The organism is Pseudomonas sp. Eth.TT006, from assembly GCF_054456575.1.
This window is the reverse complement of record NZ_JBTJEN010000019.1, coordinates 1-57,237: the sequence shown is the minus strand read 5'-3', so window position 1 is coordinate 57,237 and position 57,237 is coordinate 1. Positions and strand designations below refer to the sequence as shown.

Annotated in this window: 49 protein-coding genes (1 of these 49 only partly in view); 32 read left to right on the top strand and 17 right to left on the bottom strand. The window is 60.1% G+C overall.

The genetic code is table 11. The annotated features are described in order from the left end of the window. The 3 genes from topA to ACXR0M_RS24190 form a co-directional block, all read left to right on the top strand. Positions 1 to 2,440 carry the 3' portion of a type I DNA topoisomerase gene (gene topA / locus ACXR0M_RS24200; RefSeq protein ID WP_458834175.1) on the top strand. The gene continues 191 nt to the left of window position 1, outside the view, so 2,440 of the gene's 2,631 nt are visible here — the last part of the coding sequence; the start codon falls outside the window, past its left edge; it ends in the stop codon at positions 2,438 to 2,440. Positions 2,441 to 2,585: 145 nt separating this feature from the next. Next, positions 2,586 to 3,110 (top strand): DUF6586 family protein, encoded by a 525-nt coding sequence (locus tag ACXR0M_RS24195; RefSeq protein ID WP_458834174.1) that lies wholly within the window; start codon positions 2,586 to 2,588, stop codon positions 3,108 to 3,110. Positions 3,111 to 3,216: 106 nt separating this feature from the next. Further along, positions 3,217 to 3,450, top strand: coding sequence for a hypothetical protein (locus tag ACXR0M_RS24190; RefSeq protein WP_003226592.1), 234 nt, complete (start codon positions 3,217 to 3,219; stop codon positions 3,448 to 3,450). 95 nt (positions 3,451 to 3,545) lie between these two features. On the opposite strand, the gene sulA is transcribed toward ACXR0M_RS24190, so the two are convergent. After that, positions 3,546 to 4,019: an SOS-induced cell division inhibitor SulA gene (gene sulA, locus ACXR0M_RS24185; protein WP_458834173.1), complete on the bottom strand. Its 474-nt coding sequence runs from the start codon at positions 4,017 to 4,019 to the stop codon at positions 3,546 to 3,548. Between the two features lie 10 nt (positions 4,020 to 4,029). Beyond that, a complete protein-coding gene (gene lexA, locus ACXR0M_RS24180) occupies positions 4,030 to 4,638 on the bottom strand; it encodes a transcriptional repressor LexA (protein ID WP_458834172.1) in 609 nt (202 codons plus the stop codon). Positions 4,639 to 4,867: 229 nt separating this feature from the next. On the opposite strand from lexA, the gene ACXR0M_RS24175 reads away from it, so the two are divergent. The 4 genes from ACXR0M_RS24175 to ACXR0M_RS24160 all read left to right on the top strand — a co-directional run bounded on the left by ACXR0M_RS24175 (position 4,868) and on the right by ACXR0M_RS24160 (position 10,803). Beyond that, positions 4,868 to 5,575 (top strand): TetR/AcrR family transcriptional regulator, encoded by a 708-nt coding sequence (locus tag ACXR0M_RS24175; RefSeq protein WP_458834171.1) that lies wholly within the window; start codon positions 4,868 to 4,870, stop codon positions 5,573 to 5,575. Between the two features lie 158 nt (positions 5,576 to 5,733). Beyond that, positions 5,734 to 6,744, top strand: a complete 1,011-nt coding sequence (gene nagZ / locus ACXR0M_RS24170; protein WP_025111059.1) for a beta-N-acetylhexosaminidase — start codon at positions 5,734 to 5,736, stop codon at positions 6,742 to 6,744. 12 nt (positions 6,745 to 6,756) lie between these two features. Then, positions 6,757 to 7,494, top strand: a complete 738-nt coding sequence (locus ACXR0M_RS24165) for an S-methyl-5'-thioinosine phosphorylase (protein WP_458834170.1) — start codon at positions 6,757 to 6,759, stop codon at positions 7,492 to 7,494. A gap of 15 nt (positions 7,495 to 7,509) precedes the next feature. Then, positions 7,510 to 10,803 (top strand): DEAD/DEAH box helicase, encoded by a 3,294-nt coding sequence (locus tag ACXR0M_RS24160; RefSeq protein WP_458834169.1) that lies wholly within the window; start codon positions 7,510 to 7,512, stop codon positions 10,801 to 10,803. Between the two features lie 156 nt (positions 10,804 to 10,959). Here ACXR0M_RS24160 and ACXR0M_RS24155 read toward each other — a convergent pair whose 3' ends face one another. Genes ACXR0M_RS24155 through mfd form a run of 3 tightly spaced genes read right to left on the bottom strand, consistent with a single transcriptional unit; the run spans position 10,960 to position 17,688 of the window. Next, positions 10,960 to 13,650: a DEAD/DEAH box helicase gene (locus ACXR0M_RS24155; RefSeq protein ID WP_458834168.1), complete on the bottom strand. Its 2,691-nt coding sequence runs from the start codon at positions 13,648 to 13,650 to the stop codon at positions 10,960 to 10,962. Between the two features lie 11 nt (positions 13,651 to 13,661). Then, positions 13,662 to 14,228, bottom strand: a complete 567-nt coding sequence (locus ACXR0M_RS24150; protein WP_458834167.1) for a CsiV family protein — start codon at positions 14,226 to 14,228, stop codon at positions 13,662 to 13,664. 10 nt (positions 14,229 to 14,238) lie between these two features. Continuing rightward, positions 14,239 to 17,688: a transcription-repair coupling factor gene (mfd, locus tag ACXR0M_RS24145; protein WP_458834166.1), complete on the bottom strand. Its 3,450-nt coding sequence runs from the start codon at positions 17,686 to 17,688 to the stop codon at positions 14,239 to 14,241. 354 nt (positions 17,689 to 18,042) lie between these two features. On the opposite strand from mfd, the gene ACXR0M_RS24140 reads away from it, so the two are divergent. Further along, a complete protein-coding gene (locus ACXR0M_RS24140; RefSeq protein WP_458834165.1) occupies positions 18,043 to 19,506 on the top strand; it encodes a glyceraldehyde-3-phosphate dehydrogenase in 1,464 nt (487 codons plus the stop codon). A gap of 184 nt (positions 19,507 to 19,690) precedes the next feature. Here ACXR0M_RS24140 and tcuC read toward each other — a convergent pair whose 3' ends face one another. After that, positions 19,691 to 20,992, bottom strand: coding sequence for a tricarballylate/proton symporter TcuC (gene tcuC / locus ACXR0M_RS24135; RefSeq protein WP_458834164.1), 1,302 nt, complete (start codon positions 20,990 to 20,992; stop codon positions 19,691 to 19,693). 352 nt (positions 20,993 to 21,344) lie between these two features. Between tcuC and ACXR0M_RS24130 the strand changes: the two genes are divergently transcribed. Beyond that, positions 21,345 to 22,361, top strand: a complete 1,017-nt coding sequence (locus ACXR0M_RS24130; protein ID WP_458834163.1) for an FAD:protein FMN transferase — start codon at positions 21,345 to 21,347, stop codon at positions 22,359 to 22,361. 197 nt (positions 22,362 to 22,558) lie between these two features. Continuing rightward, on the top strand, positions 22,559 to 23,953 hold the full coding sequence (sthA, locus tag ACXR0M_RS24125) for a Si-specific NAD(P)(+) transhydrogenase (protein ID WP_041068973.1): 1,395 nt from the start codon (positions 22,559 to 22,561) through the stop codon (positions 23,951 to 23,953). A gap of 42 nt (positions 23,954 to 23,995) precedes the next feature. On the opposite strand, the gene ACXR0M_RS24120 is transcribed toward sthA, so the two are convergent. Next, positions 23,996 to 24,718, bottom strand: a complete 723-nt coding sequence (locus ACXR0M_RS24120; RefSeq protein WP_458834162.1) for a glycerophosphodiester phosphodiesterase — start codon at positions 24,716 to 24,718, stop codon at positions 23,996 to 23,998. 18 nt (positions 24,719 to 24,736) lie between these two features. Further along, a complete protein-coding gene (locus ACXR0M_RS24115; protein ID WP_458834161.1) occupies positions 24,737 to 25,318 on the bottom strand; it encodes a PilZ domain-containing protein in 582 nt (193 codons plus the stop codon). A gap of 94 nt (positions 25,319 to 25,412) precedes the next feature. Here ACXR0M_RS24115 and ACXR0M_RS24110 point away from each other — a divergent pair, with 94 nt between their 5' ends. The 3 genes from ACXR0M_RS24110 to ACXR0M_RS24100 all read left to right on the top strand — a co-directional run bounded on the left by ACXR0M_RS24110 (position 25,413) and on the right by ACXR0M_RS24100 (position 28,662). After that, on the top strand, positions 25,413 to 26,663 hold the full coding sequence (locus ACXR0M_RS24110; RefSeq protein ID WP_458834160.1) for a lipoprotein-releasing ABC transporter permease subunit: 1,251 nt from the start codon (positions 25,413 to 25,415) through the stop codon (positions 26,661 to 26,663). A 7-nt stretch (positions 26,664 to 26,670) separates the two neighbouring features. After that, entirely contained in the window at positions 26,671 to 27,354 is a 684-nt protein-coding gene (lolD, locus tag ACXR0M_RS24105; RefSeq protein WP_458834159.1) for a lipoprotein-releasing ABC transporter ATP-binding protein LolD, read from the top strand. A 63-nt stretch (positions 27,355 to 27,417) separates the two neighbouring features. Beyond that, positions 27,418 to 28,662: a lipoprotein-releasing ABC transporter permease subunit gene (locus ACXR0M_RS24100; protein ID WP_458834158.1), complete on the top strand. Its 1,245-nt coding sequence runs from the start codon at positions 27,418 to 27,420 to the stop codon at positions 28,660 to 28,662. Between the two features lie 114 nt (positions 28,663 to 28,776). Here ACXR0M_RS24100 and ACXR0M_RS24095 read toward each other — a convergent pair whose 3' ends face one another. Both ACXR0M_RS24095 and ACXR0M_RS24090 read right to left on the bottom strand, forming a co-directional pair. Continuing rightward, positions 28,777 to 30,135: a heavy metal sensor histidine kinase gene (locus tag ACXR0M_RS24095; protein ID WP_458834157.1), complete on the bottom strand. Its 1,359-nt coding sequence runs from the start codon at positions 30,133 to 30,135 to the stop codon at positions 28,777 to 28,779. Beyond that, entirely contained in the window at positions 30,135 to 30,815 is a 681-nt protein-coding gene (locus ACXR0M_RS24090) for a heavy metal response regulator transcription factor (RefSeq protein ID WP_458834156.1), read from the bottom strand. Before ACXR0M_RS24090 ends, ACXR0M_RS24095 begins: the two co-directional genes overlap by 1 nt. Positions 30,816 to 30,980: 165 nt before the next feature. Between ACXR0M_RS24090 and copI the strand changes: the two genes are divergently transcribed. Together copI and queF are read left to right on the top strand one after the other, a co-directional pair. After that, the gene (copI, locus tag ACXR0M_RS24085; protein WP_458834155.1) at positions 30,981 to 31,514 is read left to right on the top strand and encodes a copper-resistant cuproprotein CopI; all 534 of its coding nucleotides are present in this window, start codon (positions 30,981 to 30,983) and stop codon (positions 31,512 to 31,514) included. A 61-nt stretch (positions 31,515 to 31,575) separates the two neighbouring features. After that, entirely contained in the window at positions 31,576 to 32,406 is an 831-nt protein-coding gene (queF, locus tag ACXR0M_RS24080; protein WP_458834154.1) for an NADPH-dependent 7-cyano-7-deazaguanine reductase QueF, read from the top strand. A 178-nt stretch (positions 32,407 to 32,584) separates the two neighbouring features. On the opposite strand, the gene ACXR0M_RS24075 is transcribed toward queF, so the two are convergent. Beyond that, a complete protein-coding gene (locus ACXR0M_RS24075; RefSeq protein WP_458834153.1) occupies positions 32,585 to 32,848 on the bottom strand; it encodes a DUF4404 family protein in 264 nt (87 codons plus the stop codon). Between the two features lie 108 nt (positions 32,849 to 32,956). After that, complete coding sequence (locus ACXR0M_RS24070) at positions 32,957 to 33,577, bottom strand: HAD family phosphatase (protein WP_458834152.1); 621 nt, start codon at positions 33,575 to 33,577, stop codon at positions 32,957 to 32,959. Positions 33,578 to 33,774: 197 nt separating this feature from the next. Between ACXR0M_RS24070 and ACXR0M_RS24065 the strand changes: the two genes are divergently transcribed. Continuing rightward, entirely contained in the window at positions 33,775 to 34,464 is a 690-nt protein-coding gene (locus tag ACXR0M_RS24065; RefSeq protein WP_458834151.1) for an MlaA family lipoprotein, read from the top strand. A gap of 52 nt (positions 34,465 to 34,516) precedes the next feature. On the opposite strand, the gene ACXR0M_RS24060 is transcribed toward ACXR0M_RS24065, so the two are convergent. After that, the gene (locus ACXR0M_RS24060; RefSeq protein WP_458834150.1) at positions 34,517 to 34,816 is read right to left on the bottom strand and encodes a PilZ domain-containing protein; all 300 of its coding nucleotides are present in this window, start codon (positions 34,814 to 34,816) and stop codon (positions 34,517 to 34,519) included. Positions 34,817 to 35,090: 274 nt separating this feature from the next. Between ACXR0M_RS24060 and rssB the strand changes: the two genes are divergently transcribed. Beyond that, a complete protein-coding gene (gene rssB, locus ACXR0M_RS24055; RefSeq protein WP_083368392.1) occupies positions 35,091 to 36,275 on the top strand; it encodes a two-component system response regulator RssB in 1,185 nt (394 codons plus the stop codon). Further along, on the top strand, positions 36,272 to 36,754 hold the full coding sequence (gene rssC / locus ACXR0M_RS24050) for an anti-sigma factor antagonist RssC (protein ID WP_003226553.1): 483 nt from the start codon (positions 36,272 to 36,274) through the stop codon (positions 36,752 to 36,754). Before rssB ends, rssC begins: the two co-directional genes overlap by 4 nt. Positions 36,755 to 36,972: 218 nt before the next feature. Here rssC and tal read toward each other — a convergent pair whose 3' ends face one another. Further along, positions 36,973 to 37,899 carry a transaldolase gene (gene tal / locus ACXR0M_RS24045; protein WP_458834149.1) on the bottom strand — a complete coding sequence of 309 codons (927 nt, stop codon included), beginning with the start codon at positions 37,897 to 37,899 and terminating at the stop codon, positions 36,973 to 36,975. A gap of 206 nt (positions 37,900 to 38,105) precedes the next feature. Beyond that, on the bottom strand, positions 38,106 to 39,056 hold the full coding sequence (locus ACXR0M_RS24040) for a glycosyl hydrolase family 5 (RefSeq protein ID WP_458834148.1): 951 nt from the start codon (positions 39,054 to 39,056) through the stop codon (positions 38,106 to 38,108). 291 nt (positions 39,057 to 39,347) lie between these two features. Between ACXR0M_RS24040 and ACXR0M_RS24035 the strand changes: the two genes are divergently transcribed. The 8 genes from ACXR0M_RS24035 to ACXR0M_RS24000 all read left to right on the top strand — a co-directional run bounded on the left by ACXR0M_RS24035 (position 39,348) and on the right by ACXR0M_RS24000 (position 48,957). Next, positions 39,348 to 39,788, top strand: a complete 441-nt coding sequence (locus tag ACXR0M_RS24035; RefSeq protein ID WP_458834147.1) for a low molecular weight protein-tyrosine-phosphatase — start codon at positions 39,348 to 39,350, stop codon at positions 39,786 to 39,788. Between the two features lie 38 nt (positions 39,789 to 39,826). Further along, positions 39,827 to 42,055 (top strand): polysaccharide biosynthesis tyrosine autokinase, encoded by a 2,229-nt coding sequence (locus tag ACXR0M_RS24030; protein ID WP_458834146.1) that lies wholly within the window; start codon positions 39,827 to 39,829, stop codon positions 42,053 to 42,055. A gap of 40 nt (positions 42,056 to 42,095) precedes the next feature. Then, complete coding sequence (locus tag ACXR0M_RS24025) at positions 42,096 to 43,178, top strand: glycosyltransferase (RefSeq protein ID WP_458834145.1); 1,083 nt, start codon at positions 42,096 to 42,098, stop codon at positions 43,176 to 43,178. 14 nt (positions 43,179 to 43,192) lie between these two features. Further along, positions 43,193 to 44,305, top strand: coding sequence for a polysaccharide pyruvyl transferase family protein (locus ACXR0M_RS24020; RefSeq protein WP_458834144.1), 1,113 nt, complete (start codon positions 43,193 to 43,195; stop codon positions 44,303 to 44,305). After that, a complete protein-coding gene (locus ACXR0M_RS24015) occupies positions 44,302 to 45,531 on the top strand; it encodes an MATE family efflux transporter (RefSeq protein ID WP_458834143.1) in 1,230 nt (409 codons plus the stop codon). Before ACXR0M_RS24020 ends, ACXR0M_RS24015 begins: the two co-directional genes overlap by 4 nt. Next, positions 45,522 to 46,625 carry a hypothetical protein gene (locus ACXR0M_RS24010; protein ID WP_458834142.1) on the top strand — a complete coding sequence of 368 codons (1,104 nt, stop codon included), beginning with the start codon at positions 45,522 to 45,524 and terminating at the stop codon, positions 46,623 to 46,625. Before ACXR0M_RS24015 ends, ACXR0M_RS24010 begins: the two co-directional genes overlap by 10 nt. 12 nt (positions 46,626 to 46,637) lie before the next feature. Next, the gene (locus ACXR0M_RS24005) at positions 46,638 to 47,684 is read left to right on the top strand and encodes an acyltransferase family protein (protein ID WP_458834141.1); all 1,047 of its coding nucleotides are present in this window, start codon (positions 46,638 to 46,640) and stop codon (positions 47,682 to 47,684) included. A gap of 136 nt (positions 47,685 to 47,820) precedes the next feature. Beyond that, positions 47,821 to 48,957, top strand: a complete 1,137-nt coding sequence (locus tag ACXR0M_RS24000) for an SGNH/GDSL hydrolase family protein (protein ID WP_458834140.1) — start codon at positions 47,821 to 47,823, stop codon at positions 48,955 to 48,957. A 139-nt stretch (positions 48,958 to 49,096) separates the two neighbouring features. Here the strand turns inward: ACXR0M_RS24000 and ACXR0M_RS23995 are convergent, their stop codons facing one another. Together ACXR0M_RS23995 and galU are read right to left on the bottom strand one after the other, a co-directional pair. Continuing rightward, positions 49,097 to 49,501 (bottom strand): mannose-1-phosphate guanylyltransferase, encoded by a 405-nt coding sequence (locus ACXR0M_RS23995; RefSeq protein WP_458834139.1) that lies wholly within the window; start codon positions 49,499 to 49,501, stop codon positions 49,097 to 49,099. Positions 49,502 to 49,538: 37 nt separating this feature from the next. After that, positions 49,539 to 50,372, bottom strand: a complete 834-nt coding sequence (gene galU / locus ACXR0M_RS23990; RefSeq protein ID WP_458834138.1) for a UTP--glucose-1-phosphate uridylyltransferase GalU — start codon at positions 50,370 to 50,372, stop codon at positions 49,539 to 49,541. A gap of 388 nt (positions 50,373 to 50,760) precedes the next feature. Between galU and galE the strand changes: the two genes are divergently transcribed. The 6 genes from galE to ACXR0M_RS23960 all read left to right on the top strand — a co-directional run bounded on the left by galE (position 50,761) and on the right by ACXR0M_RS23960 (position 56,960). Beyond that, positions 50,761 to 51,777 (top strand): UDP-glucose 4-epimerase GalE, encoded by a 1,017-nt coding sequence (gene galE, locus ACXR0M_RS23985; protein ID WP_458834137.1) that lies wholly within the window; start codon positions 50,761 to 50,763, stop codon positions 51,775 to 51,777. A gap of 231 nt (positions 51,778 to 52,008) precedes the next feature. Next, on the top strand, positions 52,009 to 52,245 hold the full coding sequence (locus tag ACXR0M_RS23980; protein WP_458834136.1) for a hypothetical protein: 237 nt from the start codon (positions 52,009 to 52,011) through the stop codon (positions 52,243 to 52,245). Between the two features lie 89 nt (positions 52,246 to 52,334). Continuing rightward, complete coding sequence (locus tag ACXR0M_RS23975; protein ID WP_458834135.1) at positions 52,335 to 53,453, top strand: polysaccharide biosynthesis/export family protein; 1,119 nt, start codon at positions 52,335 to 52,337, stop codon at positions 53,451 to 53,453. 8 nt (positions 53,454 to 53,461) lie between these two features. After that, a complete protein-coding gene (locus tag ACXR0M_RS23970) occupies positions 53,462 to 54,127 on the top strand; it encodes a YjbF family lipoprotein (RefSeq protein ID WP_458834134.1) in 666 nt (221 codons plus the stop codon). Then, positions 54,124 to 54,885 (top strand): capsule biosynthesis GfcC family protein, encoded by a 762-nt coding sequence (locus ACXR0M_RS23965; protein WP_458834133.1) that lies wholly within the window; start codon positions 54,124 to 54,126, stop codon positions 54,883 to 54,885. Before ACXR0M_RS23970 ends, ACXR0M_RS23965 begins: the two co-directional genes overlap by 4 nt. Further along, positions 54,882 to 56,960 carry a YjbH domain-containing protein gene (locus ACXR0M_RS23960; protein WP_458834132.1) on the top strand — a complete coding sequence of 693 codons (2,079 nt, stop codon included), beginning with the start codon at positions 54,882 to 54,884 and terminating at the stop codon, positions 56,958 to 56,960. The genes ACXR0M_RS23965 and ACXR0M_RS23960 overlap by 4 nt, the downstream gene beginning before the upstream one ends. Positions 56,961 to 57,237 lie beyond the last annotated feature (277 nt).

The following is a 57,237-nucleotide window of genomic DNA, read 5'->3' as shown; positions in this document are numbered from 1 at the left end:
CACGCCGAAAGAGAAAGCGCGCAAGCAGCTGGTCTCGCGTATGGGGGTCGATCCCGATCATGGCTGGAAAGCCCAGTACGAGATCCTCCCGGGCAAAGAGAAGGTCATCGAAGAGCTGCGCCGGCTCGCCAAGGATGCTGACACCATCTATCTCGCAACCGACTTGGATCGCGAGGGGGAGGCCATTGCCTGGCACCTGCGCGAAGCCATCGGTGGTGACGACAGCCGCTACAAGCGCGTGGTGTTCAACGAAATCACCAAGAAGGCGATTCAGGAAGCCTTCTCCGAGCCGGGCGAGCTGGACATTGATCGGGTGAACGCGCAGCAGGCGCGTCGTTTCCTCGACCGCGTCGTCGGCTACATGGTCTCGCCGCTGCTGTGGGCGAAGATCGCTCGTGGCCTGTCCGCCGGTCGCGTGCAATCGGTTGCCGTGAAGCTGGTGGTCGAGCGTGAACGCGAGATTCGTGCATTCAACCCGGAAGAATACTGGGAAGTGCACGCCGACCTCGGCACCGCCAAGGGCTCGACCGTGCGTTTCGAAGTGGCACGCGAGAAGGGCGAAGCCTTCAAGCCGCTGAACGAAGCACAGGCCACGGCCGCGCTGGAAAAGCTCAAATCGTCCAGCTACAGCATCGTCAAGCGCGAAGACAAGCCGACCAGCAGCAAGCCGTCGGCGCCGTTCATCACGTCCACCCTGCAGCAGGCCGCGAGCAACCGCCTGGGCTTCGGCGTGAAGAAAACCATGATGATGGCCCAGCGTCTGTACGAAGCCGGCTACATCACTTATATGCGTACCGACTCAACCAACCTCTCGGCGGACGCCGTGGCGATGGCGCGCACTTACATCGAAGAGGAGTTCGGCAAGAAATACCTGCCGGAAACGCCAAACGTCTACAGCAGCAAGGAAGGCGCACAAGAGGCTCACGAAGCGATTCGTCCTTCTGACGCCAACACCACGCCAAGCAAGCTGGCAGGCATGGAACGTGATGCGGAGCGCCTCTACGAGCTGATCTGGCGCCAGTTCCTCGCTTGCCAGATGCTACCGGCGCAATACCTGTCGACTACGGTCAGTGTCGCTGCGGGTGATTTCGAGCTGCGTGCCAAGGGTCGTATCCTCAAATTCGACGGTTACACCCGTGTGTTGCCGCAGATCACCAAGCCGGGCGATGACGACGTTCTGCCGGACATGGCGCAGGGCGACGTGATGAAGCTGATCAAGCTCGATCCGTCGCAGCACTTTACCAAGCCGCCGGCGCGATACTCCGAAGCCAGTCTGGTCAAGGAAATGGAAAAACGCGGCATCGGTCGTCCTTCGACCTATGCGGCGATCATTTCGACCATCCAGGATCGTGGCTACGTGACCCTGCACAACCGTCGTTTCTACTCGGAAAAGATGGGCGACATCGTCACCGAGCGTCTGTCGGAGAGCTTCTCCAACCTCATGGACTACGGCTTCACCGCCGGCATGGAAGAGAACCTCGATGACGTGGCTCAGGGCGAGCGCGACTGGAAAAACGTGCTGGACGAGTTCTACGGCGACTTCAAGAAGAAGCTTGAAGTGGCGGAAAATCCGGACAATGGCATGCGTGCCAACCAGCCGGTCATGACTGACATTCCGTGCACCACCTGCGGCCGTCCGATGCAGATACGTACTGCATCGACCGGCGTCTTCCTCGGTTGCTCGGGTTACAGCCTGCCGCCGAAAGAACGCTGCAAGGCCACCGTCAATCTGGTGCCGGGCGACGAGATCGCTGCGGACGACGAGGGTGAATCGGAATCGCTGGTTCTGCGTGGCAAGCATCGTTGCCCGATCTGCAGCACGGCGATGGACGCCTATCTGCTCGACGAGAAGCGCAAGCTGCACATCTGCGGTAACAACCCGGATTGCGCCGGCTACGAAGTCGAAGAGGGCAACTATCGCATCAAGGGCTACGAAGGCCCGAGCCTGGAATGCGACAAGTGCGGCAGTGAGATGCAGTTAAAGACTGGCCGTTTCGGCAAGTTCTTCGGTTGCACCAACCCGACCTGCAAAAACACCCGCAAACTGCTGAAGAGCGGTGATGCGGCGCCGCCGAAGATGGATCCGGTGAAGATGCCTGAGCTCAAATGCGAGAAGGTCAACGACACCTACATCCTGCGCGACGGTGCCTCCGGTCTGTTCCTGGCAGCCAGTCAATTCCCGAAAAACCGTGAGACCCGCGCTCCGCTGGTGATCGAGATTCTGCCGCACAAGGACGAGATCGATCCGAAGTATCACTTCCTGTGCGAAGCTCCGCAGAAGGATCCTGACGGCCTGCCAGCGGTTATCCGCTACAGCCGCAAGACCAAGGAGCAATACGTGCAGACCGAAGTCGACGGCAAGCCTACTGGCTGGAAAGCCTTCTACGACGGTGGCAAGTGGACCGTTGAAGACAAGCGCACGAAAGCCAAGGCTGAGTAAGCTTTAGTCAGATATACAAAAAGGCCGCATGATAACCCTCGGGTTTTCATGCGGCCTTTCTGTTTTGTGCTTGCGGTGGGATCGGCTGATCCACGACACTGTCCGGCCTGTGTGACGCAATTATTTCGCTGTGGAGACTGCCGGCATGGCGCACGAACTCTATACCCGCACCAATCAGAAGATCTATTTCGCCGGCCTGTCGCTGGAAGCACTGGCACGCGCCGAAGAAGGTCGGGCAATGAATGCGCTGGCGTTGATTCAGGCTGGACGTGAGTCGGCGCTGTTTCACCTCTACGGCGCGCTGTTGGGGCTGTGCCATGAGATCGCCGGTTTCTACCGTCTGCCTCAGGCCAATGCGTCGCGGGCGGAAGCGTTGCTGAGTCGCGAAGTCCTCGAGTCGATCGCCATCCCCGAGTTGGCCGAGATGATTGAGTTGGCCGGCAATCCTGAAACCTGGCTGGCCCGACTGCTCGCTGCGTACTCGGCAATGTTCCAGCCACCACGGGTGCCACACAAGCCGAAGGGCGATGTGACGCAGCCGTTGATTCAGGCGGTTAATCTGGATGAAGAAGAGGCGCCGCAGGAGCTGACGCGCGAAGAGCTGGAGAGCTGGCGGCAGAACCTGAAGAGTCTGGCTATCCGTTTTCGCGAAGGCTTGAATGAATGCTGAAGGCAATTGACACAGTGGCAAACTGAAACATGCTGCTGGTCAAGATCCCGAGCGAAGCCTGAATGATGTCTATATAATCCCTGCCTTTCGTGGAGAACAGACCTATATGCCAACGTCCTTTCTAGAAATTGTCGAGTTACCAGACGGTCGAATCGAACTGCGCAGGGCTGAGGACGAGGGTTCTCTGGTGACGCTGGATTTCTCCGAAGATGCCAAGGCGTTCCTGCAAGGCCAGCACGTGGAAATCGCCAAGGCGATGTTGAGCGTCGGCGTGCAGATGGCCGGTCGTATGGTTGAAGGCGAGTTTGACAAGGAAGAGGGGCCGCGGGTTCTTCACTGATTCCCGCTGCTTTTCGGCGATTGCCGATAGCATCAAGTCGGCTTCTCTGTCCTTGGAGAAGCCCTGCGCTTCACACAGCGCGCGTTACAAGTGCATCAGCCCAATCGAATGTTCAGGCTCTGAGCGTCGCCCGTGCGAGCAGCGCTGATCAGCTGTTGCCGTGAGCCGCTGTTCAGCGGATCGAGCCAGGTCACGACCGTATGGCTGCGACCCAGGCGCAGTGCTTCGCAGGCCAGTTGCTGAGCGCTCTGCGTGCCGCGCGGTTGCAGCAGCAGAATGCGTTCGCGGTTCAGGCCCGCTTCGCGCAGCCAGGTCTGAGTCAGGCTGGCAGGCGGAGCGATCAGGGTCAGCCAGCGTGCGTCCTGATCCTCGCTCAGTTCGCGAAGAATCGGAGCGAGCAGGCTGAGGCAGTTCCCCGTCGCACCGCGCAGAGACAGCTCACTGAATACTTCCGGTTCGGCATTCCAGGGGCGCTCGACCACTTCCTTCAGGATCGGCGCCATCGGTTGTGCCAGAAACGCTTCGAACAAAGGCAGTTGTGTTTGCTGAGGTGCGTGTGGGAACTGCATAAAGCCTCCTTTAGCGGCGGATTACGCCGACACTCAAGCCTTCGATCACCAGTTCCTGATCTTTCAGGTCGACTTCGATAGGGGCGAACTCAGGATTTTCAGCAATCAGCCAGACCTTGCTGCCTTCGCGCTTGAAGCGCTTGACGGTCACTTCATCGCCGATGCGAGCAACCACAACCTGGCCATTACGGGCCTCGCGGGTGGTATGCACCGCCAGCAGGTCACCGTCGAAAATGCCGATGTCCTTCATGCTCATGCCGTGTACGCGCAGCAGGTAATCGGCGCGGGGGTGGAAGAAGGCCGGGTTGATGTTGCAGGATTCTTCGATGTGTTGCTGGGCAAGGATAGGTGCACCGGCGGCGACCCGGCCAATGATTGGCAGGGTAGAGTCTTCGGCTTTGGCTTCGAAACCCGGAATACGGATGCCGCGAGAGGCGCCCGGAGTCATCTCGATGGCACCTTTTCGGGCGAGAGCCTTGAGATGTTCTTCCGCCGCGTTGGGCGACTTGAAGCCCAGTTCCTGAGCGATTTCCGCACGGGTTGGCGGGAAGCCGTTGTCTTCAAGGCAGCGTTTGATAAAGGCCAGAATCTCGGCTTGGCGTGGCGTCAGCTTTAGCATATTGATCGCTCTGTCTTTTTATACAGTGACTGGGATTATATACAGTGAAGCGGCCTTGGCAATGCCCGTTTTTCTGTCTACCGCCGGACGGTCAGTCACGGTGCTTATTAATGCAGCAGGCGAGTATGGTTAAATAGCTGACCGACCATTCCCAAAACGAACTCGCAGGCTTGACAAGGCACAGGCTGAAACGTATGTTTCAAACAAGTGTTTGTCAGGCGGAGTAGCCATGGCCCAGTCGGAAACCGTTGAACGCATTCTTGATGCTGCCGAGCAGTTGTTCGCGGAAAAAGGTTTCGCCGAAACCTCATTGCGTTTGATCACCAGCAAGGCCGGCGTCAACCTGGCGGCGGTGAACTATCATTTCGGCTCCAAGAAGGCGTTGATCCAGGCAGTTTTCTCGAGATTCCTCGGTCCGTTCTGCCTCAGCCTCGACAAAGAGCTGGAGCGGCGTCAGGCCAAGCCGGAAAACAAGCCGACGCTTGAAGAGTTGCTGGAGATCCTCGTCGAACAGGCGCTCGTGGTGCAGCCGCGCAGCGGTAACGATCTGTCGATCTTCATGCGCTTGCTGGGCCTCGCGTTCAGCCAGAGCCAAGGCCACTTGCGTCGCTATCTGGAAGACATGTACGGCAAAGTGTTTCGTCGCTACATGCTGCTGGTCAACGAAGCCGCACCGCGCATCCCCCCGATAGAGCTGTTCTGGCGCGTACACTTCATGCTCGGCGCTGCGGCGTTCAGCATGTCGGGGATCAAGGCTTTGCGTGCGATTGCCGAGACCGATTTCGGCGTCAACACCTCGATCGAGCAGGTGATGCGCCTGATGGTGCCGTTCCTCGCCGCTGGTATGCGTGCCGAAACCGGTGTCACCGACCCGGCAATGGCGACAGCGCAACTGCGTCCGCGCAGCAAATCGACCCCGGTGGCCGCCAAGGTTTAACCGCACACGGGTGGGCGCGGCAGTTTACATCCGCTAAGCTAGCCGCCCATGCCGACTCTCGTTCTGAACCCGTTCCCCATGATTATCGTCAGCCTGCCGGGCCTTGCTCTCGGTGGCGATGTCCTGCGGAACGGGTTTTTCGTTTTCAAGGAATCTCTATGACTGCTGGCCTGCAAGGCTCGTTGATGGTGGACGTCGCCGGTACCTGGCTGACGGCCGAGGATCGCCAATTGTTGCGTCAGCCCGAAGTGGGTGGCCTGATCATTTTTGCCCGCAACATCGAGCATCCGCGCCAGGTGCGCGAGCTGAGCGCCGCGATCCGCGCAATCCGCCCGGATCTGCTGCTGGCGGTAGACCAGGAGGGCGGTCGCGTGCAGCGCCTGCGCCAAGGCTTCGTGCGTTTGCCGGCGATGCGCGCCATCGCTGACAATCCGAACGCCGAATACCTCGCCGAGCAATGCGGCTGGATCATGGCCACCGAAGTGCTGGCGGTCGGCCTCGACTTGAGTTTCGCTCCGGTGCTGGACCTGGATTACCAGCGCAGCGCCGTGGTTGGCACGCGCTCTTTCGAGGGCGACCCTGAGCGCGCTGCCTTGCTCGCCGGAGCTTTTATCCGCGGCATGAACAGCGCCGGCATGGCTGCCACCGGCAAGCATTTTCCCGGTCACGGTTGGGCTGAGGCCGACTCCCACGTCGCCATCCCCAACGATGAGCGTAGCCTTGACGAGATCCGCGCCAACGACCTCGTGCCGTTCGCCCGGCTCAGCAAGCAACTGGCGGCGGTCATGCCCGCGCATGTCATCTATCCGCAAGTCGATTCGCAGCCAGCCGGTTTTTCCCGGCGCTGGTTGCAGGACATCCTGCGCGGCGAGTTGCAGTTTGACGGCGTGATCTTCAGCGATGATCTGTCAATGGCCGGTGCCCACGTGGTCGGCGATGCCGCCAGCCGTATCGAGGCCGCGCTCAGTGCCGGTTGCGACATGGGTCTGGTGTGCAACGATCGCGCGGCGGCGGAACTGGCCTTGAGCGCCGCACAACGAATGAAGGTCAAGCCGTCCGCGCGCATTGCGCGGATGCGCGGCCAGGCATTCGCCAGCACCGATTACCGTCAGGACCCGCGCTGGCTCACCGCCATCGGCGCGCTAAAAGACGCTCAACTGATCGACTAAGGATTTTTCGCAATGACGGTTTACGCAATCATCGGTGGCACCGGCCTGACCCAACTCGAAGGCTTGAGCATTCGTCAATCGTTGGCCGTGGACACGCCCTATGGCGCGCCGTCGGCCGAAGTACAGATCGGCGAGTACGCCGGCAAGGAAGTGCTGTTCCTTGCGCGTCACGGCCATCCGCATCGCTTCCCGCCGCACAAGGTCAACTACCGCGCCAACCTTTGGGCACTGAAACAGGCGGGTGCCGAGGCGATCATCGCCGTCAACGCAGTGGGCGGGATTCACCCGGCCATGGGCACCGGGCATTTCTGCGTGCCACATCAGATCGTCGATTACACCAGCGGTCGCGAGCACACGTTTTTTGCTGACGACCTGGATCATGTCACCCACATCGACTTCAGCTTTCCGTACAGCGAGCCGTTGCGTCAGCAATTGATCGCCGCGCTGGCGGCCGAAGGCTGTGAATACAGCGACCAGGGCGTGTATGCCTGCACCCAGGGCCCGCGTCTGGAAACCGTGGCGGAGATCGTCCGTCTGGAGCGTGACGGCTGCGACATCGTCGGCATGACTGGCATGCCGGAAGCGGCGCTGGCGCGTGAGCTGGATCTGGATTACGCCTGCCTGGCACTGGTGGTGAATCCCGCAGCGGGCAAGACCACGGCGGTGATCACCATGGCCGAGATCGAGCAGGCGTTGCATGACGGGATGGGCAAGGTGAAATCGACGTTGGCGCGGGTGTTGGCTGGCTAAGGACTGATAAACACCATGGCGATCATCATCGATCAGCTTCATACGCTGCCTTGGACTGAGGCATTCAGTCGTAATGCTTTGGCCAAGGCTCGCGATTACGCCGTCGAGGATCGGATAGGGATCCATCTGGTCGATGATGAGATGATCGAGGCGACCTGCGCCGGATCTGAAAATTACGTCTATCAACAGGAAATCTATCTGGTCAAAGATCAGCATGAGCAATTCGGCCTGCATTGCTTTTGTTCCTGTCCGGTCGAGATCAACTGCAAGCACAGCGCGGCGGTGCTCTTTCACTTGCAGGCTCGCGCCATTGAAGCGCCTGAAGTTGATTCCCCGGTTCAATTGAGTCGCTCACTTGAACACTGGCTCTCCAGTATTCCTGCGGCGACCCAGTCTGCTGATGAAACCTCGCAGGCAGCCAGTACGCGGCTCTTCTACAAACTCAAGGCAACACCGGTTACAGGCAAATGGCTGGTAGAGATCTTCAAGGTCTACCAGCTCAAAAGCGGCGCACTGCGCGAAGTGAAGTCGTTGTTCTCGCTTTCAGACCTGTTGATGCGTCAACCCGGTTATCTGACCGAACTCGATCTGCGGATTGCCAGGCTGCTGGTAGCCATGCACTCCCATCATGCTTACTACAGCGGCTATCCACTGGAAGGAAGCAGTGGCGCCGAATTGCTGGAAATGTTGCTGCGCACGTCTCGGTTGTTTCTGGATTTTGAAGTGCTGCAACCGCTGACGGCGGGCCCCCGAAGAAGCGCGCAGTTTACCTGGGCCGAACAAGCCAACGGCAGTTTTCGCCCGCAATGGAGCAGCGCTGAATCGTCGGTAGAAACCGTACTTGCATTGGAGCCGCTGTATTATCTGGATCGTGAGCGGCAACAAGTCGGCCCGCTGTTCAACGAACTTGATGAGAAACTTGCTTGTCATCTGGCATTGGCCCCGGAGATTCCGGCCCGTCAGGCGATTCAGTTCAGTCATCGAATGAGTGCCGTCACGAAGTTGGCCCCGCCCCATCAACTGACTGAGCGAGTGATCAATGGTGTTTTGCCCAGCGCTCATCTGACCCTCGCCAGCGGCAAACGCTACACGCGCTGGAAATACGAACCCGAGCACCGCGCCGCATTGCTGTTCACCTACGACGGTCATCCCGTGCAGGACCGCAATCCGGAGGTGATGGTGCTTTCCGGCGCTGAAACCCTGCGCATCCAGCGCCAACCTGCCGCCGAAAAAGCATTGCGTCAGCAGTTGCAAAAGCATGGCTTCAAGAAAGCAACGCGCAAAAGCAGCGTTGACCATCCCGGTGAGAAGTTTGATCTGCCTGATGATTCAGCCTGGCTCACCTTCGCGCAGAACGGAATTCCGCTGTTGCGCGAGGCAGGCTGGCAAATTGACGTTAGCGGGAATTTCGACTTCAACGTGGAGCCGATCGAGCATTGGTACGCCGAGGTTGAGGAGGAGTCGGGACGGCAGTGGTTTGACCTGCAATTAGGGATCGTCGTTAACGGCGAACGCCATAGTCTGTTGCCGATTTTTCTCCATCTGCTGCGCACTCAGCCGCTGCTGCTGGATCCGGCCAAACTCGCTGAGCGCGCTGATGATGAGCTGCTTTTGGTCGAGTTGGGCGCCGGTCGTTTCGGCACCAGAATCAGTGGCAAAGTCGCGCTGCCCTTTGGGCGAGTCAAGCCGCTGTTGGCCACCTTGAGCGAGTTGTATCTGGGTGATCATCTCGGCGATACCTTGCGCTTGAGTGCTCCCGACGCAGCACGCCTGAGTCTGCTGGAAGGCGTGTCGCTCGAATGGCAGGGTGGTGAGCGTTTGCGCACTTTTGCCCGGCGCTTGCGAGAATCAACCCATACGCAAGTCGCTGCGCCAGCCGGTCTCAATGCGCAGATGCGGCCCTATCAGCTCGAAGGCCTCAACTGGATGCAAACCCTGCGTGAGCTGGAAGTGGGCGGCATTCTTGGGGACGACATGGGTCTGGGTAAAACCCTGCAAACCCTGGCTCACCTGTTGACGGAAAAACACGCCGGACGGCTGGATCATCCCGCCTTGGCCGTAATGCCGACCAGCCTGATCCACAATTGGCTCGATGAGGCACAGCGTTTCGCTCCACAGCTGAAGGTGCTGGCGCTGCATGGCGCCGGGCGGCAAAAAGACTTCGCCAATCTTGCTGAATACGATCTGGTGTTGACCACTTACGCCTTGCTGCCGAGGGATGTGGAGGTTCTGCAGCCGCAGTTGTGGAGCGTGCTGATTCTCGATGAGGCGCAGAACATCAAAAATCCGCTCAGTAAGGCAGCGCAGGCGGCGCGGGACCTGCAAGCCCGTCAGCGCTTGTGCCTGAGCGGCACACCGATGGAAAACCACTTGGGCGAGCTGTGGTCGCAGTTCCACTTCCTGATGCCCGGTTGGCTGGGTGACAGCAAGGCGTTCAATCGCGACTATCGCACGCCGATCGAGAAGCACGGCAACGCCGAGCGCATGCAACATCTGACAGCGCGGATAAAACCGTTTTTACTGCGTCGCAAAAAGGATCAGGTAGCCACCGAGTTACCGCCGAAAACCGAAATTGTCCATTGGGTCGATCTCAGCGACGGCCAGCGTGATGTTTATGAAACGGTTCGCGTGGCGATGGACAAAAAAGTGCGCGACGAAATTGCCCGCAGTGGAGTGGCGCGCAGTCAGATCATCATTCTTGAAGCCTTGCTCAAGCTGCGTCAGGTCTGCTGTGACTTGCGCCTGATCAATATGCCACTGACCGCGAAGGCGCTGCGTTCGGGGAGCGGCAAGCTGGTCAGTCTGATGGAAATGCTTGAAGAACTGCTCGGCGAAGGTCGCAGAATCCTGCTGTTTTCGCAGTTCACCTCGATGCTGGCCTTGATCGAACAAGAGTTGCAGCAACGTGAAATTGCCTATTCGCTGTTGACCGGTGAAACCAAGGATCGGCGTACACCGGTAAAGGATTTTCAGGGCGGCAAGGTGTCGCTGTTTCTGATCAGTCTGAAAGCCGGCGGTACCGGTTTGAACCTGACCGCTGCGGACACGGTGATCCATTTCGATCCCTGGTGGAATCCGGCAGTGGAGAATCAGGCCACCGATCGTGCGTATCGAATTGGGCAAAACAACCCGGTATTCGTCTATAAGTTGATCGCGCGCGGCACCGTCGAGGAAAAAATACAGGCGTTGCAGCAGGAGAAGGCAGCGTTGGCTGGCGCAGTGCTCGAGGGCGGGACAGCGGGTGGCTGGAAGCTGGAGCAGAGTGACATCGAGGCGCTGTTTGCGCCGTTACCAGTTTCCAAGGTTTGAGCGTGGATTTTAACCGTTAGAGCGAGGTGCCCCTATTCGCGAGCAAGCCCGCTCCCACATTAGGTTTTTGGCATTCACACTGGATTGGTGAACGCCACAGATCCAATGTGGGAGCGGGCTTGCTCGCGAATAGCTACCTGACAGACAAAACAGATCTCAACGCTTGTCGAGCTTATCCGGCAACGGCGCAAACAACGCTTCGATATCATCGTTCTGCAGCTTCCAGTCCCCGGCCTTGCGCCCATCCAGTACGCCGGCTGCCAGGTCGGACTTTTCCTTCTGCAGGTGCTGAATCTTTTCTTCCACCGTGCCCCGGGCAATCATCTTGTAGACGAACACCGGTTTTTCCTGGCCGATCCGATACGCGCGGTCGGTGGCCTGATTCTCGGTCGCCGGGTTCCACCACGGGTCGTAATGAATCACCGTGTCCGCCTCGGTCAGGTTCAAGCCGACGCCGCCGGCCTTCAGGCTGATCAGAAAGATCTGACGCTTGCCGCTCTGGAATTCCTTCACCGGCGTGCGCCGATCGCGGGTCTGGCCGGTCAGCAGTGCGTAGGCCACGTTGCGTTTTTTCAGCTCGTCCTCGATCAGTGACAGCATCGAGGTGAACTGCGAGAACAGCAAAATTCGCCGACCTTCTTCGAACAACTCCTCAAGCATGTCCATCAGGCTGTCGAGCTTGCCCGAGGTGCTGCCGCGCGCGGGCAGGGTGGCGTCGTTGACCAGACGCAGGTCGCAGCAGACCTGACGCAGCTTGAGCAAGGCTTCAAGAATGATGATCTGACTGCGCGCCACGCCCTTGCGCGTGATCTCGTCGCGAACCTTCTTGTCCATTGCCAGGCGCATGGTTTCGTACACGTCGCGCTGGGCTTCGTTGAGATCGACCCAGTGGATGATCTCGGTCTTCGGCGGCAGTTCGGTGGCCACCTGTTCCTTGGTGCGGCGCAACAGGAATGGTTTTATCCGACCATTGAGGTGCTGCAGTCTGACTTCGCTGCCGCGTTTTTCGATGGGCACGCGGTAATCGGCGTTGAAGCTTTTGACGTCACCGAGCCAGCCGGGCAGCAGAAAGTGGAACAGCGACCACAACTCGCCCAAGTGGTTTTCCAGCGGCGTACCGCTCAGGCACAGGCGCTGCCGTGCGTTGAGCTCGCGCGCGGCCTGCGCCGCTTTGCTGTTGGGGTTCTTGATGTACTGGGCTTCGTCCAGCACCAGCACGTGCAGCGGCTGTTGCGCCAGGCGTTCGACATCCTTGGGCAGTAGCGCGTAGGTGGTGAGGATCAGGTCGAAGTCGGCCAGACGGTCGAAATGCTTTTTGCGACTGGCACCGTACAGCGCGACCACCTTCAGTTGCGGCGTGAAGTGCGCGGCTTCATCGAGCCAGTTCGGGATCAGGCTGGTGGGCATGACCACCATGCACGGTCGATCCAGGCGTCCGGCGTTTTTTTCGCTGAGAATATGCGCCAGGGTCTGTAGGGTTTTACCCAGGCCCATGTCGTCCGCGAGAATTCCGCCCACTTCAAGCTGAAGCAGCGACTGCATCCAGCTCAAGCCTTCAAGCTGATAGGGGCGCAGCGTCGCGTTCAGCCCTTCAGGGGCGTGCGCGTTGAATTCGCGAATGTCACGCAAGCGCTGCGCGAACGTGCGGATCTGCTCGCCGCCTTCCCACAGCAGGGGCAGGCCTTCCAGCGAGTTCAGTCGTGTCGCGTCGGCCTTGCTCAGGCGCAGAGTGGTTTCGCCCGGCTCCTGCAGATAAAACTCGCCCAACGTTGCCAGGACCGGTTTCAAGCGGCCCAGCGGCAGGGCCACCTGCAATGGCCCGTGCTCGCTGTTGCGTTGCGGAATGTTGACCAGAATCAGCTCGTCATCGCGGCGGCGCGCCAGACGTTCCGGGTTGAGGATTTCCGTGTGCGAGCGCATCAGGTTGAGCAGGATCGGCAGCAGGCTCAGGCGTTCGCCGTTGACGATGATTCCCAGTTCCAGATCGAACCAGTCGCGCTCCGGCGCCTGCTCGACGGTGGCGTACCAGTCGTCGACGGCGGTCAGGTCGAAGCCGAATTCCTCGTCGATCTGCAATTCCCACCCTTGGGTGCGCAGCTTCGGCAGTTCATTGAGGGTGAAGGTCAGCCACGCGCTGTCGTTGACCATCTCGTACAACTCGCCAGCGCTTTCCGGCAGCGCTTTGCTCTGACGGGTGGCGATGCGAAAGCCGAGGATTCGCAACTGTTCGCGGTAGGACTGTTCCACCTCGGGGTGACGTTTTATCCGCAGGGTCTGCGTTTCCTGGCGAATCAGGATGTCGCTGTTTTTCTGCCCGCTGACGTATTCGTCCAGATAGCTGAACGACAACGCCGCCCGATGCTGGATGTAACGCTGCATCTTGCCGTTGCGCGGCTCGAACGCGCTGAACTCGACGCTCGCCAGCCACAGACGCGGCACCGGCTGCACGTTGTCCACCAGCACTTGCGGTGGCGCCTTGGGGCTGCGGTTTTCCAGAACGGCCTGGAGTTTTTCCAGCAGTTCGGCGTCTTTCGCGGCAGCGGGATACTCGAGGGTTTCCTGAATTTGCAGCAGCACTGCGGCGCAGTGTTTGCAGTTGTTGCGCACCGGGCAGCTGCACGCGGCCTCAACCAGCAACAGGGTGCCTTTCGCCGACTCGCGCAGCGTGATGGTCTGCCGGTAAACATTACCGCCAGAGCCTTCGCAACTGGCGGTAATGGTGGCGTCGCCGACCTGGGCGATGCGTACTCGATTCTCCAGGGCGTAGCGGCGGCCACGCTCCAGGCTCTGTTCCTTGAATCGGCTGACCCAGGAGGGTGCCAACGGTTTGCTCAGGGGCGCGGACATAAGGACTTCGATCAGTCCGGAATCGCTTCAGGCGCTTCCCGTGGCGCAGGCGCCGTCAGGGAAGTGATCTTGATCAGCAGGGCCAGGTGGCCGTTGTCGAGATAGTTGAGCTGGCCATTCTTGGTGTGGCTGTCCTGCTTCAGACGTTCGCTGGCGGTGACCATGCCATTGGCGTCGATCTGGTTGACCCAGAAATCGGCGTTCACATCGGTGAAGCGCCCCAGTTTCATTTCCAGGGTGCCCTCGATCGGGAACTGACCGAACTGTTCCTTGCCATCGCTGACGGCGACCTTGGTCGGTGCTTCGCCGAGGGTCTGCTGCCAGGCCTTGTGCAGCAGCACGCTGTAGTCGCCGCTGGCAGTGAGTTTGTTGGCCACCTCGGTCAGCGCAGGCGTGCGCTGGCTGCCAGCGTCCACCGGTTTGGCGCCGGCAGCCCAGTCTTCCGGCGCGGCACGGCTGACGATCGCCGGCACGGCGTTCTGCCGCACCAGAATCATTTCGACCTGATACAGGTCATCGGCAAAAACCGAGGGTGCTGCCAAGGTCAGCAGCAAAGTCAGCGAACGAAACAGGCGCATTGGGCGTCCTTCAAACAGTTTTCGGGAGGAGGCGCTCGAACAGCGCCTCTACAGTATTAAAGCGCTCTTCCGGGCGTTCCATCGGCACCTGAAACTTGAACATCGTGGCGCCTTCGAATTTGTAGCGTTTGGGTTGAGTCTGGATCAGTTTGATCAAGGTCATCGGGTCGACCGGCGTCTGCGCTTCGAACTCGATGCGCCCACCTTGCGGGCCACCGTCGACTTTCTTGATGCCCAGCTGTTCAGCCTGCAACTTCAGCGCGGTGATACGCACCAGGTTCTTGGTCGGCTCCGGCAACAGGCCGAAACGGTCGATCATCTCGACCTGCAGATCCTTCAAGCCTTCCTCGTCGGTGGCCGAGGCGATGCGTTTGTACAGGATCAGCCGCGCATGCACATCCGGCAGATAGTCTTCCGGAATCAACGCTGGCACCCGCAAGTTGACCTCCGGGCCACCGCCTAGCGGCTGATCGAGGTTTGGCTGCTCGCCCTTGCGGATCGACTTCACCGCGCGCTCGAGCATTTCCATGTACAGCGTGAAGCCCACAGCCTGAATCTGTCCGCTCTGGCCGTCGCCGAGCAGTTCGCCGGCACCACGGATTTCCAGGTCGTTGGTCGCCAGCACGAAACCGGCGCCGAGATCCTGGGTGTTGGCGATCGCTTCCAGACGCTTTTCCGCATCCGACGTGATTTGCTGGCGCGGCGGCGTCAGCAGGTAGGCGTAAGCCTGGTGGTGGCTGCGGCCGACGCGCCCGCGCAACTGGTGCAGTTGCGCCAGACCGAACTTGTCAGCGCGCTCGATGATGATGGTGTTGGCGCTCGGCACGTCGATGCCGGTCTCGATGATGGTCGAGGCGATCAGCACGTTGAAGCGCTTGTGATAGAAGTCGCTCATCACCTGTTCGAGTTCGCGCTCACGCATCTGCCCGTGGCCGATGCCGATCCGTGCTTCCGGCACCAGTTCGGCGAGATCCGCGGCGCATTTCTCGATGGTCTTCACATCGTTGTGCAGGTAATACACCTGACCGCCGCGCAGCAGTTCACGCAGCAAGGCTTCTTTGACCGTGCTCTTGTTCTGCTCCATGACGAAGGTGCGCACCGACAGGCGCCGCGCCGGCGGCGTGGCGATGATCGACAGGTCGCGCATACCCGACACCGCCATGTTCAGCGTGCGCGGAATCGGCGTGGCGGTCAGGGTAAGAATGTCGACTTCGCTGCGCAGGGCCTTGAGCTGTTCCTTCTGACGGACACCGAAGCGGTGTTCTTCGTCGATGATCACCAGCCCGAGGTTTTTGATCTTCACGTCGTCGGACAGCAGCTTGTGCGTGCCGATAACGATGTCGATCTTGCCTTCGGCGAGATCGGCGATTGCCGCGTTGACTTCCTTGGCTGACTTGAAGCGGCTCATCACTTCCACGGTCACCGGCCAGTCGGCGAAGCGGTCGCGGAAGCTGTTGTAATGCTGCTGGGCGAGCAGGGTGGTCGGCACCAGAATCGCCACCTGACGACCGCCGTGCACAGCGATGAACGCTGCGCGCATCGCCACTTCGGTCTTGCCGAAACCAACGTCGCCGCAGACCAGACGGTCCATCGGTTTCGGCGCGAGCATGTCTTCGCGCACGGCTTCGATGGTCGCTTGCTGATCCGGGGTTTCTTCGAACGGGAAACCGGCGCTGAACGTGGCGTAATCGGCTTTCGGATCGGCGAACGCATAGCCTTCGCGAGCGGCGCGACGGGCATAGATGTCGAGCAGTTCGGCGGCGACGTCGCGCACCTGTTCGGCGGCCTTGCGCTTGGCTTTCTGCCAGGTCTCGGAGCCGAGGCGGTGCAGCGGCGCCAGGGAGTCATCGCTGCCGGTGTAGCGCGCGATCAGGTGCAGGTTGGCCACCGGCACGTAGAGCTTGGCGTTCTCGGAGTATTCCAGGGTGAGGAATTCGGCCGCCTGATTGTCGATTTCCAGAATCGTCAGGCCCAGATACCGCCCGACCCCGTGATCGATGTGCACCACCGGCGCGCCTTCGCGCAGCTCGGTGAGGTTCTTGATCACTGCATCATTGTTGGCGTCGGCGCGTTTTTCGCGGCGACGACGCTGCATGACCCGTTGCCCGAACAGTGGACTCTCGGCCACCAGCGCCAGCGCCGGCTCGTCGAGGAGCAGGCCTTCGTCGAGCGGGGCAATGGTGATCGCCAGACGGTCCTTGCTGCTGACGAAGTCCGGCCAGCTGTCGACGGTTTTCGGCCGCAGTTTCAGGCGTTCCAGCAGCTCCAGCAGGACTTCGCGCCGGCCTGCGGATTCGGCGGTGAACAACACGCGCCCGGGGAATTCGTCGAGAAATGCCGACAGCGCGGCCAACGGTTGCGTGGCCTTGGCTTCGATCGCCAGATTCGGCAGCGCCTGAGCCGGGAAGCGTTCACGGCCAGCGCCGCTTTCCACGTCCTGCTGGCTGGCGACTACTCGCGGCCAGCTCTTGAGCCGGGCGAAGCAGTCTTCCACCGGCAGGAACAGTTCCGCAGGCGGCAATAAAGGACGCGAAGGATCGACGCGGCGCTCTTCGTAGCGATTGCGCACGTCGTTCCAGAAATTTTCCGCCGCCTGCTCGATGCCCGGCAGCGAGAACACCTGGGTGTCCTGCGGCAGGTAATCGAACAGGGTCGAGGTTTCGTCGAAGAACAGTGGCAGGTAGTACTCGATGCCGGCCGGGGTAATCCCGCTGCTCAGGTCCTGAAAGATCGGGCAGCGTCGGAAGTCGACGTCGAAACGCTCGCGGAAGCGCGCCTTGAAGCGCGTGACCGCGTCTTTCTGCAGCGGAAACTCCCGCGCCGGCAGCAACTTGACCGAATCGACCTTGTCGATGGAGCGCTGGTTTTCCGGATCGAAGGTGCGCAGGGTTTCGATTTCGTCGTCGAACAGGTCGATCCGGTATGGCAGCTTGCTGCCCATCGGGAACAGGTCGATCAGCGCCCCGCGCACGGTGAACTCGCCGTGCTCGTAGACCGTGTCGACGTAACGATAGCCGCTGGCTTCAAGTCGCGAGCGCATCTGCTCGACGTCGAGCTTTTGTCCGACATCCAGTACCAGACTGCTGCCGAGCAGGAACTTGGTCGGCGCCAGACGGTGCAGGGCCGTGGTGATTGGCACCACCAGCACGCCGTGTGCCAGTTCCGGCAGGCGGTACAGGCTGGCGATGCGCTGGGAAATGATGTCCTGGTGCGGCGAGAACAGGTCGTAGGGCAGGGTTTCCCAGTCGGGGAAATGCAGTACGGGCAAATCCGGGGCGAAGAAACTCAGCTCCTGTTCCAGCCGTTCGGCACTCTGGCTGTCGGCGGTCAGTAGCAGGGTGAAGCGCTTGGCAGCGCTGGCAGCCTCGGCAATCGCGAGACTCAGAGCAGCACCGGGCAGATTGCCCCAATGCTGTTTACCTGCCGCAGCAGGGAGAAGCGGTAGACGCAGAACGGGCACGGAAGGTTGAGCTCCAGGCTTTGCGACAAAGTCGGTAATTGTAGCGGCGTCCGGTGCCGGCTGTCAGTTGCAGACTGCGTCTATCTTCATGGTTTGCGCGAAATGTAGTGGTAACCATAAAAACGAGCACTTTTTTAGGGGTTATGTAGTGCCGAAATCGACTGGTGTTACGGAGGGTTACAGACATCGTCTAACAGTCGTCGAAAAATTGACTGCGCTGCAAGCCCCGGTTTTACTGGGCTGGCGCGGGGCGTAATTTTTTTGAACGGCAATTTGTTACCGATTGCGCGACAAGCGCGCATTGCTACAAGAGGTTCTCGGCGGCATAATGTAGCCCCTTTTTTCTGCCCCTACATGTGGAAGGTTCCCGTGACTCAGAAGCCCGACCAGTGTCTTGGTGAATGGATCGACCGTGAAGCACTCGCAGAAGCGATGATTCCGCTTATCGGTCAGCTCTACCGCAACAACAACGTGGTGAGCTCGATCTATGGCCGCAGCCTGATCAACCAGTCTGTCATCGCGATTCTCAAAGCTCACCGCTTTGCTCGCCATCGTTCTTCCGACGATAGCGAACTCTCCGTCCACGAAACATTCCCACTGCTCAAAGCCATGAGCGAGCTCAAGCTCGGCGCGGCTTCGGTAGACCTGGGCAAGTTGGCGTTCAAATTCCGCAATGAAGGCAACGGCCGCAGCGCCGAGCAGTTCGTGCGTGAAGAAATGGCTGACGTGGTTGGCCAGCAAAACGCTGCGGCCCGCAAAGGCACTGACGTCGTGCTGTACGGCTTCGGTCGTATCGGCCGTCTGCTGGCGCGCATCCTGATCGAGAAAACCGGTGGTGGCGACGGTCTGCGTCTGCGTGCCATCGTCGTGCGCAAAGGCGCCGAAAACGACCTGACCAAACGCGCCAGCCTGCTGCGTCGCGATTCGGTCCATGGTTCGTTCAACGGCACCATTACCATCGACGAAGAAAACAACACCATCACCGCCAACGGCAACCTGATCCAGGTGATCTACGCGAAGAACCCGACCGAGGTGGATTACACCCAGTACGGGATCAAAGACGCGCTGCTGGTGGACAACACCGGTGTATGGCGTGACGCCGATGGCCTGGGCCAGCACCTGCAATGCCCGGGTGTGTCGCGCGTGGTTCTGACCGCGCCTGGCAAAGGCAAGCTGAAGAACATCGTTCACGGTATCAACCACAACGAAATCACCGCTGACGACAAGATCGTGTCCGCCGCTTCCTGCACCACCAACGCCATCGTGCCGGTGCTGAAGGCTGTGAATGACAAGTTCGGCATCATCAACGGTCACGTCGAAACCGTTCACTCGTACACCAACGACCAGAACCTGATCGACAACTTCCACAAGGGCGATCGTCGTGGCCGTTCCGCCGCGCTGAACATGGTGATCACCGAGACCGGTGCTGCCACCGCTGCTGCCAAGGCCCTGCCTGAGCTGGCCGGCAAGCTGACCGGTAACGCGATCCGCGTTCCGACGCCAAACGTGTCGATGGCCATTCTCAACCTGAACCTTGAGAAAGCCGCCACCCGTGAAGAGATGAACGAGTACCTGCGCTACATGGCGCTGCACTCGGATCTGCACAAGCAAATCGACTTCGTCAACTCGCAGGAAGTGGTGTCCACTGACTTCGTGGGTTCGCGTCACGCCGGTGTGGTCGACGCTGAAGCGACCATCGTTCAGGACAACCGCGTTGTTCTGTACGTCTGGTACGACAACGAGTTCGGCTACAGCTGCCAGGTGGTACGCGTGATGGAAGACATGGCCGGTGTAAACCCGCCAGCGTTCCCGCGCTAAGCAGTTGCTGTAAATGAAAACGCCCCGACTTTGGTCGGGGCGTTTTTGTTTGTGGGGCTGATAAATCTTTATTGCCTGTGTTGGCCTCATCGCTGGCAAGCCAGCTCCCACAGGTCCTTGGGCGGTTGCGCAATTGCGTTCCACCCGAAACCCTTGTGGGAGCTGGCTTGCCAGCGATGGCGTCCTAGCGGGCGCCGCCGACGATCGAGGCTTGCGCCGTACGCAACTCATGCTTGTTGCCACGGAACAACACCAGCGTCGCAATCAACCCCAGCACCGCCGCACCACTGAGCCAGATCCCCGGTGCCGCCTTGTTATCCAGCACATGGATCAGATAAGTACAGGCCGCTGGCGTGAAACCACCGAAGGTTGCCGTCGCCAGGCTATACGCCAGCGAGAACCCGGTCGTCCGTACTTCCACCGGCATGATTTCGGTCAGTGCTACGACCATCGCGCCGTTGTACGAGCCGTAGAGGAACGACAACCACAGCTCGACGAGCAGCAGATGACTGAAGCTTGGATTCGCCACCAGCCACGACAGCGCCGGGTAGGCGGTGAGAATTGCCAGAATGGTCGCCGCGAGCAGTAGGGGTTTGCGCCCGATCTTGTCGGAAACCGCGCCCATCACCGGCAGCCAGAAGAAGTTCGACAAGCCGATGCACACCGTTACCAGCAGCGCGTCGAAATCCGACAGATGCAGTTCAGCCTTGCCGAAGGTCGGGGTGTAGGCGGTGATCAGGTAGAAGGAGACGGTAGTCATCACCACCAGCGCCATGCCGGCGATGACGATGCCAAAGTTCTGACCGATCGAGCGGACAATTTCCTGCAGGGTAGGGCGATGTTTGCGCGCCTGGAATTCCGGGGTTTCTTCCAGCGAACGACGAATGATGAAAATCGCCGGAACGATCATGCAACCGATCAGGAACGGCACGCGCCAGCCCCAGTCACCCATTTGCTCCGGGCTCAGCCAATGGTTGAGGCCAACCCCGAGCAAACCGGCAAACACCACCGCCGCTTGCTGGCTGGCGGACTGCCAGCTGACAAAGAAGCCCTTGCGGCCCGGCGTGGCGATTTCCGCCAGATACACCGAGACGCCACCGAGTTCAACGCCGGCCGAGAAGCCTTGCAGCAAACGGCCGAACAGCACGATCAGCGGCGCAGCGACACCTAGGGTGGCATAGCCGGGCACGCAGGCGATCAGGATCGTACCGGCGGCCATCAGCGCCAGGGTAATGATCAGCCCTTGGCGACGACCATGTCGGTCAATGTAGGCACCGAGGAAAATCGCCCCCAGCGGACGCATCAGGAAGCCGGCACCGAAGGTCGCCAGGGAAAGCATCAGGGAAGCGAAGGCGCTGTCGGCCGGGAAAAAGGTTTTGGCGATGGCCGTGGCATAGAAGCCATAGACCATAAAGTCGAACATCTCGAGAAAATTGCCGCTGACAACGCGAAAAATCGCTTTGCCTTTGCCCGTGGTGGAGGACATTGGTTTGTACTCTCTGTTGGCTGTCTTATTGGAAATCCCTGATCTAGACACGTCCTCGCCGTCACGCGGCAACTCAGGCAGTACCCGTGAACAGTTTTGTAACCATATGTGTATAAAGATCGTTAGGCAACTGCTGGTTGGGCGCGGCTTAAACGATATAGCCATTACCAAGGCCAGCATGGCGCTATCAAACGAATGAAAACCCCTGTAGGAGCTGCGGAACGCTGCGATCTTTTGATCCTGGTTTAAAGACCAGCATAAAAAGATCGCAGCGTTCCGCAGCTCCTACAGGTCTGGCGCATAATGCTCAGCCTTTGCGGTGTCGGATGATTCGTTGTGGGGAGTAGGGGATTTGTCTAAAAGGTGGCTGATTGGCCTTGTGCTGCTGGTGAGCGCCTTGTCCGGCTGCGGAAACGGCGACTCCCTGGAAAGCTTCGGCGGCCCGACCATGGGCAGCACCTATTCGATCAAGTACGTGCGCCACGCCGGCCTTCCGGAAGCTGCGCAGGTCCGGTTCGAGGTGGAAAAGATCCTCAACGACATCGACCGGCAGATGTCGACTTATCGCAGCGACTCCGACATCGAACGCTTCAATGCCTCGCCCGCGAACAGCTGTCAGAGCATGCCGGCCGCCGTGCTTGAACTGGTCCGCGTCGGCGAACAACTGTCAGCGCAAAGCGAAGGCTCCTACGACCTGACCGTCGAGCCGCTGATGAACCTGTGGGGCTTCGGCCCACAGGGCCGGGAAGAGAAAGTCCCCAACCCGGCCGCGCTGGCCGAAGCCCGACAGCGGGTCGGCTACCGCCACTTGCATATCGATGGCGACCGCTTGTGCAAAGACGCGGCGGTCGAAGTCGACTTCAACAGCATCGCTGCCGGTTACGCCGTCGACACCATCGCCGCGCGGCTTGAAGCCATGGCCATCCACGATTACCTCGCCGAAGCCACGGGCGAACTCAAGGCCAAGGGCACGAAGCCCGATGGCTCGGCCTGGCGCATCGCACTGGAGGAGCCGCGCGACGATCAGCAGGTGGCCGAGCGCGTCATTGATGTCGAAGGTTTCGGTGTTTCCACATCGGGTGATTATCGCAATTATTTCCTGCAGGACGGTCGGCGCTATTCCCACACCTTCGATGCGCGAAGCGGCGCGCCGGTCCTACACAACCTGGCGTCAGTCACGGTGATTCATCCTTCAGCGTTGATGGCCGATGGACTATCGACGCTGTTGCTGATTCTCGGTCCTGAAAGGGCCTGGGACTATGCCGAAAAACATCAGATTGGTGCATTCTTCGTGATTCGTGCCGATACAGGTTTCGTCATCCGCACCAGTTCGGCTTTCGAGCGCCTGCATGGCGCAAAAGTTGACTGAAAACAGTACGAAAGCTGGCGTTGTAGTGCAGGCAAAAGTAGCCTACGACGCGACCAAGGGTTAATGTGCGCGGCGTTGACGCTTCTATAGACTGTGTCCGGGTTTTTTACTGGCCCCCAATTGTTCCTTCGCGCCGCGATTCGGCGTGATTTAGCCGCCGGTGCTGCTGGCATCGCGGCCTGTTCTGAGGAGTACGCATGGCTGTCTACAACTACGACGTGGTGGTATTGGGTTCCGGCCCGGCGGGAGAAGGTGCGGCAATGAACGCCGCCAAGGCAGGGCGCAAGGTGGCGATGGTCGACAGCCGTCGCCAGGTCGGCGGTAACTGCACCCACCTGGGTACCATCCCGTCCAAGGCCTTGCGTCACTCGGTGCGGCAGATCATGCAGTTCAACACCAACCCGATGTTCCGGGCGATCGGCGAGCCGCGCTGGTTCTCCTTCCCGGACGTGTTGAAAAGCGCCGAGAAAGTCATTTCCAAACAAGTCGCTTCGCGTACCGGCTACTACGCCCGTAACCGCGTCGACGTGTTCATCGGCACCGGCAGCTTCGCCGACGAACAGACCATCGAAGTGGTCTGCGCCAACGGTGTGGTCGAGAAGCTGGTGGCCAAGCACATCATCATCGCCACCGGTTCGCGCCCGTATCGCCCGGCGGACATCGATTTCAATCACCCGCGCATCTACGATAGCGACACCATCCTCAGCCTCGGCCACACCCCGCGCAAACTGATCGTTTACGGCGCTGGCGTGATCGGTTGCGAATACGCTTCGATCTTCAGCGGTCTGGGGGTGCTGGTCGAGCTGGTGGACAACCGCGGGCAGTTGCTGAGTTTCCTCGACTCGGAAATTTCCCAGGCGTTGAGCTACCACTTCAGCAACAACAACATCACCGTGCGCCACAACGAGGATTACGATCGCGTTGAAGGCGTCGACAACGGCGTGATCCTGCACCTGAAATCCGGCAAGAAGATCAAGGCCGACGCCTTGCTCTGGTGCAACGGCCGGACCGGGAACACCGACCAGTTGGGTCTGGAAAACATCGGGGTCAAGGTCAACAGCCGTGGCCAGATCGAAGTCGACGAGGCCTATCGCACCTGCGTGCCGAACATCTACGGCGCCGGTGACGTGATCGGCTGGCCGAGCCTGGCCAGTGCCGCCCATGACCAGGGTCGTTCGGCGGCCGGCAGCATTGTCGATAACGGTAGCTGGCGCTTCGTCAATGACGTGCCAACCGGCATCTATACCATTCCGGAGATCAGCTCGATCGGCAAGAACGAGCAGGAACTGACCCAGGCCAAGGTGCCGTACGAAGTGGGCAAGGCGTTCTTCAAGAGCATGGCGCGTGCGCAGATCGCCGGCGAGCCGCAAGGCATGCTGAAGATCCTGTTCCACCGTGAAACCCTGGAAGTGCTGGGCGTTCACTGCTTCGGTTATCAGGCGTCGGAGATCGTGCACATCGGTCAGGCGATCATGAACCAGCCGGGTGAACTGAACACCCTGAAGTACTTCGTCAACACCACGTTCAACTACCCGACCATGGCCGAAGCCTATCGGGTAGCGGCGTACGACGGCCTCAACCGGCTTTTTTGACGGGCTCCGGCCGGTGGCCTGAGCCGGCCGGGGAGACCGATTTCAGCAATTCTCAAGGGTGGCAGTGGCCAAACCGGGAAAGTCTGTAATCAGGCTGTCAACGCCGAAGTCGGCGAGTCTGCGCATCAGCGCAGGCTCGTTGACGGTCCACACCGACACATGCAGCCCCTGACGCTGCGCCTTCTGCAGGCGTTCCGGCGTACACAGCGTCCAGTTCAACGCGAGAATCTCACAGCCATAGCTGGCCGCCACCTTCAACGGGTCGAGCCAGGCGTATTCGGCTACCAGTCCCCGTGACACGTCCGGCACCAGATCCAGCGCTGCCTTCAGCACTTCCCGCGAACTCGACGTGATGGTGATCTTGTCCAGCAAACCATGGCGCTGAGCCATTTCGCGAATCGCCAGCACGGTGGTCGCCGCGCGGGTGCGTGAGGCACTTTTGACTTCCAGTTGCCAGTGCTCGAAATCACATTTCTCGAACAACTCTTCCAGCGTCGGAATCGGGCACGGCTTGATCCAGCCCGGGCCGCCCTTGCGCGCGTCGTAGGTCACCAGTTCGGCAGCGGTGTGCTCGACCACCTTGCCGCGCCGCTCGGTGGTGCGCTTGAGGGTCGGGTCGTGGATCACCATCAGCTCGCCGTCCTTGGACAGGTGCAGATCCAGTTCGCAACGGCGCACGCCGTGCTTGAGACATTCCTGAAAGCTGGTCAGGGTGTTTTCCGGTGCTTCGCCCTTGGCGCCGCGGTGGCCGTAGATGAGGGTCACGGTGCTTCCTTACTTGAATTAAATGCCGGATTCGTTCTGTTCGCGGGCCAGGCGTCGTTCCTGGGCCTGCTTCTGCAAGATATAACGGGCGAGCAACTGGCGCTGGGCGTCGGTCAAGTGTTCGAACTCGGTGCCGACGTCGTAGCCGTCGCCCTTGCGGTCGCAATGGGTGACGCGGGCGCGCAGCAGCAGGCCGAGCGCCTGGGGCATCAGCACCAGTTTGACCGACAGGTGCGCGCCGCTGGCAATCGGGGTCGGGTGCTGAAAGTCGATCCCGCCTTCGGAGATGATCACCGGTTGCGGCTCGCCGATGTGGCCGAGCACGGTCAGGGCGACCACCTGGCTGAGCAGGTCGATGCGCTTGTTCTGCGATTTGAGGAACGCGGCAATGGCGCGGTCGCGCTCGCTGATCTGGCGCAGCAGGTGCTGCGACTCGAATTCGCTCAGGTGCAATTCGCTGAGCAGATTGAACAATGGGGAAGCGTCCTGCAACACTTCCTGGCCTGCGGCTTCGGGAGCGGACAGGGGCCGAATTTCCAGTGCGATCATGTCCTCGATACGGTAGTATTCGCGGCGATCTTCTTCATCTAATGTCGACATGGCGAACCCATGGTAGCGGCGGTGGTCTGAGTGTAAAGCTGGTTATCGACCCCCGCCACAAGGACGTTCCTTTTCCCTCCGAACAAGCCCCGACATGTTCAGACCTCTCTTCGTATTTATCGGCACGCGTTATACCCGTGCAAAACGTCGCAATCATTTTGTGTCATTCATTTCCCTGACTTCGATGATCGGGCTCGCCCTCGGCGTGATCGTGATGATCGTGGTGCTCTCAGTGATGAACGGCTTCGATCATGAGATGCGCACCCGCGTGCTCGGCATGGTGCCTCACGCGACTATTGAATCCGGCGAACCGATCAACGATTGGCAAAGCCTGGCCGCCAAGGTCAAACGCAACCCGGAGGTGACGGCGGTTGCGCCGTTCACCCAGATGCAGGGTTTGCTGACCAACAACGGTCAGGTGTCCAAGGTGTTGCTCAACGCCATCGACCCTGCGCTCGAGCGCAATGTGTCGATCATCGACAACTTCATGAAGCAGGGCAAACTCGACGACCTGACGCCGGGCAGCTTCGGCATCGTCATCGGCGACAAGGCCGCGACCAAGCTTGGCGTGGGCCTCGGTGACAAGGTCACCTTCGTCGCGCCGGAAGTCAGCGTGACCCCGGCCGGGATGTTCCCGCGCATGAAGCGCTTCACCGTGGTCGGCATTTTCCACGTCGGTGCCGGTGAGCTGGACGGCTATCTGGGTGTCACCAACCTGCAGGATCTGGCGAAGATGCACCGCTGGAAACCCGATCAGGTGCAGGGCATCCGGATGAAGTTCGATGATCTGTTCCAGGCGCCGCGCGTGGCCTGGACCATCGCCCAGCAGCTTGGCGAAGACCATTACTACGCTCGCGACTGGACCCGCACCCACGGCAATCTGTATCAGGCGATCCGCATGGAGAAAGCCATGATCGGCCTGCTGTTGCTGCTGATCGTCGCGGTGGCCGCATTCAACATCATTTCCACGCTGGTGATGGTGGTCAACGACAAGAAGGGCGATATCGCCATTCTGCGCACCCTCGGCGCCACGCCGGGGACGATCATGCGTACGTTCATGGTGCAAGGCACGGTGATCGGCGTGGTTGGCACCGCCATTGGCGCCGTGGTCGGGATTTTCGCCGCGCTCAATGTCAGCGCCGCGATTTCCGCGCTGGAAGGCCTGATCGGCCACAAATTCCTTAATGCTGACGTGTATTTCATTGATTATCTTCCGTCGCAGGTGCAGAGCCAGGACGTGGTCATGGTCTGCGCGGCGGCGTTGGTTCTGAGTTTCCTCGCCACCCTGTATCCCGCCTGGCGTGCCGCGCGCACCCAGCCGGCGGAGGCGCTACGTTATGAGTGAGTCGGGCATGAGTGATAAAGCAATCTTGAGCTGCCGCAACCTGGGCAAATCCTACGAGGAAGGCCCGGAGTCGGTGCAAGTGCTGGCCGGTCTGCAACTGGAGTTGCGCCCGGGCGAGCGCGTGGCCATCGTCGGCAAATCCGGTTCGGGCAAAAGTACCTTGCTCAACCTGCTGGGCGGTCTCGACACGCCGACCGAGGGCAGTGTCTGGCTTGATGGCGAAGAGCTGTCGGCCCTGAGCGAGAAGAAGCGTGGCCTGCTGCGTAACCGTGCCCTCGGCTTCGTTTACCAGTTCCACCACTTGTTGCCGGAATTCACCGCGCTGGAAAACGTCTGCATGCCGCTGCTGATCGGCAAGACTGCGATCCCCGAAGCGCGTCAGCGTGCTACGGCGTTGCTCGAACGCGTCGGCCTCGGGCATCGTCTGGAGCACAAACCGGCCGAGTTGTCCGGTGGTGAACGTCAGCGCGTCGCCATCGCCCGGGCGCTGGTGAACAATCCCGGCCTGGTGATGCTCGACGAGCCGACCGGCAACCTCGATTCGCACACCGCCGAAGGCATTCAGGATCTGATGCTGGAACTCAGCACCTCGATGCGCACGGCGTTTCTGGTGGTGACTCACGACATGAACCTGGCCCGCCAGATGGACCGCGTACTGCAGCTGCAGGAAGGCTGCCTGACCCCTATCTGACCGCCCGAAACCCGGTGTCTGTAAAGGCATCGGGTCTTTTATTCTTATACGGTGCCCCAGCGAATGTTCAGACCGTTATCGATCTTTATCGGCACGCGCTATACCCGCGCCAAGCGCCGCAATCGCTTTGTTTCGTTTATCTCGATGACCTCGATGATCGGCCTCGCCCTCGGCGTACTGGCGATGATCGTGGTGCTGTCGGTGATGAACGGCTTCCAGCGCGAGATGAGCTCGCGCATCCTCGGCATGGTGCCGCACGCGACCATCGTTGGCGTCAAGCCGATCGATGACTGGCAACCGGTGGCCGCCGCTGCGCTGAAGAACCCTGAAGTGACCGCCGCCGTGCCGTTCACCGAGATGGAAGGCATGCTCTCCTACAAGGGCTTGATGCAGCCGATCCAGATCAGCGGCGTCGACCCGGCGCAGGAAGGCAAGGTGTCGATCGTCGCCCAGCACATCGTGCAGGGCCGTCTCGATGACCTGAAACCGGGCGAGTTCGGCGTGGTGATCGGTGAAATCACCGCGCGCCGCTTCCGCCTCAACGTCGGCGACAAGATCACCCTGATCGTGCCGGAAGTCAGCACTGCGCCGGGCGGCATCACCCCGCGCATGCAGCGCCTGAACGTGGTCGGTGTGTTCAAGGTCGGTGCCGAACTGGACGGTTCCATGGGCCTGATCCACGTCGCCGACGCCGCCACCATGCAGCACTGGCAGCCGAATCAGGTGCAAAGCGTGCGTCTGGCGGTGAAGGACCTGTACGCCGCGCCGAAAGTCTCTTCGGACATCGCCGCCGGTTTGGGCGCCGGGTTCAAGGCGGACGATTGGACCCACACCCAGGGCAGCCTGTTCAGCGCGATGAAAATGGAAAAAACCATGATCGGCCTGCTGTTGCTGATGATCGTCGCGGTGGCGGCGTTCAACATCATCGCCACGCTGATCATGGTGGTGAACGACAAAGGCGCGGACATCGCGATTCTGCGGACCATCGGCGCCACGCCACGGCAGATCATGGCGATCTTCATGGTGCAGGGCACGGTGATCGGGATTGTCGGGACGATTATTGGTGGCGTCCTCGGCGTGATTGCCGCGCTGAACGTCAGCGAAATGGTCGGCTGGGTCGAGCGGGTCACCGGGCAACACATCTTCAGCTCCGACGTGTATTTCGTCAGTAACCTGCCTTCGGAATTGCAGGGCGGGGATGTGCTGTTGATCTGTTCGGCGGGCTTTATCCTGAGCTTCCTGGCGACGGTGTATCCGGCGTTGCGGGCGGCGAAGATCGAGCCGGCTCACGCTCTGAGATATTCGTAAGCTCTGAAATCGCCATCGCGGGCAAGCCCGCTCCCACAGGGTTTTGTGTCGTTCACACAAACCTGGCTCAACTCAATACCTGTGGGAGCGGGCTTGCTCGCGAAGAGGCCGGTACTACTGGCCTTCAATTCCCTTGGGCAACTCAATCACAAACCGCGTCCAGCCCCGCTGCGATTCGCAATGAATCTGCCCACCATGGGCGCGGACGATCGATTGCGTGATCGCCAACCCCAACCCCGCATGCTCACTGCTACCTTCCTGCCGCGCCGGATCCGCCCGATAAAAGCGATCGAACAGCCTCGGCAACAGCTCGGCTGAAATCCCCTCACCACTGTTCTCAACCGAGACCTGCACAGCCTGCGGCTGATCGACGATGGACAACCGCACGCAGCCCTCAGCCGGGGTGAAGCGCAACGCGTTATCCAGCAGATTCGACAAGGCCCGCCGCAGCATGCCGCGGTCGCCCTCGATGCGCGCCTGGCCTTCACGGATCAGGGTCACCCCGGCGTCTTCCGCCAGCGGTGCGAAAAACTCCAGCAACACGTCCGCCTCATCCGCCAGCTCCAACGCTTCACGTCTGGGTATCAACAAACCATGGTCGGCCTTGGCCAGGTACAGCATGTCGTTGACCAGTTGCGCCATCCATTGCAGCTCTTCGAGGTTGCTGTGCAGGGCCTCGCGATAGTCTTCAAGCGGACGTGGCCGGGTGAGGGTGACCTGGGTGTGGGTCAGCAGGTTCGACAGCGGCGTGCGCAGTTCATGGGCGATGTCGGCCGAGAACGCCGACAGCCGTTGAAACGAGTCGTCGAGGCGTCCGAGCATGGCGTTGAAGCTGTGGGCCATTTCCGCAAGCTCAGGCGGCATTTGCGCTTCCGGCAGTCGGGCGTTGAGCGAATGAGCGGAAATCCCACGGGCGACCGCGCTCATGCGCCGCAACGGGCGCAAGCCACTGCGCGCGGCCCAGGCACCGAACAGCGCGGTGGCCAGCGCCGAGAGGCCGACGGTCAGCCAGATCAGATGCTGCATGCGCTGCAGAAAGTGCTGGTGGTGGGTGATGTCGAGCAGCAGCGTGAGTTGCGGCGAGTCGGTTTTGCCGGGGTAGAGCGGGGCGTTGAGCACGCGGTAGTCGGTGCCGTCATGACTGACGGTGGACAGGCCGGGCTGTTGCGGCAAGTCCGCTGGCACTTTGATTGAGCTGTCATACCAGCGCTGACCGTCGGCACCGCTGATGCGCAGCGAAAGATCGGCCTGCCGGCTCAGCTCATCGGCCAGCCGCGCTGCACTTTCGCTGGCCTGAACATCCTGCAAGGCGCGGCGCAAACCGATCAGCTTGCCGTCGAGCAATTGCTGGTCGAGTTCGATGAAGTGCGCTTCGCTGGCGCGGCTGAACAGCACCCCGGCAAGCAATGAGACCACGGCGGTGCAGGCGGCGAACAACAAGGCCAGACGCGAACTCAGCGACAGACGACGCATCAGACCGACCGCTCTTCAAGCACGTAACCCATGCCGCGCACGGTATGGATCAGTTTGTTGGGGAACTCGTCGTCGATCTTCAGGCGCAAGCGGCGGATCGCCACTTCGATCACGTTGGTGTCGCTGTCGAAGTTCATGTCCCACACCTGCGAGGCTATCAGTGATTTCGGCAGCACTTCACCCTGGCGGCGCAGGAGCATTTCCAGCAGGGCGAATTCCTTGGCGGTCAGGTCGATGCGCTGGCCGCCGCGTTCAACCCGGCGGCGAATCAGGTCCAGACGCAAATCCGCCAGTTGCAGACTGGTTTCCTGCGGCAGCGCGCTGCCCCGGCGCAGCAGGCTGCGCACCCGGGCCAGCAGTTCGGAGAAGGCGAACGGTTTCACCAGATAGTCGTCGGCGCCGAGTTCGAGGCCGTGCACCCGATCCTCCACAGCGTCCTTGGCGGTGAGAAACAGTACCGGGGTGTCGAGGCCGGCGCTGCGCACCGCGTGCAGGATCTGCCAGCCACTGCGCCCGGGCAACATTACGTCGAGGATCAGCAGCGCATAATCACCACTCAACGCCGATTGCTGGCCGCTGTCGCCGTCGGCCACCAGTTCGGTGTTGAACCCGGCCTCGGTCAGGCCCTGGCGCAGGTAGTGGCCGGTTTTCGGTTGGTCTTCGACGATCAGCAGTTTCATGGGCGACTCGGGATGATCCAGGGTTGAGAAACGCAAGCTTTATACCGTGAGGGCGGGCGACAGGCGTCAAGCTGACAAAGTTGTAATCTGCCTGTCAGGTCGCTGCCAGCGCAGGCGGGCTAGAGTTTCCCACAGGCTGAACCTTATTTTTGTTGGAGTATGACGATGTTTTTACGCAACCCTCTGGCCGTCGCTGTCTGCTTGCTGGCGCTGAGTTTACCTGTCTGGGCCGGCCCCGCGACGACTTACGACTTCGGTCAGCCGGCAGCGGCGGCCAGGGCCAGCCGCAGCATCGAAGTGGTGCTGAACGACATGTCTTTCGATCCTAAGACGATTCAGGTCAAGGCCGGTGAGACCATTCGCTTTGTGCTGGTGAATAAAGGCCAGTTGCTGCATGAATTCAACCTTGGTGACGCGGCGATGCATGCCAGACACCAGCAGGAAATGTTGCAGATGCAGCAAAGCGGCATGCTCACGCCTACCGGCATGAAGGAAATGTCCCACGACATGGCGGGAATGGATCACGCGGCTATGGGCCATGGCATGCAGCACGACGACCCGAACAGCGTGCTGGTCGAGCCGGGCAAGAGCGCCGAGCTGACATGGACCTTCAGCAAGGCCACCAGTCTGGAATTTGCCTGCAATATTCCCGGGCATTACCAGGCCGGCATGGTCGGCAAACTGACGGTCAGTCAGTAAGCACTCAAAGGCGCGCGCAAAGGCTGATAGAATCCGCTGATTCTTCAGTCAGGTTTCCGCCATGCATCCCGCAGCCGAACATTCGCCGCTGGGCAAGTCCAGCGAATATATCGCCACGTACACGCCGTCCCTGTTGTTCCCGATCCCGCGCACTGCGAAATGGGCCGAACTGGGCCTGACCGCCGATACCCTGCCGTACAAGGGTGTGGATTTCTGGAACTGCTTCGAGCTGTCGTGGCTGCTGCCGTCGGGCAAACCGGTGGTGGCGATCGGTGAATTCAGCATTCCGGCCGATTCGCCGAACATCATCGAGTCGAAGTCGTTTAAGCTGTACCTGAACTCGCTGAATCAGACGCCGTTTGCCGACATCGCCAGCCTGGAAGCGACGCTGGTCAAGGATCTGTCCGCCGCAGCCGGCAAGCCAGTGGGCGTGCGCGTTCGCAGCCTGCAAGAGGTTGAAGCCGAAGGCGTCGTGGCGCTGCCGGGCGTATGCATCGACGATCTGGATATCAGTGTCAGCAACTATGAGCATCCGCGCCCGGAACTGCTGCGTTGTGATGATTCGAAGATTGTCGAAGAGAGCGTGCACAGCCATCTGCTCAAGTCCAACTGCCCGGTGACCAGTCAGCCGGACTGGGGCAGCGTGGTGGTGGAATATCGCGGGGCGGCGCTGGACCACGCGAGCCTGCTCGAATACATCGTCAGCTTCCGCCAGCACTCGGACTTCCACGAACAGTGCGTGGAGCGGATTTTCCTGGATCTGCAGCGCCTGCTGAAACCGGAGAAGCTGACGGTGTTTGCGCGTTATGTGCGGCGTGGCGGGCTGGACATCAACCCGTATCGCAGCACTGAAGCGGTGCAACTGCCGAACCAGCGTCTGGTCCGCCAGTAAATACCCACTGTAGGAGTGAGCCTGCTCGCGATCGCGGATTGACATTCAACATGGATGTTGACTGAAGCACCGCCATCGCGAGCAGGCTCACTCCTACAAGGGATCGCGTTTGCAAATCGTGGACATGAAAAAGCCCTGCCATCACTGGCAGGGCTTTTTGCATTTGGAGGAGGGCGGGTCAGATACCCATGCTGCCCAGCGCATTGACGATATTGCGCAGGGTGCCGGCAATGGCCGGGTGTTCGACTTCGAAGCGTTCGACCGCCAGGTTCACCCCGTCGGCGATGCTGGCGTCCTGCGTGGCGGCCTCCAGTTGGATTTCGCTTTCAATCTGCGCCATCAGTGCATGCAGATCGTCACGCTCGGCTTCGGACAGCGGCGGATTGTGCTCCAGTTGCTCGCGCAGGGTGTCGAGTTGTTTTTGCAGTTCTTGGGCGGGCATGGTGGATTCCTTTTATCGATAGGCACTGGCATTGACCGCAGCCGCGCGCCAAAGGTCGGTGACTGACCTTTAGATTAATCCACTCTGCCGCAACCTGCATGATCCCGGTCAGGGCTTTTCGCCTTTGAGGCGGCGCAGGTTGATGTCGGCGAGGCAGGTGTCGAGTTCGCCCAGATGATCGATCACCGAGTGCACGCCCAGCGCATACAACTGCAGGGTGGCCTTGGCGCGGCGCTGTTCGCGCTCCTTTTGGCTCAGAGCCTGCCACTCGGCCGGCGACATCCCGCACAGCGAACCGCAGGACGCCAGGCCAATGGTCCACAGCCCGGCGTTGAGACCCGATTGCAGTAGTCGCGGCTCGCCGCTAACCAATACGCAACCGTCCAAACGGCTGACGTCCAGTTCCATCAGCGCTTGCCAGCAGGCATTCGGCGCCGGCCATGGATGGATAGTCGGGAAATATTGCGTCGGCTTGATCCACCCCGGCAGCGCGGCGGACAGCGGTTGGGCGAGGGCAGGGGGTAATTCATCGACCCAGGCACAGGGAGTCTGCTGGCGCTGCAGACTGAGCAGACTGTCGAGGGCGCCGGGGGTGGCATCGGCGTGTTCGGGCAGGACGCTGGCGTGGCGATGGGCATGAGCACCGAAATCCACCAGGCAACCACTGAGTCCGAACAGCACGGCGGTCAGGCCGGGGGCGGCGACAGGCAAGGCTTCGGCGTGGGTCATGGCTACGTCCCTGAAATAGGCTTGAGGCTAGGGGACGCGGGTGACAGTTGGATGACAGGCGTGTGAAGGGCGCCGAGGAAACGTCGTGCAGCACTCTTCACGGGTGGACTGCCCAAAATGGCTTTTGCGCTTATACTAGCGGTCTTAACGCCTGGGCCGACGGTGCCCGCGCCAGTAAACATCCAAGGAGCCTTTCTATGCGCTGGAGCAACCCTCTCGCTCAGCTATGTGTATGTGCCAGCGTCTTGCTGGTTCCGTTCGCCGCCAACGCCGCAACGGAAGAAGACCCTTGGGAAAGCGTCAACCGCCCGATCTTCCAGTTCAACGACTTCGTCGACACCTACGCGCTCAAGCCGCTGGCCCAGGGTTATGAGTACGTGACGCCGCAATTCGTCGAAGACGGCATCCACAACATGTTCCGCAACGTCGGTGACGTGACCAACCTGGCGAACAACATCCTGCAGGCCAAGCCGCACGCCGCCGGTGTCGACACCGCGCGCATTATTTTCAACACCACCTTCGGCCTGCTGGGCTTCTTAGACGTCGGCACCAAAATGGGCCTGACTCGCAGTGACGAAGACTTCGGCCAGACCCTCGCCTATTGGGGCGTCAGCAGCGGCCCGTACGTGATGCTGCCATTGCTTGGCCCAAGCACCCTGCGTGATGCGCCGTCGAAATACGTCGACAGCTACACCGGCCCGTACCGCTACATCAATGACGTGCCAGTGCGTAACTCGGTGTTCGGCCTGAACATCGTCGACACCCGCGCCAGCCTGTTGTCGAGCGAGAAGCTGATCAGCGGCGACAAGTACACCTTCATCCGCAATGCCTATCTGCAGAACCGCGAGTTCAAGGTCAAGGATGGTCAAGTCGAAGACGATTTTTAATCTCGACCGGTAAAAAGAAAGGCGACCTCAGGGGCGCCTTTTTTGTATGTAGCTATTTCATCTTCAGAATGGTGAGGCCGAGTTTCTGGCTGCCGTCATCCTGTGATCTGACCCAGACCACTTCAGTCTCGGCTTCGAGGCCGCTGAGCGCCGCATGCTCGGAGTCGATGCGTACGCTCAAATGGTCGCCGACCGCGAAGGGCTGCGGCGCCTGGACCTGCATGCCGCTGCTGGAAAGGTCGATACATACCCCCGACACCTGGTCTCCTTCATGAATCAACACGACATCGGCATCGACCCGCATCCGGATGAAATCGCGCTTTTCGCTGTAGTCCCGACCGGTTTGACTCATGGCTTTGACCTTCCATTGGGTTACGGTTTGAGCTGTTCTTATAACTCTCGGTGATTTGACAAGTAAAGTCGTCAAGCGACCATCGGCGCATGCTTGAAACGCCCCGCGGATGGGAGTACCGTCTGCGCCTTAGAAGGGCACCTCTGGTGCAGTCGCGTTCCGGGCCGATGCTCGAAAGCGGTGCAACAGAGAGGCTAGAAAGCGAATCCAGTAGTCTGAGCCGGGCCGATGCCCCGCCTGCTACGCCAACCTAATTCTGGCGCCGTTTGCCCACATGCCAAAAACCAGTGCCACGCTGCTGATAATCGATGATGACGAAGTAGTGCGCGCGAGCCTCGCGGCCTATTTGGAAGACAGTGGTTTCAGCGTCCTGCAGGCCAGTAACGGTCAGCAAGGTCTTCAGGTATTCGAGCAAGACAAGCCCGACTTGGTCATCTGCGATCTGCGCATGCCGCAGATGGGCGGTCTCGAACTTATCCGCCAGGTCACCGAGCGCTCACCGCAAACACCTATGATCGTGGTTTCGGGTGCCGGCGTGATGAACGACGCGGTCGAGGCGCTGCGCCTGGGCGCGGCGGATTACCTGATCAAGCCTCTCGAAGACCTCGCCGTGCTCGAGCACTCCGTGCGCCGTGCACTGGATCGTGCGCGCCTGCTGCTGGAAAACCAGCGCTACCGCGAGAAGCTGGAGAAGGCCAACCGCGAGCTCGAAGCCAGCCTGAACCTGCTCCAGGAAGACCAGAACGCCGGTCGCCAGGTGCAGATGAACATGCTGCCGGAAAGCCCGTGGCGTGTGGACGAGTTCCAGTTTGCCCACCAGATCATTCCGTCGTTGTACCTGTCGGGTGATTTTGTCGACTATTTCCGTGTCGACGAGCGCCGGGTGGCGTTCTATCTCGCGGATGTATCGGGCCATGGCGCTTCTTCGGCGTTCGTCACCGTGCTGCTGAAGTTCATGACCACGCGCTTGCTGTTCGAATCCAAGCGCAACGGCACCTTGCCGGAATTCAAGCCTTCGGAAGTCCTTGGTCATATCAACCGGGGGCTGATCAGTTGTAAGCTGGGCAAACACGTCACAATGGTCGGTGGAGTCATCGACGAGGAGACCGGTTTGTTGACCTATAGCATCGGCGGCCATCTGCCGTTGCCTGTGTTGTACACGCCTGACAGTGTGCGTTACCTCGAAGGCCGTGGTTTGCCGGTGGGGCTTTTCAACGAGGCAACCTACGAAGATCACGTACTTGAGCTGCCTCCGACGTTCAGCCTGACGCTGATGTCCGACGGCATTCTGGACCTTTTGCCAGAACCGACGCTCAAAGAAAAAGAAGCTGCTTTGCCCCAGCGGGTGAAGTCAGCGGGCGGCAGCCTGGATGGCCTGCGGCAAGTGTTTGGATTGGCCACGCTAGGGGAGATGCCGGATGATATCGCCCTGTTGGTGTTGAGCAGGAACCTTCAATGAGTACCGGTAGAATCCAGTTCGCCGAGCAGGACGGCACCTTCGTCCTGAAGTTCGTCGGTGAAGTTCGCCTGACCCTGTGTTCGGCGTTGGATGCGACTATTGAGAAAATCTTCACCGCGTTGAATTTCAACGCGATCGTGATCGATTTGACCGAAACCCGTAGCATCGACAGCACCACCCTGGGCCTGCTGGCCAAACTGTCGATCCTGTCGCGGCAGAAGGTCGGCCTGCTGCCGACCGTCGTCACCACCCACGAAGACATCACCCGTCTGTTGCAGTCGATGGGCTTCGAGCAGGTATTCAACATCGTCAATCACCCGGTGCCGTGCCCCGAGTGCCTGGACGACCTGCCGGATCAGGACCAGTCCGAAGAAGTAGTGCGGATCAAGGTGCTGGAAGCGCACAAGATTCTCATGGGCCTTAACGACTCCAATCGTGAAGCCTTTCATGACCTGGTGAATGCCCTCGAACGGCATTGATCCTCAGTTGGGTGAGGGAGCCTGTTCCGGCCCCTTCGCGAGCAAGCCCGCTCCCACAGTGATCGAGTGAACCTGAAGGTCTCTGTTCCACACAAACCCCTGTGGGAGCGGGCTTGCCCGCGAAGGCGTCAGCATCGGACGATGCATTTTCCAGCACTGCATAAATAAAAAGGGCGAACCCAACCGGGTTCGCCCTTTTTGCATGCCTGCGATTCAGATCACAGCTTGGCCTGCAGCAGTGCTTCGAGTTTTTCCTGGTCACGGGCAAACTGACGGATGCCCTCGGCCAGTTTCTCGGTGGCCATCGCGTCTTCGTTGGACAACCAGCGGAACTGCGCTTCGTTCAGGCTCAGACGCGCTTCCCCAGCCTGGCCCGGGGCGAGTTTGCGCTCCAGTTTGCCGGTGTCGGCTGCCAGTTTGTCGATCAGGTCCGGGCTGATGGTCAGACGGTCGCAACCGGCCAGTTGCTCGATCTGGTTCAGGTTACGGAAGCTGGCGCCCATGACCACGGTCTTGTAGTCATTGGCTTTGTAGTAGTTGTAGATGCGGGTCACCGACTGTACGCCCGGATCATCGGCGCCGGTGTAGTCGTTGCCGTTGGCCTTTTTGTACCAGTCGTAGATGCGGCCCACGAACGGCGAGATCAGGAACACCCCGGCGTCAGCGCAAGCGGCAGCCTGGGCGAAGGAGAACAACAGGGTCAGGTTGGTCTGGATGCCTTCTTTCTCGAGAATCTCGGCAGCGCGGATGCCTTCCCAGGTCGAAGCGATCTTGATCAGCACGCGGTCACGGCTGATGCCGGCCTTGTCGTACAGCTCGATCAGGCGGTGCGCGCGCTTTAGCACGGCATCCTGGTCGAACGACAGGCGTGCATCCACTTCGGTGGAGATGCGGCCCGGGATCACTTTGAGGATTTCCTTACCCACGGCGACGCCGAAAAGGTCGCTGGCCAGGCCGACATCGCCCTTGCAGTCGCTGACGCACTGGTTCAGCAGGTCGGCGTAACCGGCAATCGCCGACGCTTTGAGCAGCAGGGAAGGATTGGTGGTGGCATCAACCGGTTTGACCCGGTTGATCGCGTCGAAGTCGCCGGTGTCGGCAACCACGGTGGTGAACTGTTTGAGTTGTTCCAGCTTGGAAGTCATGGGTGTGCTCTGTCCTGTGGGTTTGACGACATTACCCGAGCGCTGACAGCCACTCAAGGGCATCAGGCGTCACGGGTTCCCCGGGGGCAACAACCTGAGTGCGGCTGTTTGAAGGGAGGGGCGCGGTATCGATGAATACGATGCCAAAATCGGCCGCAGGTTCAAAGCAACTGACGGCCAGCGCCCCTTGAATAGAGGGTAGGAGGTTATTGCTGGCTGAGTTGGGTTTTGACTGCGGTTTCCGCCGGTTTCGTCTGCCCGTCGGAGGTCAGCAGGCCGAAGTTCTTCTCGCGGTCGTTGCTGCCGGTGTCGCTGTTTTTCCATTCATAGATCGATGTCAGCGCAACGTTGCGGGTTTTGATATCGGCGACAAACGCACTGATCTTGCTGGCCTGCCCCTCCAGACCGCCGTTGGAGGCGAGCGCCGAGATGCCCCATTCGCTGATCACCCCCGGCAGATGGAAATTCTGCTGGATGAACGTCTGGGCAGTGCTGATCTGCGTACCGCTCATGCCGTAGGGATGGTAGGAGATCGCCTTGAGGCAGTTCGGGTAGTCACTGACGATGCGATTAAGCGCCACGGTGGAGGCCGAGCCAGCGGTAGGTGGCCGGGCGAAGCCGAAACCGATCACCGGCACGCTGGGCGGTTTGTCCTGCAGTGTTTTGCACGCCGCGCTCATGAACGGCACGAACGTCGTGTCGAAGTTGCCGGTGGGCCAGTAGGTGCCGAGGTCCGGCTCATTCCACAACTCGATCGCCACCAGTTGCGAGCCATAGGTCGTTGCCAGGCTGTTCAGCGCATTGGCATATGCGACCCCGGCGTTCGGCAGGTCATTGGCCGGTAACGGTCTGGTTGCGCGCAGGGTCATCAAAACCGGCAGCCCGGCGCTGCGGGCCACGGCGAAAGCGGCGCTGATCTGCTTCTGGTAGGCGGCGCTGGGCAGGCTGTCGGTCCATACGCCAAAACGTACGAAGCCGAAGCCGGTGGCCTTGACTCGCTCGGCGTCAGCGGCGGAGAAGGTCTGCACCTTGACCTGCACCCCGATGGTTTTATCGGCAGGTAAAGCCGGGAACAGTTCATTGGCCTGGGTCTGGCTGGTTGCCGCCAGCAGTAACAGGGTCATGGCGCTCAGGTGTTTGAGATGGGCTGATTTCATGTCGGTTTCTCCGGGTGAGAAGTGACAACGGCGAAAGATATCTCGAGATAACTGTTTCGAAACTAACAAGGGCACTAAGTGCATCAATGTTATTTTTTGTCAGGAAAACCAAGCCTGAAAATCACAGTTATTTTTGGTCCGGTAATTCTGTTTGGGCGACTTTTAGTGCTGTGGTACTTAATACACTGGTACTAACAGGGCGAATCTATTTCTGAGTGCAGGATGATCTAGTGGGTTCATAAAGAATCACACTGGATGTTGGCAGTTTGATATTACACAGGAAAGTAAACCTTGTTCAGAAAGATCCTTGTCGTGTGCGTGGGCAATATCTGCCGAAGTCCGACAGCCGAACTTCTGCTGCGCCATGCGCTGACCCCTTCAGCCATCTCGGTAACCTCCGCAGGCCTTGCGGCGCGGGTCGGTGAAGGCATGGAAGCCTCGGCGCGTCAGGTCCTCGAAGACCACGGGCACAGCGCCGAGGGCTTCACCGCCCGGCAATTGACCGCCGATATCATCAATGAATCGGATCTGATTCTGGTCATGGAAAAACAACATGTGAATCAGGTGTTGAAAATCGCCTCGCATGCCAGAGGTAAAGTATTTCTGCTCGGCAAATGGCAAAGCGAACGCGAAATAGCGGACCCGTACCGCCAGGGCAAGGCCGCTTTTATTCACGCCCATGCATTGATTAAAGATGCTGTCAGCTCATGGGCGCAGCGTCTCGCACATTGATGAACATTCTTCCGATCAGTGAATGGTAAGAAAGACTTATGCAGTTACCGTCAGTAATCGCCAAGCGTGATAACGATCAAGACAGTATTGATCTTCTCGGCATATTTGGCAGTTTGATCGACCAGAAATGGCTGATCGGTGCATTCACCGGGGCCTTCATGGCCGCCGGCGTAGCCTATGCGGTATTGGCGACCCCGGTGTATCTGGCGAACGCGCTGGTGCAGGTCGAACCGAAAAAGAACGACATGCTCGGCTTTTCCGACCTCAACAGCATGCTTGGCGGCCAGTCGCCGTCGGTGACTGAGATCGGCATCATCAAATCCCGCGCAGTGATCGGCAAAACCGTCGACGACCTGCGCCTGGACATCGACGTCACCCCCAACACGTTCCCGATGGTCGGCGGTTTCCTCGCCCGGCGTTATCGTGGCGAAAGCGAATTCAGCGTGGCGCCGCCGCGTTTTGGTCTCAGCAGCTACGCCTGGGGCGGTGAGCGTCTGGACTTCACCCGGCTCGATCTGCCCAAGGAATTGCTGGGCAAGAAGCTCACTCTGGTGGCGGGCGAACAACAACACTTTCAGTTGTTCGATGACAACGACAATCTGCTGGCCGAGGGCGCCGTCGGCGAAGCCTTCGCGCAGGACGGAGTCGAGGGCCAGATCGAGCGCCTGCAAGCCAATCCTGGCACCCGCTTCGAAGTGGTGCGCAACCCACGCATCGTGACCATTCAGGGTTACCAGGATGCGTTGGATATTTCCGAGCAGGGCAAGGAATCGGGGATTATCCGTCTGGCACTGGCCAGCGCCGACGCCGCAGAGGCGGTGAAGATCCTCAACAAGATCGCTGCGTTGTACGTCGAACAGAACGTGCGCCGCACTTCGGCGGAAGCGGCGCAGAGCCTGGCGTTCCTGCAAAGCCAGCTGCCGCAGGTCAAGCGTGATCTGGCCAAGGCCAGCGACGCGCTCAACGCCTACCAGACCCACGGCAAGACCGTGAACATTTCCCTGGAAACCCAGTCGGTGCTGGGTCAGTCCGTGGCGCTGGAAACGCGGATTTCCGAGCTGAGAATGCAGCAGGCGGAACTCGACCGAAAATTCACCAAGCAGCATCCGGCATACCGCGCGCTGATGTCGCAGATCGGTGAATTGACCCAGCAGCAGAAGACGCTGGAAGGCAAGGTCGGCGATTTGCCGGCGACCCAGCAAGAGCTGCTCAACCTGACCCGCGACGTGGAAGTGGCTTCGCAGATCTACACCCAGTTGCTGAACAAGTCCCAGGAGCTGGACATCGTCCGCGCCGGTGCGGTGGGCAACGTGCGTTTGATCGATCCGGCGGATGTTGACCTGAGCAGCCCGGTGAAACCGAAAAAAGCCCTGATCGTGCTGATCGCCACCTTCCTCGGTGCGTTCGTCGGTGTGGCGCTGGTGCTGCTGCGCAAGTCCCTGAGCAAAGGCCTGGAAGGGCCGGAAGCCATCGAACAGCTCGGGCTGCCGGTGTACGCCTCGATTCCCTACAGCGCCTTGCAGCGTGAAGAGGACACGAAAAAGGGCCGCACCAAAAACACCGCAGAGACGCCGGCCTATCTGCTGGCGCTGCGTAATCCCACCGACCTGTCCATCGAGTCGATCCGTAGCCTGCGCACTTGCTTGCATTTTGCCGCGCTGGACTCGACCAACAACCGGATCATGATCTCCGGCCCCAGCCCACAGGTCGGCAAGACGTTCGTCTCGTCGAACCTCGCGGCGGTCATGGCGCAAAGCGGTCAGCGCGTGTTGCTGATCGACGCCGACATGCGCAAGGGCCATCTGCACAAGACGCTCAACGTGCCGGTCGCCAATGGTCTGTCGGACCTGCTGGTCAAGCGTTGCAGCATCGAGCAGGCGGTCAACACGGTGGAAATCGACAACCTGCACTTCATCAGCCGCGGGCAGGTGCCGCCCAATCCTTCCGAGCTGTTGATGCACGCCAACTTCCGCGACCTGCTGGCCGAGCTCAGTGAGCGCTATGACGTGGTGATCATCGATACGCCGCCGCTGCTGGCGGTGACCGACGCGGCGATTGTCGGGCGTGAAGCCGGTATCAGCCTGATCGTCACGCGTTTTGCGGTGAACCCGGCCAAAGAGATCGAAATCACCATTCGCCGCTTCGCGCAGAACGGCATCGAGCTCAAGGGCGCGGTGTTCAACGGTGTCGAGAAGCGCGCCGCCAGTTACTACGGCAATGGCAGCTACGGCTATTACAACTACGAATACGCGTCGGACAAATCCTGAATTTCAGGGGCGTTCCAACAGGCATGAAAGTGGGTGGCATGTGAAAAAAATACTGCACGTGGCTGAAACGATAAAAGGCGGGGTCGCCACGGTGATCCGCACCATCTCGGCGTCCCCGGACGGTCAGGACGCGAACTACGAGCTGGTGTATCTGGTGCCGCTCGACCAGAAAAAAGAGCTGCACGGTATCGATGAGCGGCAGATCCGCACGTTCGAGCGCAGCGGGCGCGATGTGCCCTCGTTGCTGCGCTTTGCCTGGCAATTGACCCGGCTGATACTCAAGGAAAAACCCGATGTGGTGCATTTGCACAGCACCTTTTCCGGGGTGATCGGGCGGGTGGTCTGCGTGCTGCTCAAGCCGTGGCGTCGACCGAAAATCGTCTACTGCCCGCACGCCTTTTCGTTCCTGATGGAAAGCTCGCCGACCAAGCAGAAGCTCTACGCATGGATCGAGCGGGTGCTGCAGCGGGTCACCGACGTGATCATCTGCGTCAGCCGCTACGAGATGGACAAGGCTGCGCGCTTCGGCATTCAGCGCAAGCGCATGACGCTGATCTACAACGGCATCCATCAGCGGGACGAGGCGCCGAAGGTCGACAGTCCGGCGCCGATTCATCTGCTGTTCGTCGGTCGCCTGGACTACCAGAAAGGCTTTGACGTGTTGCTCAAGGCCTTCGCCAAGGTGCAGCGCAGCGATCTGAAACTGACGGTGGTCGGCAGTGCGGTCAACGAAGACAAGGTCGAGTGCCCGCAGATGGATGCGGTCGAGTACCTGCCGTGGGTCACCCCCGCCGAGGTGCACGCGCTGTATCAGCAGGCCGACGCGCTGATCGTGCCGAGTCGCTGGGAAGGTTTCGCCATGGTCCCGCTGGAAGGCATGGCCATGGGTTTGCCGGTGATCGCCAGCAACTGCACGTCGCTGCCCGAACTGGTCACCCATGAAGTGTCCGGCTACGTGTTTCCCACCGGCGACCATCAGGCGCTGGCCGAGGTGCTGGCGCGCATCGACAAGCCGCGCCTGCTCGACCTCGGCAGCGAAGGCCGGAACATCGTCCGCGAACGCTTCAGCGCCGCGCTGATGATCCGCCAGACCTATGACGTGTATTGCGCTCCCACTTATTAAGTAGAACTCAGCTTATGAACGTAACGATTTTGCATGGCTACAGTGCGTCCAACTCCGGTGACGGCCTGCTCGTCGATCTGGCCATTGCCCTGGTGCAGCGCAATTTTGGCGAGGATACGTCGATCAGCGTCGTGGCCTCCGACCCGCAGTCCTTCGCCTACCTGCCGCACCCGCGTTTCGACGCGCCGGTGATGGCCGCCAAGGGCCTGGGTCGGGTCAAGCAGGCGGTGTTTCTCAACCAGTCGTATGCCGGCCTCGCCGACCTGCTGAAAAAAACCGACCTGATTGTTGGTGTCGGTGGCGGCTACATGCGCTCGAAAAGTGCCTTCGAACACATCAAGCTGAAACTCGGCCACGCCAAACAACTGGAAACCGCGATCCTCAGCAAGGTGCCGTCGGTGTACCTGCCGCAGAGCATCGGCCCGTTCCATGGCGAGAGCCGCAAGATCGTCGAGCACTACGCCAGCGCCGATGCGGTATTCGTTCGCGATAACCGCTCCTCGGCGATGTTCGATGCCTGCGCCAATGTCTACCGCGCGCCGGATCTGGCGGTGCAGTCGCTGGCGAGCAAGATCCTTGCGCAACCCAAATTCACCCGCTGCGCCGCCTCGCCAGCAACCGTTTGCGTGGTGCTGCGCAAGCCGCCGGAGTGGAGCAAGGACAAGAAAGTCGCCTACGTCGCCAACCTGAAGTTGCTGCTGCAGCGCCTGAAGAACAAAAGCAAAGTGGTCTGCGCGGTGCAGAGCGCCGTGCGCGGCAACGATGACGGTGCGTTCTATCGCGAGCTGGGCATCACTGAAGACCTGCTGTCGCTGAAGGCGACGATTGCCAAATATCAACCGGACCTGGTGATCTCGGTGCGTCTGCACGGCGCCATCGAATCGCTGCTGTCCGGGGTGCCGGCGTACCACATCAGCTATGAGCGCAAAGGCTTTGGCGCCTATCAGGACATGGGCGTGGAAGACTGGGTGATCAATGGCGGCGACATCAATGTCGACACCATCATCGACACCGTTTACGCGCCGAACGCACTGAGCAGTTTCGGCCAGCGCCTGACCGACACCTGCCGCGAAATCGAGGCAAAAACCGTGGCCATGGACGAGATCATCAAAGGCGTCGTGCAATGATCTTGCGCCTGCTGCTGCGCGGCGGAGCGTTAGGCGCGAAGTTTCTGCTGGTGTTGGCCATCACTCATTACCTGGGCTACGAAGCGCTGGGTTTTTATGGGGTGGTGGTCGCGGCTTCGCTGATCGCTTCGAAGTTCTACAGCGTTGGTTTCAGTTCCGAGATCAATCGGCTGATCAGCGTGGGCGGCAGCTCGCGGCGGGTGGTCGATAAAGTTCTGCTGCTGTACCTGGCGGTGGGGTTGCTGCTGTCGCTGCTGACGGTGGGCGTTTATTCGTTGTTCCAGCAGGTCGAGGCGGGCAGCGCGCTGATCCTTTGCGTGACCCTGGTGCTGCTCACCGAACACCTGTCGTTCGAGATCAACTCGTTCGTGTTTTCCGCGCAGAAAGCCACGGCGGGTGCGCTGCTGTTTTTCATCAAGACCGGTCTGTGGGCGCTGCTGGCGGTGGGCGCAATGATGCTCGACTGGGTCTCCCGCATCGCCAGCGTGTTGTGGCTGTGGGTGGCGGCCAACGTCCTGGTGATCGTCGCGGGTTACCTGATCGTGGTGAATGTGCACAAGGGTCGGATCAGCGAAACGTTGACCACCGCGACCGTGTGGAAAGCAGGGTTGCCGTTCTATTTCGGTACCGGGCTGATCGCCTTGAGTCAGTACGCCGAGCGCTTTCTGATTGCCGACCTCGAACCCTACGCCAACCTCGGTAAATATGTGTACGCGTGGTCGGCGGCGAACACCTTGCAGGCGCTGTCCTACGCGGTAGTGGCGGTGGTTGGCATTCCCGTGCTGGCCAAGCGTTTTCAGGCTGATCAACAGGCGTTCACGGTCAAGCAGTTGTTCGTCAACAAGTGGGTGCTGCGCTCGCTGCTGGTGTCGGCGGCGGTGGCGGTGCTGATCTATCTGTTCTTCAACGTGGTGCTTGATTACGTCGCCAGCAGCGTGCCGCGTCCGGACAACGCGATCCTTGGTGTGCTGATTTTCTCTTTCGCTCTGCGCGCGATCGGCGACATTGTCTGGGGCGGTCTGATCGCTTCGAAAAACAGTCGCGTGTCGTTCGCCAGCGCGGCGATTTGCCTGCTGGTGTCGGTGCCGGTCAGCTATGTGCTGATCAAGCACTATTCGATTTATGGCGCGGCATGGGGCAACGTCTTCGCGATCATCGTGCAGCTCGCCGTGATTGCCGTATTGACCCGCGCGACCCGTGCCAAAGGGGCGCTGGCATGGGGTTGAAGTTGCCGTGTATCGAGTTTCGCGGACGCCGACTTGATTCCTCGCTGTCGTTCCTGATCCTGTTCACCGGGCTGTTTCTGTCGGTGGCGATGCCGTTGCTGATCCCCCGCGATCCAGGCCCGGATGCGATGACCTTGTGGTCGTCGTATGCGCGCGCCGACAACTGCAATTTCTGGAACCCGTTCTCGCCGGACCGCTCGTCCTACGAGTGTTCGGCGTTCCTGCTGCGGCCCACCGGGATCAACCTGACCAACGCCTGGGCTTACGGGATGTTCTGCAATTTCTTCCTCACCGCGATTCCGGTGGTGGTGTTCCGGCGCATGCCGCTGGCGATCTTCGGCACCCTGTGCCTGTGGGGCGTGGTGCGTTCGTTTTTTCTGGAAAACCTGACCAAGGAAATCATCGTCTCAGTGGCGGTGTTGAGCATTTTGTTCAGTTCGCTGACGCGCAAATATCGCGGTGGCTTTTTCCTTTCGGCGGTGATCTACGGCGTGCTGATCCGGCCTTACTGGATTCTGTTTTCGCTGTCCTGGGTCGGCGTCTGCATGATGAAAAAGTACGTGTCGCGCACCACGTTTTTTCTGATGCTGTTTCTGTTTTATCTGGCGGTGGCCATGGCCATTCAGGTCGCGCTGGGCTTTCCGGTGTCGTCGATTCGCGCGAGCAACAACGAGTTGCGCACCGCGGGTGAGGAGGGCTCGAAATCGCTGATTGTCTCGTGGCTCAGCGGTAGCGATTTCGTCTCGCAGGCGCTGGACTCGATGATCATTTTCTTCCGGCTGTCATTCCCGGTGGAGCTGATTCTGCTGTCGGGTCCGGGGCAGGTGATCTTTGTCGCGCTGATGATCATGACCGCGCTGCTGCTGTTCAAAGTCATCACCTCCACCGATTACAAAGGCGCGCCGATCGAAACCAAACCCAAGGAACTGATCGCGATTCCGCTGGCGTTTCTGCTGGTTCAGGGCTTGTTCGAACCGGACTTCGGCTCCTTCGCACGGCACTTTTCCATGGTGGTGCCGGTGCTGTTTGTCGGCCTCGGACTGATGTTGCGCGCGAACAAACCGGTGCGGGTCGAATCACGAGTTCTGAATTGAGGCGGGTACGGTATGTCGAGCAAGAAAAAGTCCCTGGAGATCGAAACCCTGCGCGGCCTGGCGTGCCTGCTGCTGGTGCTGTATCACGTCATTGGCCCGCTGGGCGGGGGGCTGAAGATCGATATCGGCTCGCCGTTCCGGGTCATCGCCGATTCCATGGTGTACGTGCGCATGCCGCTGTTCACCTTTATTTCCGGCTATATCTATTCGATCTACAAGATTCGCGGCAATGACTTTGCTGCGTTCTTCAGCGGCAAGGTGCGGCGGCTGATCGTGCCGTTGTTTTGCGTCGGCGTGCCGTTCTCGGTGCTGCAGGCGGTGGCGCCGGGAGTGAACAAGGACGTCGGGGTGATCGATGCGCTGTTGTCGTTCTGGGTGCCGGTCAACCACTTCTGGTTTCTGCAGGCGGTGTTCATCATTTTCATGTTCGTCGGCCTGCTGGAATGGCGCGGCCTGCTGCGCTCGATGACCCGCCTGTATGGCCTGTTCGCCTTCGCCGCGCTGGTGTTTCTGCTGCCGCCGTTCAAGCTCGATGCGTTCGGCATCAATGGCGCGATTTACCTGCTGCCGTTTTTCGTCGCGGGGATGATCGGCCAGGAAAATGTCGAGGCCTTGAAGCAGCGCTTCAAGGTCATCGGGCCGCTGCTGTTTGTGCTGATTGCGTTGACCTTGCTGTATGTCGCGGCGATTGATCGCGAGCTGATTGTCGATCGTCGCAGTCTGATCGGCTTGACCGTGGGTTGCGTGTCCTGCATTGCTTTGCTGTCGAGTGACATGCGCTCGAAGTGGCTGACCTGGCTGGGCGGCTACTCTTACGCGATCTTTCTGTTCCATGTGCTGTTCGCAGCCACGTCGCGGTTTGTCATGGGCCGGTTGGGGGTGAAGGACGAGGGTGTTCTGGTGCTCAGTGGCTTGCTGTTCGGTTTGCTTGGGCCGGTGGTGTTGGCGATGGTCTTCAGTCGGTTCAATGTCACCTCGGTGCTGTTTCTCGGCGAGCGCGCGGCGCAGAAAAAACCGTCGGCGAGCGTTGCTCCGGTGGCGGGCACAAATCCCCTGTAGGAGCTGTCGAGTGAAACGAGGCTGCGATCTTTTGATCGTTAAAAGCAAAAGATCGCAGCGTGCCGCAGCTCCTGCAGGGGGAGCGGTGTACGGACCGACCCAGGCAAGGACCATTACGGACTGAAGGAAATAACCCATGTTGACAGTGGATGACGCGCAACCGGTGGCGGCGTCGGTGGTTGAAGTGGGCGATGCCCGCGAGCGCTTTGCGCAGTGGCGCGAAGGCAAGGCCGGGAAGGTCTTGTCGGTCTCGGTGATCGGCGACAGCTACACGGCCGGGCAGGATTTCTATCTGAACAAACTGGTGCAGCGCGTGGCCGGGGAGGTCGGTTTCGCCGGCCCCGGTTACGTCGGCTTCAACCATGGCGCAGCGCTGGGCGGTACGCATTTCAAATACACCCGCAGCAGCGAAAAATATTTTGGTGGTGACTGGCAGGTCTCCGGCCTCGGCCAGGCCAGCCCCGACAGCCGCACCGTCACCGGCCGCCCCGGCGCCTGGCTGGAAATCGATGCCAGCCCGACGCCCGCCATCGACACTCAAGTCACTCAGGCGAAATTGCTTTACCTGGGCAACGGCGAATCCGCTGAACTGCGCTACCGCTGGACGCCTTCGGAGGACTGGAAGCCACTGAAACTCGAAGGCTCGGGCGTTCAGGAGGTGCCGTTGGCAGGTCTCTCTTCTGCGGCAGACTGGTCATTCAAACTGGAAGTGCTGAAGGGCGCACCGACCTTGTTTGGCCTGTGGCTGAGCAACGAGCAGAACGGCATACGCGTATCGAAACTGGCGGCCTCGGGCGCGGCCTCGGCGGACTTCTATCATCAGGATCCACAATGGCAGGTGCAGTGGAAAGCGGCGGTGTCGAAGATCCCCGCCGACGTGTACCTGATCATGCTTGGTGGCAATGATCAGGGCTTCGGCGTCAAACCCGAGGCGTATCTGCACAACGTTCAGGGGCTGGTGGCGATGATCCGCGAGATCCAGCCGGCGGCGAGTATCAACCTGATCATGCGCCAGGACACCACGCGTTCCAGTGCCTATCCGATGTCGGCGTATGCGCAAGTCTTGCAGCCGTGGGCGCGTGAGCAGCGTCTGGGTTATGCCAACCTGCAATGCGCGTTTGGCCCGGACATCAAGCGGTATGCGGCGGCGATGATCGGCCCGGACAAGATTCATCCACAGCCGGCCACGGGCGGCAAGGTGATTGCCGATTACTTCTATCGCTGGATTGTCGGTGGCATCAACGCCGACAGTTGCGACACCACCAACCCCTGAATGATCGTTCCCACGGACGCAGAGCGCCACAGGCAGCACTCTCCTGTAGGAGCTGCGGAACGCTGCGATCTTTTGATCTTGATCTTGAAAAACAAAATCAAAAGATCGCAGCGTTCCGCAGCTCCTACAGGGGGAGTGTTTATTCGAACTGTTCTACTTGGCTCAGCAGTTCCGCGAGCTTCTGCGGCATCAAGTGTGTCGCACAACGGGTCTCGACATTGATGATGATCGCCGGTTCGTTGCAGCACAGCCGCACGCGGAAGCGCCAGTCGCTGAAGATCACCTTCAGGCCGTCCCGGTCGTCCATTTCCAGAGCCTGCCCGGCGTAGCGCTGTTTCAAGTGGACGAGCAGGGGATAGGGATCCGCCAGGGTGCGGCGAATGTCGCCGGACGAGGGGAACATGCCGATGCGCTCCACCAGCAAAATGCTGCCCAGCCAAGACTCGTTGGCGCTGGGCAGCGGCTGATGGCGTGACAGCCAGCTCACCGCCCCGAGGTTGCCCACCTCCCGTTCAATGTCCGCTGAATGTTGTGCGATGTTCATGCCGGTCTCCTGAAGCGTTAAGTGGGCGGGGGCCGCCTCAGCGACCCTTGAGGTACACGTTGTCGTAGCAGAAATTGGTCGCCTGCAAGTAACCCTCGGCGTCGCCACAGTCGAAGCGCAGGCCTTTGAACTTGTAGGCCAGCACGCAGCCGTTCTGCGCCTGTTTCATCAGCGCGTCGGTGATCTGGATCTCGCCACCCTTGCCCGGCTGGGTGTCGGCGATCAGGTCGAAAATGTCCGGGGTGAGGATGTAGCGGCCGATGATCGCCAGGTTCGATGGCGCGTCCTGTGGCGCCGGTTTCTCCACCATGTGGTTGACCCGGTAGATGCCGTCGGAAATCAGTTCGCCGGCGATCACCCCGTACTTGTGCGTCTGGTCGGCCGGTACTTCCTGGATGGCGACGATCGAGCAGCGGAATTTCTTGTACAGCTGGATCATCTGCGCCAGCACGCCGTCACCGTCCAGGTTCAGACACAGGTCATCGGCCAGTACCACGGCGAACGGTTCGTCACCGATCAGCGGCCGGCCGCTGAGAATCGCGTGGCCGAGGCCCTTCATTTCCACCTGCCGGGTGTAGGAGAAGGTGCAGGTGTCGATCAGCTCGCGGGTGCCGGCGAGGAATTTCTCTTTCTCGGTCCCGCGAATCTGGTGTTCGAGTTCGTAGCTGATGTCGAAGTGGTCTTCCAGCGCACGCTTGCCCCGACCGGTGACGATGGCCATGTGTTGCAGGCCGGCGTCCCGTGCTTCCTCGACGGCGTATTCGATCAACGGCTTGTTGACGATCGGCAGCATTTCTTTCGGCATGGCTTTGGTGGCCGGCAAGAAACGCGTGCCGTAACCGGCGGCGGGGAACAAACATTTACGAATCATAAAAGTATCCTGAACAGTCATGGAACACAGGCAACGGGTGCGCGCACTTACGCCGCTGTGCAAGTTTCAATAAAGATTGAATGACTGCTTTAATACCTGAGTCAGGTCGTTAATGACAAATGGCAAGTGCGGTAAAACATGACAATGTTATGAGATGTCGGCAACAGCGTTATTAGTTATTTTTAGTCGGTATCTGTTGATAGTGATGAGTGTACTTGAAGTGCTAATAAGTACCGGACAAACAGTTTGACCTGCAAAGATATTTATTGCCAGTGGTTGAACCGATTTTGTTTTGAGTTGTTGTCGTCCTTGTTTGTGTGGTGCGCCACAGAATCAACAAAAGGGACTTGACACGCTACTTGTCACTTATTCAATGACGGATCGCACTATGAAGATTCTGGTCACCGGTGGCGCCGGCTATATCGGCTCGCATACCACACTTGCGTTGCTTGAAGCAGGTTATGAAGTTGTTGTACTGGATAATCTTTGCAACAGCAGCGATGCGGCATTGCACGCGGTGGAAGCGATCTGCGGTAAAAGTGCGCAGATGGTCCGCGGCGATGTTTGCGACCGTGCGTTGCTCGACCGGATTTTCCGCGAGCATCACATCGACGCCGTGCTGCATTTTGCCGGGCTCAAGGCGGTCGGCGAAAGCGTCCGCAAGCCGCTGGAGTACTACGAGAACAACGTCGGCGGCAGCATCACACTGTGCCAGGCGATGGCCGCAGCCGGGGTGTTTCGCCTGGTGTTCAGCTCATCGGCCACGGTGTATGGCGAGCCGGAGCAGATGCCGATCCGCGAGGATTTCCCCACCGGCACGCCGACCAACCCTTACGGCCACTCCAAGCTGATCGTCGAGAACGTGCTGCGTGACCTGAGCCAGGCCGAGCCGCGCTGGAGTATCGCCTTGCTGCGCTACTTCAACCCGATTGGCGCGCATCACAGCGGGCACATGGGCGAAGACCCCAACGGTATTCCCAACAACCTGCTGCCTTACATCAGCCAGGTGGCGGTCGGCAGCCTGCGCGAGCTGTCGATCTTCGGCGACGATTACCCGACGATCGATGGCACCGGCGTGCGCGATTACATCCATGTGGTTGACCTCGCCGATGGTCATATCAAGGCGTTGCAGTCGATTGCCGGACGCCCGGGCATTCACACCTGGAACCTCGGCACCGGCGATGGTTACAGCGTGATGCAAGTACTGCATGCCTTCGAGCAGGCCAGCGGACGCCCGGTGCCGTACCGGATCGTGCCGCGTCGCAGCGGTGATATTGCCGAGAGTTGGGCCGACGCTTCGAAAGCGGAAAAAGAACTGGGCTGGAAAGCCACGCGCGACTTGCAGGACATGGTCACCGATACCTGGCGCTGGCAATCGAACCATCCACGCGGTTATCTCCAATGATGTCGTTCTAATACTGAATGTTAGTTTCGGTCAGCTGTTAGATATCGTCGGGAAAATACGCTGGAAATGCCTTTTGCAAGTCCGTAGATATAAACCTGCCGTTCGACTTTTATCAGTTGCGTAGGGCTGTGAAAGAACGACGGATCTTGTTCGCGCTTTTTGCGGACTTGAACGCTACCACCGCTAACTCAGGCCGGTTTTTAACAAGCCGAATGTTAGAAAGGAGTTGTTATGAAAAAAGTGATGACGATAGCCCTGTTGACGATGTTGAGCAACTGGGCGTCCGCCGCTGAAGCGCCGCTGACGGCGGTAACCAATGTATCTGGCAGTGTTGCGGCTTCTACAGCGCCTGCTGCCAGTACTGCGATGGTTGCCAGTGCAGTGGCGGCGTCCAACAGCGGCGGCAGTGCCAACGGCGGTACCACAGGCACCACCGGTACTACCGGCACCACCGGCACGCACAACTAACAGGAACATTTGTTAGTGCAGTACAGGGTCGCCCGACGCAAGTCGGGTGACTTTATTTTTAGATTTGCCTTGAATAGCGTAGTGCCATTATGACTCGTAGTTTTTCTCTTTTGCTGTTGGCAAGTATCGCTTTGCAAGGTTGCATGTTTTCCCCGGGCCAATACCTGAGCACCAGCGACATCACGCGCCAGGGCGCCAGTGAAAGCAGTCGGGTCGAGCTGATCCCGATCACGCCCAAGCTGATTTCGATGACGCGTGCCACGCAAAAGCGTGAAACCGTACCGGCCGAGCTGTTGGCAACGCCCGCCGAATACCGCATCGGCAGCAACGATGTGTTGTACATCACGGTCTGGGATCACCCGGAGCTGACCGCGCCCTCGGGCGCGCAACAGCAGATCGACGCCAACGGCCGACTGGTGCGCTCCGATGGCACGCTGTACTACCCGTTTATCAAGGAAGTGCAGGCGGCCGGCAAAACCATCCAGCAACTGCGTGCCGACATCGAAACTCGGCTGTCCGCTTTCATCGCCGAGCCGCAAGTGGATGTCGCGGTGCTGCGTTTCGCCAGCCAGAAAGTGGTGGTCTCGGGGGCCGTGGCCAAGGCCGGTCCGCAACCGATTTCCACCAACCCGCTGAGCGTGGTCGAAGCCCTCGGCTCGGCCGGCATCGACACCAACAATGCCGACTTGTCCGGCCTGCTGCTGACCCGCAATGGCCGGGTGTATCCGCTCAATCTCGACGCGCTCAACCAGGAGGATTCGCAGCTGCAGCAGGTCTACCTCAAGGGCGGCGACCAGCTGTACCTGCCGTATAACGACAACAAGCGCATCTACGTCATGGGCGAAGTCAATCAGCCCCGTGCGCTGAGTTTCAAGACCGCGACCATGAACCTGTCGGATGTACTCGGTTCGGTCGGTGGCCTGAGCCAGACCACCTCCAACGGCAACGCGGTGTACGTGATTCGCGGCGTGGAGAACCTCGATGTCGAACCGGCAAAGATCTACCAGCTCGAAGCCGAATCGCCGACGGCCATGGCCCTCGCTTCACACTTTGAGGTCCGCCCGCAAGACGTGGTGTATGTCGGCCCGGCCAACGTCACGCGCTGGAATCGTCTGATCAGCCAGTTGGTGCCATCGGCATCGATCGTCGGCACCGGTGCTTCGGCTGCGAAGAACTGGAGCGAATTCAGTAACAACAACGCCAAATAAGGCCGCCTGTGAAAACCTTGAAAATTGGCGTCTGCCTGATGGCGGCCTTGACCTTGTGTGGCTGCAACCCGCTGATGACCGCTTCGGTGCGCAACCTCAAATCGGCGGTGCTCGGCCCGGATGAACTGGACGTGACGGCGGCCCAGGTGGCCGAGGTCAAGTACCCGCAACTGAAACTGACCACGCCGTCCGGCTCCGGGGTGCTGGCGCTGGTGCGCGAGCGGGAAGACCTGCAGTTCTGGGTCGCGTCCGGCAAGCAGGTGTTGCTGCTGCGCAATGGCCTCGCCGTGCGCACCGTCGGCCTTGGTGTGGAAGGCGATCTGGACAGCACGCAGCTGGCTGACGGCGCACCGTTCAAACAAGGTCTGCACCGCATCGCCGATGGCTTTACCAGTCAGCGCTGGATCGATCTGTACAAGGGCCAGCAAGTCGGTTTGCTGGTCAACAGCCGCTTTTCGCGCCGGTCCACGCAAACCCTGGACATTCTCGACAAGGCCTACAGCGTGCTGCGTGTGGACGAGCATATCGACGTCCCGGCCATCGGCCTGCGGGCGACCAACCATTATTGGGTCGATCCGGCGGACGGCTTCATTGTGCAGAGCGAGCAACAACTGACCCCGCAACTGCGCGTGCGCATCGTGCAACTGACCCCTGATCACAGGCATCTGCCATGAAGCGCCTGCGGATGTTTTCGGCGTGCCTGCTGTTGCTCAGCGGCGTCAGTCAGGCGGCGGTCACGGTCAGCGGTGATGTAGCCAATCCCGGTCCGGTGGAATTGCCGCCGGGCGGGCGTTTGCTCGACGTGATCAGCGAGGCAGTACCGAATGCCGAAGGTTACTGGCTGGCGGGGGTATTGCTGCGTCAGTCGTTGCTGGAAGAGCAGGCGCGGCTCAAGGCGGGCGTGCTGTTCGATCTGGATGTGCTGCAACGGATGGCGGCGTTGTTCGATCGCCCGAGTCGCGCGGCGCTGGCGCGGCGTTTGAGCGAGCAGGTGCAGCAGATGCCCGTCACCGGGCGCCAAGTAGCGGATCTCGATCCGGTTGCGGTGGAGGTCGGGTTCGCGCGCAACATTCGTCTCGACGATGGCGATCGCCTGATCTACCCGAAACGGGTCGATGAAGTGCAAGTGCTGGGCGCGGTCGCCGACACCTGCCAGGTGCCTTATCAGCCATTGCTGGAAGCGCGTGAATACCTCGAATTCTGTACCCCGCTGGACGATGCCGAAGCCGATTACCTGTGGCTGATCCAGCCCAATGGCGCGGTGCAGCGGGTGGGCATTGCCCACTGGAATCGCGAGAGCGGGCACTTTCCGGTGGCCGGCAGCAAGATTCTGGTGCCGGTGAAAAACGATGATCTGGATCCGCCTGTTCCTGAACTGAATCAGCAGTTGGCCGAATTGATTGCCACGCAGCTGGCTGAGGTGGTTCGTTGAAGTTACGTGTTGCAGCTGTGTTGTTATTGCCGTGCGGCCTGGTGCATGCCGAGCCGCGCATTACTCAAAACGATTTTGGTGGCACCGGCCTGTTGCAGACGCCGACCGCGCGCATGGCCCCGGCCGGCGAGCTGAGCGTCAACGCCAACCGCACCGAGCCCTACAGCCGCTACAGCGTGTCGCTACAGCCGCTGGACTGGCTTGAAGGTTCGTTCCGTTACACCGCCATCACCAACCGCCCGTACGGGCCGGAGTCGATGAGCGGCAACCAGAGCTACAAGGACAAGGCGGTCGACGCCAAAGTCCGGCTGTGGCAGGAAAGCCACTGGTTGCCCGATGTCGCTTTGGGCTTCCGCGACATCGGCGGTACCGGCCTGTTCGCCAGTGAATATTTCGTCGCCAACAAGCGCTTCGATAATTTCGATTTCAGCGCCGGGATTGCCTGGGGTTATCTCGGCAATCGTGGCGACCTCGACAACCCGTTGGGCTATCTGGACGATCGCTTCAAGACCCGCCCGGCGCTGGAAGGTACCGGTGACGTCAACGCCGGTTCGTACTTTCGCGGCCGGCCTTCGTTCTTCGGCGGCGTGAGCTATCAGACGCCGTGGGATCGGCTCAGCCTGAAACTCGAATACGAAGGCAACGACTACAAGCACGAACCGAAGGACAACGTGATCAAGCAGGACTCGCCGATCAACTTCGGCGCGGTGTTCAAAGTGGCTGATTCGGTCGACGTCAGCGCGGCGTGGGAGCGCGGTAATACGGCGATGTTCGGCGTGACCTTTCACACCAATTTCGTCAGCCGCAAGGCGCCGGCCAAGACTTACGATCCGACGCCTGAACCGATGCCGGCGAAGATGCCGACCACGCCGATGGACCAGGTCAACTGGGCCGACGTCTCCCAGCGTCTGCAGCAGAATGCCGGGTACAAGGTCGAGCGCATCAGCCAGCGCGATTCCGAGTTGATCGTGTACGGCGAGCAGCAGCGTTACTTTCATTCGTCGAAGGCGGTAGGCCGCGCCAGCCGGATTCTCGACAACAGTGTGAACGACGACATCAACTGGTTCACCGTGGTCAACAAGCGCTACGACCTGCCGCTGGAAGAGACCAGCGTGCCGCGCCAGACCTTCCGCGAAGTGATCAATAACGAGGAGCCGCTGGAGTCGTTGCACCGCACCACCGAAATCAACCCGGCGATGCCGCACAACGAGAAAACCCTCTACACCGAAGCGCCGCAGCACTTCAACTATGGCGTCGGTCTGGGCTTCAAGCAGAACGTCGGCGGCCCGGATGGCTTGCTCTATCAGTTCAGTGCTGATGCGGACGCCGAATACCGTTTCAACCGCAACACTTGGTGGAACGGTCTGCTCAGTACCAATCTGGTGAACAACTTCGACAAGTTCCGCTACGACGCACCGAGCGGCCTGCCGCGGGTGCGCACCGACTTGCGTCAGTACCTGACCACCTCGGAAGTGACCATGCCGTTGTTCCAGGTCAGCCATGCCGAGCAGTTGGACAAGGACCTGTATGGCATGGTCTACGGCGGGTATCTGGAGTCGATGTTTGCCGGTGTCGGCGGCGAGGTGCTGTTCCGCCCGACCGGTGAACGCTGGTCGGTGGGGGCGGATCTGAACTACGTGCGTCAGCGTGAGTTCGATCAAGGCTTCGGCCTGCGCGATTACTCGGTCTGGACCGGGCATATCACCGGTTACACCGACCTGCCGTATGACACCTTGGCTGCGGTCAGCGTCGGTCGTTATCTGGCGGGCGACTGGGGCGGCACCCTGGACATCTCCCGCGAGTTCTTCAACGGCGTACGCTTCGGCGCCTGGGCCACCATCACCACTGCCGGCAGCGCCGAGTACGGGGAGGGTAGTTTCGACAAGGGCCTCTACCTGTCGATCCCGTTCGACGAAATGATGAGCATGTCGACCATGCGCCGCGCCAACCTCGTCTGGGCCCCACTGACCCGTGACGGCGGCGCCAGGCTCAATCGCAGCTTCCAGCTGCACTCGATGACCGATAGCCGCGAGGGCGACATGTTCTATCGCAATTTTTCGAAGATTACCGAATAGGTTCGCCAGCCCTGAACCTGTGGGAGCGGGCTTGCCCGCGAAGGCGTCGGCTCATTCAACATCAATGGCGCCTGACCCACCGCTTTCGCGAGCAAGCCCGCTCCCACAATGATCCTGCGGCAACCTGCGATTTCCAATCCATGCGGAGATCCCCTGTAGGAGTGAGCCTGCTCGCGATGGCGTCAGCCCAGCCAGCATCCTGGTGGTCTGACTTACCGCTATCGCGAGCAGGCTCACTCCTACAAAAGGTCTGCGGCAAGTCATCAATCCCGGATCA

What these genes read in the sequence shown, in the direction of transcription:
- ACXR0M_RS24195 (WP_458834174.1), top strand. Translation starts at nt 2,586, where the DNA reads ATGGCGCACGAACTCTATACCCGCACCAATCAGAAGATCTATTTCGCC.
- ACXR0M_RS24190 (WP_003226592.1), top strand. Translation starts at nt 3,217, where the DNA reads ATGCCAACGTCCTTTCTAGAAATTGTCGAGTTACCAGACGGTCGAATC.
- sulA (WP_458834173.1), bottom strand. Translation starts at nt 4,019, where the DNA reads ATGCAGTTCCCACACGCACCTCAGCAAACACAACTGCCTTTGTTCGAA.
- lexA (WP_458834172.1), bottom strand. Translation starts at nt 4,638, where the DNA reads ATGCTAAAGCTGACGCCACGCCAAGCCGAGATTCTGGCCTTTATCAAA.
- ACXR0M_RS24175 (WP_458834171.1), top strand. Translation starts at nt 4,868, where the DNA reads ATGGCCCAGTCGGAAACCGTTGAACGCATTCTTGATGCTGCCGAGCAG.
- nagZ (WP_025111059.1), top strand. Translation starts at nt 5,734, where the DNA reads ATGACTGCTGGCCTGCAAGGCTCGTTGATGGTGGACGTCGCCGGTACC.
- ACXR0M_RS24165 (WP_458834170.1), top strand. Translation starts at nt 6,757, where the DNA reads ATGACGGTTTACGCAATCATCGGTGGCACCGGCCTGACCCAACTCGAA.
- ACXR0M_RS24160 (WP_458834169.1), top strand. Translation starts at nt 7,510, where the DNA reads ATGGCGATCATCATCGATCAGCTTCATACGCTGCCTTGGACTGAGGCA.
- ACXR0M_RS24155 (WP_458834168.1), bottom strand. Translation starts at nt 13,650, where the DNA reads ATGTCCGCGCCCCTGAGCAAACCGTTGGCACCCTCCTGGGTCAGCCGA.
- ACXR0M_RS24150 (WP_458834167.1), bottom strand. Translation starts at nt 14,228, where the DNA reads ATGCGCCTGTTTCGTTCGCTGACTTTGCTGCTGACCTTGGCAGCACCC.
- ACXR0M_RS24140 (WP_458834165.1), top strand. Translation starts at nt 18,043, where the DNA reads ATGTGGAAGGTTCCCGTGACTCAGAAGCCCGACCAGTGTCTTGGTGAA.
- tcuC (WP_458834164.1), bottom strand. Translation starts at nt 20,992, where the DNA reads ATGTCCTCCACCACGGGCAAAGGCAAAGCGATTTTTCGCGTTGTCAGC.
- sthA (WP_041068973.1), top strand. Translation starts at nt 22,559, where the DNA reads ATGGCTGTCTACAACTACGACGTGGTGGTATTGGGTTCCGGCCCGGCG.
- ACXR0M_RS24115 (WP_458834161.1), bottom strand. Translation starts at nt 25,318, where the DNA reads ATGTCGACATTAGATGAAGAAGATCGCCGCGAATACTACCGTATCGAG.
- ACXR0M_RS24110 (WP_458834160.1), top strand. Translation starts at nt 25,413, where the DNA reads ATGTTCAGACCTCTCTTCGTATTTATCGGCACGCGTTATACCCGTGCA.
- lolD (WP_458834159.1), top strand. Translation starts at nt 26,671, where the DNA reads ATGAGTGATAAAGCAATCTTGAGCTGCCGCAACCTGGGCAAATCCTAC.
- ACXR0M_RS24100 (WP_458834158.1), top strand. Translation starts at nt 27,418, where the DNA reads ATGTTCAGACCGTTATCGATCTTTATCGGCACGCGCTATACCCGCGCC.
- ACXR0M_RS24095 (WP_458834157.1), bottom strand. Translation starts at nt 30,135, where the DNA reads ATGCGTCGTCTGTCGCTGAGTTCGCGTCTGGCCTTGTTGTTCGCCGCC.
- ACXR0M_RS24090 (WP_458834156.1), bottom strand. Translation starts at nt 30,815, where the DNA reads ATGAAACTGCTGATCGTCGAAGACCAACCGAAAACCGGCCACTACCTG.
- copI (WP_458834155.1), top strand. Translation starts at nt 30,981, where the DNA reads ATGTTTTTACGCAACCCTCTGGCCGTCGCTGTCTGCTTGCTGGCGCTG.
- queF (WP_458834154.1), top strand. Translation starts at nt 31,576, where the DNA reads ATGCATCCCGCAGCCGAACATTCGCCGCTGGGCAAGTCCAGCGAATAT.
- ACXR0M_RS24075 (WP_458834153.1), bottom strand. Translation starts at nt 32,848, where the DNA reads ATGCCCGCCCAAGAACTGCAAAAACAACTCGACACCCTGCGCGAGCAA.
- ACXR0M_RS24070 (WP_458834152.1), bottom strand. Translation starts at nt 33,577, where the DNA reads ATGACCCACGCCGAAGCCTTGCCTGTCGCCGCCCCCGGCCTGACCGCC.
- ACXR0M_RS24065 (WP_458834151.1), top strand. Translation starts at nt 33,775, where the DNA reads ATGCGCTGGAGCAACCCTCTCGCTCAGCTATGTGTATGTGCCAGCGTC.
- ACXR0M_RS24060 (WP_458834150.1), bottom strand. Translation starts at nt 34,816, where the DNA reads ATGAGTCAAACCGGTCGGGACTACAGCGAAAAGCGCGATTTCATCCGG.
- rssB (WP_083368392.1), top strand. Translation starts at nt 35,091, where the DNA reads ATGCCAAAAACCAGTGCCACGCTGCTGATAATCGATGATGACGAAGTA.
- rssC (WP_003226553.1), top strand. Translation starts at nt 36,272, where the DNA reads ATGAGTACCGGTAGAATCCAGTTCGCCGAGCAGGACGGCACCTTCGTC.
- tal (WP_458834149.1), bottom strand. Translation starts at nt 37,899, where the DNA reads ATGACTTCCAAGCTGGAACAACTCAAACAGTTCACCACCGTGGTTGCC.
- ACXR0M_RS24040 (WP_458834148.1), bottom strand. Translation starts at nt 39,056, where the DNA reads ATGAAATCAGCCCATCTCAAACACCTGAGCGCCATGACCCTGTTACTG.
- ACXR0M_RS24030 (WP_458834146.1), top strand. Translation starts at nt 39,827, where the DNA reads ATGCAGTTACCGTCAGTAATCGCCAAGCGTGATAACGATCAAGACAGT.
- ACXR0M_RS24020 (WP_458834144.1), top strand. Translation starts at nt 43,193, where the DNA reads ATGAACGTAACGATTTTGCATGGCTACAGTGCGTCCAACTCCGGTGAC.
- ACXR0M_RS24015 (WP_458834143.1), top strand. Translation starts at nt 44,302, where the DNA reads ATGATCTTGCGCCTGCTGCTGCGCGGCGGAGCGTTAGGCGCGAAGTTT.
- ACXR0M_RS24010 (WP_458834142.1), top strand. Translation starts at nt 45,522, where the DNA reads ATGGGGTTGAAGTTGCCGTGTATCGAGTTTCGCGGACGCCGACTTGAT.
- ACXR0M_RS24005 (WP_458834141.1), top strand. Translation starts at nt 46,638, where the DNA reads ATGTCGAGCAAGAAAAAGTCCCTGGAGATCGAAACCCTGCGCGGCCTG.
- ACXR0M_RS24000 (WP_458834140.1), top strand. Translation starts at nt 47,821, where the DNA reads ATGTTGACAGTGGATGACGCGCAACCGGTGGCGGCGTCGGTGGTTGAA.
- ACXR0M_RS23995 (WP_458834139.1), bottom strand. Translation starts at nt 49,501, where the DNA reads ATGAACATCGCACAACATTCAGCGGACATTGAACGGGAGGTGGGCAAC.
- galU (WP_458834138.1), bottom strand. Translation starts at nt 50,372, where the DNA reads ATGATTCGTAAATGTTTGTTCCCCGCCGCCGGTTACGGCACGCGTTTC.
- galE (WP_458834137.1), top strand. Translation starts at nt 50,761, where the DNA reads ATGAAGATTCTGGTCACCGGTGGCGCCGGCTATATCGGCTCGCATACC.
- ACXR0M_RS23980 (WP_458834136.1), top strand. Translation starts at nt 52,009, where the DNA reads ATGAAAAAAGTGATGACGATAGCCCTGTTGACGATGTTGAGCAACTGG.
- ACXR0M_RS23975 (WP_458834135.1), top strand. Translation starts at nt 52,335, where the DNA reads ATGACTCGTAGTTTTTCTCTTTTGCTGTTGGCAAGTATCGCTTTGCAA.
- ACXR0M_RS23965 (WP_458834133.1), top strand. Translation starts at nt 54,124, where the DNA reads ATGAAGCGCCTGCGGATGTTTTCGGCGTGCCTGCTGTTGCTCAGCGGC.